Source organism: Rhizobacter sp. LjRoot28 (genome assembly GCF_964253025.1).
Lineage (GTDB): Bacteria > Pseudomonadota > Gammaproteobacteria > Burkholderiales > Burkholderiaceae_C > Rhizobacter.
In genome coordinates this window covers 3,977,704-4,031,747 of the sequence record NZ_CAXUQC020000001.1, presented here as the reverse complement: position 1 = coordinate 4,031,747, position 54,044 = coordinate 3,977,704, and the positions used below count along the sequence as shown (strand labels likewise).

Annotated in this window: 64 protein-coding genes and 1 tRNA gene (2 of these 65 only partly in view); 57 read left to right on the top strand and 8 right to left on the bottom strand. The window is 66.0% G+C overall.

The window, feature by feature from the left end; all coding sequences use genetic code 11:
* Both rpoC and ACSQ2F_RS18445 read left to right on the top strand, forming a co-directional pair.
* Nucleotides 1–2,262: the 3' portion of a DNA-directed RNA polymerase subunit beta' gene (gene rpoC, locus ACSQ2F_RS18450; RefSeq protein WP_436025474.1), read on the top strand. The gene continues 1,971 nt to the left of window position 1, outside the view; the window shows 2,262 of its 4,233 coding nt (coding positions 1,972–4,233); its start codon lies beyond the left edge, outside the window; it ends in the stop codon at nt 2,260–2,262.
* 413 nt (nt 2,263–2,675) lie between these two features.
* Nucleotides 2,676–3,563 (top strand): PEP-CTERM sorting domain-containing protein, encoded by an 888-nt coding sequence (locus ACSQ2F_RS18445; RefSeq protein ID WP_436025472.1) that lies wholly within the window; start codon nt 2,676–2,678, stop codon nt 3,561–3,563.
* A 68-nt stretch (nt 3,564–3,631) separates the two neighbouring features.
* Here ACSQ2F_RS18445 and ACSQ2F_RS18440 read toward each other — a convergent pair whose 3' ends face one another.
* The gene (locus tag ACSQ2F_RS18440; protein ID WP_436025470.1) at nt 3,632–4,087 is read right to left on the bottom strand and encodes a PIN domain-containing protein; all 456 of its coding nucleotides are present in this window, start codon (nt 4,085–4,087) and stop codon (nt 3,632–3,634) included.
* A gap of 354 nt (nt 4,088–4,441) precedes the next feature.
* Between ACSQ2F_RS18440 and rpsL the strand changes: the two genes are divergently transcribed.
* The 37 genes from rpsL to ACSQ2F_RS18255 all read left to right on the top strand — a co-directional run bounded on the left by rpsL (nt 4,442) and on the right by ACSQ2F_RS18255 (nt 26,815).
* Nucleotides 4,442–4,819 (top strand): 30S ribosomal protein S12, encoded by a 378-nt coding sequence (gene rpsL / locus ACSQ2F_RS18435; RefSeq protein ID WP_056669625.1) that lies wholly within the window; start codon nt 4,442–4,444, stop codon nt 4,817–4,819.
* A gap of 188 nt (nt 4,820–5,007) precedes the next feature.
* Nucleotides 5,008–5,478: a 30S ribosomal protein S7 gene (rpsG, locus tag ACSQ2F_RS18430; RefSeq protein ID WP_025495256.1), complete on the top strand. Its 471-nt coding sequence runs from the start codon at nt 5,008–5,010 to the stop codon at nt 5,476–5,478.
* A 72-nt stretch (nt 5,479–5,550) separates the two neighbouring features.
* A complete protein-coding gene (fusA, locus tag ACSQ2F_RS18425) occupies nt 5,551–7,653 on the top strand; it encodes an elongation factor G (RefSeq protein ID WP_436025467.1) in 2,103 nt (700 codons plus the stop codon).
* A 167-nt stretch (nt 7,654–7,820) separates the two neighbouring features.
* On the top strand, nt 7,821–9,011 hold the full coding sequence (gene tuf / locus ACSQ2F_RS18420) for an elongation factor Tu (protein WP_436025465.1): 1,191 nt from the start codon (nt 7,821–7,823) through the stop codon (nt 9,009–9,011).
* 103 nt (nt 9,012–9,114) lie between these two features.
* Nucleotides 9,115–9,426: a 30S ribosomal protein S10 gene (gene rpsJ / locus ACSQ2F_RS18415; protein WP_046110754.1), complete on the top strand. Its 312-nt coding sequence runs from the start codon at nt 9,115–9,117 to the stop codon at nt 9,424–9,426.
* A gap of 206 nt (nt 9,427–9,632) precedes the next feature.
* Complete coding sequence (gene rplC, locus ACSQ2F_RS18410) at nt 9,633–10,307, top strand: 50S ribosomal protein L3 (RefSeq protein ID WP_436025463.1); 675 nt, start codon at nt 9,633–9,635, stop codon at nt 10,305–10,307.
* Nucleotides 10,307–10,927: a 50S ribosomal protein L4 gene (rplD, locus tag ACSQ2F_RS18405; protein WP_436025461.1), complete on the top strand. Its 621-nt coding sequence runs from the start codon at nt 10,307–10,309 to the stop codon at nt 10,925–10,927. The genes rplC and rplD overlap by 1 nt, the downstream gene beginning before the upstream one ends.
* Complete coding sequence (gene rplW, locus ACSQ2F_RS18400; protein ID WP_436025459.1) at nt 10,924–11,238, top strand: 50S ribosomal protein L23; 315 nt, start codon at nt 10,924–10,926, stop codon at nt 11,236–11,238. Before rplD ends, rplW begins: the two co-directional genes overlap by 4 nt.
* The gene (gene rplB, locus ACSQ2F_RS18395) at nt 11,238–12,062 is read left to right on the top strand and encodes a 50S ribosomal protein L2 (RefSeq protein WP_436025457.1); all 825 of its coding nucleotides are present in this window, start codon (nt 11,238–11,240) and stop codon (nt 12,060–12,062) included. The genes rplW and rplB overlap by 1 nt, the downstream gene beginning before the upstream one ends.
* 12 nt (nt 12,063–12,074) lie before the next feature.
* Entirely contained in the window at nt 12,075–12,350 is a 276-nt protein-coding gene (rpsS, locus tag ACSQ2F_RS18390; protein ID WP_085749135.1) for a 30S ribosomal protein S19, read from the top strand.
* Nucleotides 12,351–12,359: 9 nt separating this feature from the next.
* Nucleotides 12,360–12,689 (top strand): 50S ribosomal protein L22, encoded by a 330-nt coding sequence (gene rplV, locus ACSQ2F_RS18385; protein WP_436025454.1) that lies wholly within the window; start codon nt 12,360–12,362, stop codon nt 12,687–12,689.
* Between the two features lie 13 nt (nt 12,690–12,702).
* Entirely contained in the window at nt 12,703–13,587 is an 885-nt protein-coding gene (gene rpsC, locus ACSQ2F_RS18380) for a 30S ribosomal protein S3 (protein WP_436025452.1), read from the top strand.
* 2 nt (nt 13,588–13,589) lie between these two features.
* The gene (rplP, locus tag ACSQ2F_RS18375; protein ID WP_436025450.1) at nt 13,590–14,006 is read left to right on the top strand and encodes a 50S ribosomal protein L16; all 417 of its coding nucleotides are present in this window, start codon (nt 13,590–13,592) and stop codon (nt 14,004–14,006) included.
* 18 nt (nt 14,007–14,024) lie between these two features.
* A complete protein-coding gene (gene rpmC / locus ACSQ2F_RS18370; RefSeq protein ID WP_056668511.1) occupies nt 14,025–14,225 on the top strand; it encodes a 50S ribosomal protein L29 in 201 nt (66 codons plus the stop codon).
* The gene (gene rpsQ, locus ACSQ2F_RS18365; protein ID WP_436025447.1) at nt 14,222–14,497 is read left to right on the top strand and encodes a 30S ribosomal protein S17; all 276 of its coding nucleotides are present in this window, start codon (nt 14,222–14,224) and stop codon (nt 14,495–14,497) included. Before rpmC ends, rpsQ begins: the two co-directional genes overlap by 4 nt.
* Nucleotides 14,498–14,611: 114 nt before the next feature.
* Nucleotides 14,612–15,127: a peroxiredoxin gene (locus ACSQ2F_RS18360; protein ID WP_436025445.1), complete on the top strand. Its 516-nt coding sequence runs from the start codon at nt 14,612–14,614 to the stop codon at nt 15,125–15,127.
* Between the two features lie 278 nt (nt 15,128–15,405).
* Complete coding sequence (gene rplN / locus ACSQ2F_RS18355) at nt 15,406–15,774, top strand: 50S ribosomal protein L14 (protein ID WP_056668504.1); 369 nt, start codon at nt 15,406–15,408, stop codon at nt 15,772–15,774.
* Nucleotides 15,775–15,820: 46 nt separating this feature from the next.
* A complete protein-coding gene (gene rplX, locus ACSQ2F_RS18350; protein ID WP_056668501.1) occupies nt 15,821–16,165 on the top strand; it encodes a 50S ribosomal protein L24 in 345 nt (114 codons plus the stop codon).
* A 10-nt stretch (nt 16,166–16,175) separates the two neighbouring features.
* Entirely contained in the window at nt 16,176–16,715 is a 540-nt protein-coding gene (gene rplE, locus ACSQ2F_RS18345) for a 50S ribosomal protein L5 (protein ID WP_436025442.1), read from the top strand.
* Nucleotides 16,716–16,723: 8 nt separating this feature from the next.
* Nucleotides 16,724–17,029, top strand: a complete 306-nt coding sequence (gene rpsN, locus ACSQ2F_RS18340) for a 30S ribosomal protein S14 (protein WP_436025440.1) — start codon at nt 16,724–16,726, stop codon at nt 17,027–17,029.
* Nucleotides 17,030–17,056: 27 nt separating this feature from the next.
* A complete protein-coding gene (rpsH, locus tag ACSQ2F_RS18335; RefSeq protein WP_436025438.1) occupies nt 17,057–17,452 on the top strand; it encodes a 30S ribosomal protein S8 in 396 nt (131 codons plus the stop codon).
* 16 nt (nt 17,453–17,468) lie between these two features.
* On the top strand, nt 17,469–18,002 hold the full coding sequence (gene rplF, locus ACSQ2F_RS18330) for a 50S ribosomal protein L6 (protein WP_436026875.1): 534 nt from the start codon (nt 17,469–17,471) through the stop codon (nt 18,000–18,002).
* 12 nt (nt 18,003–18,014) lie between these two features.
* Complete coding sequence (gene rplR / locus ACSQ2F_RS18325; RefSeq protein WP_436025436.1) at nt 18,015–18,380, top strand: 50S ribosomal protein L18; 366 nt, start codon at nt 18,015–18,017, stop codon at nt 18,378–18,380.
* A 30-nt stretch (nt 18,381–18,410) separates the two neighbouring features.
* Nucleotides 18,411–18,929 carry a 30S ribosomal protein S5 gene (rpsE, locus tag ACSQ2F_RS18320; protein WP_436025434.1) on the top strand — a complete coding sequence of 173 codons (519 nt, stop codon included), beginning with the start codon at nt 18,411–18,413 and terminating at the stop codon, nt 18,927–18,929.
* A 22-nt stretch (nt 18,930–18,951) separates the two neighbouring features.
* Nucleotides 18,952–19,152: a 50S ribosomal protein L30 gene (rpmD, locus tag ACSQ2F_RS18315; RefSeq protein ID WP_085749147.1), complete on the top strand. Its 201-nt coding sequence runs from the start codon at nt 18,952–18,954 to the stop codon at nt 19,150–19,152.
* Between the two features lie 14 nt (nt 19,153–19,166).
* Entirely contained in the window at nt 19,167–19,598 is a 432-nt protein-coding gene (gene rplO, locus ACSQ2F_RS18310) for a 50S ribosomal protein L15 (RefSeq protein ID WP_436025432.1), read from the top strand.
* A 26-nt stretch (nt 19,599–19,624) separates the two neighbouring features.
* Nucleotides 19,625–20,935, top strand: coding sequence for a preprotein translocase subunit SecY (gene secY, locus ACSQ2F_RS18305; protein WP_436025430.1), 1,311 nt, complete (start codon nt 19,625–19,627; stop codon nt 20,933–20,935).
* Between the two features lie 60 nt (nt 20,936–20,995).
* Nucleotides 20,996–21,214: a translation initiation factor IF-1 gene (gene infA, locus ACSQ2F_RS18300; protein WP_009855680.1), complete on the top strand. Its 219-nt coding sequence runs from the start codon at nt 20,996–20,998 to the stop codon at nt 21,212–21,214.
* A gap of 89 nt (nt 21,215–21,303) precedes the next feature.
* Nucleotides 21,304–21,417: a 50S ribosomal protein L36 gene (gene rpmJ, locus ACSQ2F_RS18295; protein ID WP_011830995.1), complete on the top strand. Its 114-nt coding sequence runs from the start codon at nt 21,304–21,306 to the stop codon at nt 21,415–21,417.
* A gap of 32 nt (nt 21,418–21,449) precedes the next feature.
* Entirely contained in the window at nt 21,450–21,812 is a 363-nt protein-coding gene (gene rpsM / locus ACSQ2F_RS18290) for a 30S ribosomal protein S13 (protein WP_436025426.1), read from the top strand.
* Between the two features lie 17 nt (nt 21,813–21,829).
* Complete coding sequence (gene rpsK, locus ACSQ2F_RS18285; protein WP_056668469.1) at nt 21,830–22,231, top strand: 30S ribosomal protein S11; 402 nt, start codon at nt 21,830–21,832, stop codon at nt 22,229–22,231.
* A 171-nt stretch (nt 22,232–22,402) separates the two neighbouring features.
* The gene (rpsD, locus tag ACSQ2F_RS18280; protein ID WP_436025424.1) at nt 22,403–23,026 is read left to right on the top strand and encodes a 30S ribosomal protein S4; all 624 of its coding nucleotides are present in this window, start codon (nt 22,403–22,405) and stop codon (nt 23,024–23,026) included.
* A 148-nt stretch (nt 23,027–23,174) separates the two neighbouring features.
* A complete protein-coding gene (locus ACSQ2F_RS18275; RefSeq protein ID WP_436025422.1) occupies nt 23,175–24,161 on the top strand; it encodes a DNA-directed RNA polymerase subunit alpha in 987 nt (328 codons plus the stop codon).
* 114 nt (nt 24,162–24,275) lie between these two features.
* Nucleotides 24,276–24,671, top strand: a complete 396-nt coding sequence (gene rplQ, locus ACSQ2F_RS18270; RefSeq protein ID WP_436025420.1) for a 50S ribosomal protein L17 — start codon at nt 24,276–24,278, stop codon at nt 24,669–24,671.
* 312 nt (nt 24,672–24,983) lie between these two features.
* Nucleotides 24,984–25,901 carry an ATP-binding cassette domain-containing protein gene (locus tag ACSQ2F_RS18265; RefSeq protein ID WP_436025418.1) on the top strand — a complete coding sequence of 306 codons (918 nt, stop codon included), beginning with the start codon at nt 24,984–24,986 and terminating at the stop codon, nt 25,899–25,901.
* 10 nt (nt 25,902–25,911) lie between these two features.
* Nucleotides 25,912–26,697 (top strand): ABC transporter permease, encoded by a 786-nt coding sequence (locus ACSQ2F_RS18260; protein WP_436025416.1) that lies wholly within the window; start codon nt 25,912–25,914, stop codon nt 26,695–26,697.
* 41 nt (nt 26,698–26,738) lie between these two features.
* Nucleotides 26,739–26,815 (top strand) — tRNA-Met (locus tag ACSQ2F_RS18255).
* Nucleotides 26,816–26,945: 130 nt separating this feature from the next.
* Here ACSQ2F_RS18255 and ACSQ2F_RS18250 read toward each other — a convergent pair.
* Nucleotides 26,946–28,103 (bottom strand): ABC transporter substrate-binding protein, encoded by a 1,158-nt coding sequence (locus ACSQ2F_RS18250; protein WP_436025414.1) that lies wholly within the window; start codon nt 28,101–28,103, stop codon nt 26,946–26,948.
* Nucleotides 28,104–28,388: 285 nt separating this feature from the next.
* Between ACSQ2F_RS18250 and yajC the strand changes: the two genes are divergently transcribed.
* From yajC to ACSQ2F_RS18225, 5 genes are all read left to right on the top strand, one after another.
* A complete protein-coding gene (yajC, locus tag ACSQ2F_RS18245) occupies nt 28,389–28,724 on the top strand; it encodes a preprotein translocase subunit YajC (RefSeq protein WP_436025412.1) in 336 nt (111 codons plus the stop codon).
* Nucleotides 28,725–28,802: 78 nt separating this feature from the next.
* A complete protein-coding gene (secD, locus tag ACSQ2F_RS18240; protein ID WP_436025410.1) occupies nt 28,803–30,692 on the top strand; it encodes a protein translocase subunit SecD in 1,890 nt (629 codons plus the stop codon).
* Between the two features lie 36 nt (nt 30,693–30,728).
* Nucleotides 30,729–31,760 carry a protein translocase subunit SecF gene (gene secF / locus ACSQ2F_RS18235; protein WP_436025408.1) on the top strand — a complete coding sequence of 344 codons (1,032 nt, stop codon included), beginning with the start codon at nt 30,729–30,731 and terminating at the stop codon, nt 31,758–31,760.
* Between the two features lie 40 nt (nt 31,761–31,800).
* Nucleotides 31,801–34,056, top strand: coding sequence for a DUF1631 family protein (locus ACSQ2F_RS18230; RefSeq protein WP_436025406.1), 2,256 nt, complete (start codon nt 31,801–31,803; stop codon nt 34,054–34,056).
* A 156-nt stretch (nt 34,057–34,212) separates the two neighbouring features.
* Complete coding sequence (locus ACSQ2F_RS18225) at nt 34,213–34,770, top strand: dihydrofolate reductase family protein (RefSeq protein WP_436025404.1); 558 nt, start codon at nt 34,213–34,215, stop codon at nt 34,768–34,770.
* 199 nt (nt 34,771–34,969) lie between these two features.
* Here the strand turns inward: ACSQ2F_RS18225 and ACSQ2F_RS18220 are convergent, their stop codons facing one another.
* From ACSQ2F_RS18220 to ACSQ2F_RS18210, 3 genes are all read right to left on the bottom strand, one after another.
* Nucleotides 34,970–35,422, bottom strand: coding sequence for a DUF494 family protein (locus ACSQ2F_RS18220; protein ID WP_436025402.1), 453 nt, complete (start codon nt 35,420–35,422; stop codon nt 34,970–34,972).
* Between the two features lie 131 nt (nt 35,423–35,553).
* A complete protein-coding gene (gene dprA / locus ACSQ2F_RS18215) occupies nt 35,554–36,684 on the bottom strand; it encodes a DNA-processing protein DprA (protein WP_436025400.1) in 1,131 nt (376 codons plus the stop codon).
* A gap of 40 nt (nt 36,685–36,724) precedes the next feature.
* Nucleotides 36,725–37,879, bottom strand: coding sequence for a LysM peptidoglycan-binding domain-containing protein (locus ACSQ2F_RS18210; RefSeq protein WP_436025398.1), 1,155 nt, complete (start codon nt 37,877–37,879; stop codon nt 36,725–36,727).
* A gap of 288 nt (nt 37,880–38,167) precedes the next feature.
* Here ACSQ2F_RS18210 and def point away from each other — a divergent pair, with 288 nt between their 5' ends.
* From def to pyk, 8 genes are all read left to right on the top strand, one after another.
* The gene (gene def / locus ACSQ2F_RS18205; RefSeq protein ID WP_436025396.1) at nt 38,168–38,680 is read left to right on the top strand and encodes a peptide deformylase; all 513 of its coding nucleotides are present in this window, start codon (nt 38,168–38,170) and stop codon (nt 38,678–38,680) included.
* A gap of 6 nt (nt 38,681–38,686) precedes the next feature.
* Nucleotides 38,687–39,640 carry a methionyl-tRNA formyltransferase gene (fmt, locus tag ACSQ2F_RS18200; RefSeq protein WP_436025394.1) on the top strand — a complete coding sequence of 318 codons (954 nt, stop codon included), beginning with the start codon at nt 38,687–38,689 and terminating at the stop codon, nt 39,638–39,640.
* 74 nt (nt 39,641–39,714) lie between these two features.
* On the top strand, nt 39,715–40,554 hold the full coding sequence (htpX, locus tag ACSQ2F_RS18195) for a zinc metalloprotease HtpX (protein WP_436025392.1): 840 nt from the start codon (nt 39,715–39,717) through the stop codon (nt 40,552–40,554).
* A gap of 115 nt (nt 40,555–40,669) precedes the next feature.
* Entirely contained in the window at nt 40,670–41,035 is a 366-nt protein-coding gene (locus tag ACSQ2F_RS18190; protein ID WP_436025390.1) for a hypothetical protein, read from the top strand.
* 44 nt (nt 41,036–41,079) lie between these two features.
* The gene (locus ACSQ2F_RS18185) at nt 41,080–41,796 is read left to right on the top strand and encodes an AzlC family ABC transporter permease (protein ID WP_436025388.1); all 717 of its coding nucleotides are present in this window, start codon (nt 41,080–41,082) and stop codon (nt 41,794–41,796) included.
* Nucleotides 41,793–42,122: an AzlD domain-containing protein gene (locus ACSQ2F_RS18180; protein ID WP_436025386.1), complete on the top strand. Its 330-nt coding sequence runs from the start codon at nt 41,793–41,795 to the stop codon at nt 42,120–42,122. The genes ACSQ2F_RS18185 and ACSQ2F_RS18180 overlap by 4 nt, the downstream gene beginning before the upstream one ends.
* Nucleotides 42,123–42,241: 119 nt before the next feature.
* Nucleotides 42,242–43,435, top strand: coding sequence for a phosphoglycerate kinase (locus ACSQ2F_RS18175; RefSeq protein ID WP_436025384.1), 1,194 nt, complete (start codon nt 42,242–42,244; stop codon nt 43,433–43,435).
* Nucleotides 43,436–43,565: 130 nt separating this feature from the next.
* Nucleotides 43,566–44,999, top strand: coding sequence for a pyruvate kinase (gene pyk, locus ACSQ2F_RS18170; protein ID WP_436025382.1), 1,434 nt, complete (start codon nt 43,566–43,568; stop codon nt 44,997–44,999).
* Between the two features lie 87 nt (nt 45,000–45,086).
* On the opposite strand, the gene ACSQ2F_RS18165 is transcribed toward pyk, so the two are convergent.
* Both ACSQ2F_RS18165 and ACSQ2F_RS18160 read right to left on the bottom strand, forming a co-directional pair.
* On the bottom strand, nt 45,087–45,914 hold the full coding sequence (locus tag ACSQ2F_RS18165) for a DUF481 domain-containing protein (RefSeq protein WP_436025380.1): 828 nt from the start codon (nt 45,912–45,914) through the stop codon (nt 45,087–45,089).
* Between the two features lie 226 nt (nt 45,915–46,140).
* Nucleotides 46,141–47,157, bottom strand: a complete 1,017-nt coding sequence (locus ACSQ2F_RS18160; protein ID WP_436025378.1) for an ATP-binding protein — start codon at nt 47,155–47,157, stop codon at nt 46,141–46,143.
* A 264-nt stretch (nt 47,158–47,421) separates the two neighbouring features.
* Here ACSQ2F_RS18160 and fba point away from each other — a divergent pair, with 264 nt between their 5' ends.
* A complete protein-coding gene (fba, locus tag ACSQ2F_RS18155) occupies nt 47,422–48,486 on the top strand; it encodes a class II fructose-bisphosphate aldolase (protein ID WP_436025376.1) in 1,065 nt (354 codons plus the stop codon).
* A gap of 458 nt (nt 48,487–48,944) precedes the next feature.
* On the opposite strand, the gene ACSQ2F_RS18150 is transcribed toward fba, so the two are convergent.
* Entirely contained in the window at nt 48,945–49,568 is a 624-nt protein-coding gene (locus ACSQ2F_RS18150; RefSeq protein WP_436025374.1) for a DUF488 domain-containing protein, read from the bottom strand.
* A gap of 151 nt (nt 49,569–49,719) precedes the next feature.
* On the opposite strand from ACSQ2F_RS18150, the gene ACSQ2F_RS18145 reads away from it, so the two are divergent.
* The 4 genes from ACSQ2F_RS18145 to ACSQ2F_RS18130 all read left to right on the top strand — a co-directional run.
* Nucleotides 49,720–50,628, top strand: coding sequence for a phosphoribosylaminoimidazolesuccinocarboxamide synthase (locus ACSQ2F_RS18145; RefSeq protein WP_436025372.1), 909 nt, complete (start codon nt 49,720–49,722; stop codon nt 50,626–50,628).
* A gap of 3 nt (nt 50,629–50,631) precedes the next feature.
* Entirely contained in the window at nt 50,632–51,738 is a 1,107-nt protein-coding gene (locus ACSQ2F_RS18140; protein WP_436025369.1) for a hypothetical protein, read from the top strand.
* Between the two features lie 175 nt (nt 51,739–51,913).
* Nucleotides 51,914–52,384 (top strand): GNAT family N-acetyltransferase, encoded by a 471-nt coding sequence (locus tag ACSQ2F_RS18135; protein WP_436025367.1) that lies wholly within the window; start codon nt 51,914–51,916, stop codon nt 52,382–52,384.
* 224 nt (nt 52,385–52,608) lie between these two features.
* Nucleotides 52,609–54,044, top strand: partial view of a M20/M25/M40 family metallo-hydrolase gene (locus ACSQ2F_RS18130; RefSeq protein WP_436025365.1) — the 5' portion only. 277 nt of this gene lie beyond the right edge of the window; 1,436 of the gene's 1,713 nt are visible here — the first part of the coding sequence; its start codon is at nt 52,609–52,611; the stop codon falls past the right edge of the window.

Below are 54,044 nucleotides of genomic sequence, written 5' to 3'. Positions count from 1 at the left end.
AAGGAAGTCAAGGAGATCGAGCAGCAGTACGTCTCGGGTCTCGTGACGGCCGGCGAGCGCTACAACAAGGTGGTGGACATCTGGGGCAAGACCGGCGACGAAGTCGGCAAGGTCATGATGAGCCAGCTGTCCAAGCAGAAGACCACCGACCGCCACGGCAAGCAGGTCGACCAGGAGTCGTTCAACTCCATCTACATGATGGCCGACTCGGGCGCCCGCGGTTCTGCAGCGCAGATCCGTCAGCTCGCCGGCATGCGGGGCCTGATGGCCAAGCCGGACGGCTCGATCATCGAGACGCCGATCACGGCGAACTTCCGTGAAGGCCTGAACGTTCTGCAGTACTTCATCTCGACCCACGGCGCTCGAAAAGGCCTCGCGGACACCGCGCTGAAGACCGCGAACTCCGGCTACCTGACGCGTCGACTGGTCGACGTGACGCAGGACCTGGTGGTGACCGAGGACGACTGCGGCACCCAGAACGGCATGAACATGCGCGCGCTGGTTGAAGGCGGTGAAGTCATCGAGAGCCTGCGCGACCGCATCCTCGGCCGCGTGACGGCCATCGAGGTGCAGCACCCGGAAACGGGTGAGAACCTCCTGCCCCCGGGCAAGCTGCTGGACGAGGACATCCTCGACGACCTCGAGGCCGCTGGCGTCGACGAAGTCAAGGTGCGCACCGCGCTCACCTGCGACACGCGCTTCGGCCTGTGCGGCAAGTGCTATGGCCGCGACCTCGGCCGTGGCGGGCTGGTCAACCGCGGCGAAGCCGTCGGTGTGATCGCCGCGCAGTCGATCGGCGAGCCGGGCACCCAGCTCACGATGCGCACGTTCCACATCGGTGGCGCGGCATCGCGTGCAGCGGTGGCGTCGAGCGTCGACGCCAAGTCGGACGGCATCATCGGCTTCAACGCCACGATGCGCTACGTCACGAACGGCAAGGGCGACCTGGTGGTGATCTCGCGTTCCGGCGAGATCATCGTCTCCGACCCGCACGGCCGTGAGCGCGAGCGCCACAAGGTGCCGTATGGCGCGGTGCTGAACATCAAGGCCGACCAGTCCATCAAGGCCGGCCTGGTGCTCGCCACCTGGGATCCGCTGACCCGCCCGATCATCACCGAGTTCGCCGGCCGTGCCGTCTTCGAGAACGTCGAAGAAGGCCTGACCGTGGCCAAGCAGCTCGACGAAGTGACGGGCCTGTCGACCCTGGTCGTCATCGACTCGAAGCGCCGCGGCGCCTTGAAGGTGGTGCGTCCGCAGGTCAAGCTGCTCGACCCGTCGGGCAGCGAGGTGAAGATTCCCGGCACCGATCACTCGGTGACGATCGGCTTCCCCGTCGGCTCGCTGATCCAGATTCGCGACGGCCAGGACCTGGCCCCGGGTGAAGTGCTTGCACGCATCCCGGTCGAAGGTCAGAAGACCCGTGACATCACCGGCGGTCTGCCGCGAGTGGCCGAACTGTTCGAGGCACGCACGCCGAAGGACAAGGGCACCCTGGCCGAGATGACCGGCACGGTGTCGTTCGGCAAGGAGACCAAGGGCAAGGTTCGCCTGCAGATCACCGATCCGGAAGGCAAGGTCTACGAAGAGCTGGTCGCCAAGGAAAAGAACATCCTGGTGCACGAAGGCCAGGTGGTCAACAAGGGCGAGTCCATCGTCGACGGTCCGGCGGACCCGCAGGACATCCTGCGCCTGCTGGGCATCGAGGAGCTGGCGCGCTACATCGTCGACGAAGTGCAGGACGTCTATCGCCTGCAGGGCGTGAAGATCAACGACAAGCACATCGAGGTGATCGTCCGCCAGATGCTGCGTCGCGTGCAGATCGTCGATCCGGGCGACAGCAGCTACATCGCCAACGAGCAGGTCGAGCGGTCCGAGTTGCTGGACACGAACGACAAGCTCCGCGCCGAGGGCAAGATGATCGCGACCCACAGCGACGTCCTGCTGGGCATCACGAAGGCGTCGCTGTCGACCGACAGCTTCATCTCCGCGGCGTCCTTCCAGGAAACCACCCGCGTGCTCACCGAGGCTGCCATCATGGGCAAGCGCGACGAGCTGCGTGGCCTGAAGGAGAACGTCATCGTCGGCCGACTCATCCCGGCCGGTACCGGCATGGCCTTCCACGACGCCCGCAAGGTCAAGGAAGAACTGGACGACGCCGAGCGCCGTGCGATCTCCGCGGCCGAAGCGGACATCTTCGTGTCGGCCGATGCAATCGATGCGACGTCCGAGACCACCACGGGTGGCGAAGGATCGGCTGAGTAAGTCCGCGCGGCCGTGAGGCCGCCAGACATCAGCAAGGGGCGCTTCGGCGCCCCTTTTTGCTTTTGGGCCATGGGCTTTTGGGTGCTCGCGCCGACCCCGTGCGAAGGTGCAATCGCTGCATTGCGTGAACAGCCTAAACGTGTCTCCTTGCCGCGTGGGGATGGAACTCCACCGGCCGGCAAGGGGAGTGCAGCGCCACGGCGCGACGACCTCGGCCATCGCCGACGCACTCTTCCGGCCAGAAAGTCGAGCCTTGGCTGCCGCGACCTTCGGCGAAGTGCCAGAGCCGACAGATCCGTCGGGGATCGAATAGTTGTTTGCAGATACCCGCAAATAGGTGCTTCTTGAAAGCGGATGCTGCATGCAGCATGTGCGCGCACGAATTCCGTGCGCACAACATTCAAGGGAACGAGATGAAGAACCTAACGTCCTGGATCTTGGCGCTGGCACTTGCCAGTGCCGGCGGTGCCGCGCAGGCGGCCGTCGAGTACGAGGCCAGCCTCAACTTCGTCAACGGCCTTCCCAAGTTGCGCACGGGCAGTCCGGCATGGGATGGCCCGGGCACGCTGGACGGCGCCTGGACAGACCTCGGGGATCCTCATGCCCGAGCGTACGGGCGTGACCAGCTGGGTTACGAACTGGATCCGGGCACCGGCGAAGCCCGGCCGGTGTGGGATGCGTGGCATGGCACCGAAGACCTGCACCGGGCTGCCGGGCCGCTGAACAGCTTGCACGAAGCGCATGGCCGAGCCAACCAGCTGGACCACCGCTCTTCGGCAGGGGCGCATGTCGAGTGGTACAGCATGGCGTCGACCGGGACCATTCACGCACCCGGCGCGGCCGTGGACGCCTCGACGAGCTGGTCGCGCGGCTTCACGTTGGCAGCCAATGCGTCGATGACGTTCTCAGCGCTCGCCGACCTCGGCATCAGCGGAGACGCTGCGCCGCTGGACCGCCAGACCTGGACCGAGCTGGATGCCGGCCGCTCCTTCGCCTCGCTGGTCATGGCCGATGCGGCTGACCGGGTGGGCGCGCGCCTGTCAGCCACCCTGGACGGCATGTTCGGCGATGGCCTGGGCTCCATGTTCAGCTACGCCATCTCGCGTGAGGGCTTGCTGTCCCTGACGCTGACCAACAACACGGCATCGGTCCTCACTGGCACGTTGTCGGCCGGGACGTTCGTGAACGCCTCCTTGATGGCACCCGTCCCCGAGCCCGAGGCGGTGTTGTCGCTGCTGGCAGGCCTGGCCGTGGTGGGTGTTCGCGTACGCCGCCGTCCAGAGGTGCCAGCCCCGGTCTGAGGACGCTGCGTCCAACGCGGCCGCCGGTCATCGCGCCATGTCGCGAAGGCCGGTCGGCGCGTCGCGCCTCAGCCGGTCGCCTCGGAAGCCACCGCCTCGTGCCAGCGCTCCGGCGTGATGAACGACACTCCCAGGCGCGCCGCACGGCGGCCCAGCTTGAGTACCGCACGGTCGCGCGTGATCAGCCACCGGCCCTGATGGAGCGCCAGTTCGATGAACTTCTGGTCGTCCGGGTCCGTGCAGCGCAGCCGGGGGACCAGGGTGGGCAGCGGCGCCTCCACAAGGAGGGCGAGACGGGACCAGGTGCCGTCGATGAATGCAAGGTCTGGCGACCAGGCTCGGGCGACACCGCGGGCGAGGACATGGCGCAGTTCGTCCCGCATCTGCGCAGTCGCGATCCAGCGCAACCGCCGTGATTCGATCGCCTCGACCAACGGCGCACAGCCCGGCTCACGGAAAACGAGCCAATCCATCACGACGTTAGTGTCGATGACGGCGGCTGGCGGGCTTGGGGACTCGGACATGAGAAGCTGCTGCAGGGGCGGACGGCGGGAATGCCGCGGAAAATCGGCCGCGAACTCGCCCTTGCAGGCGTCCGCTGAGGCTGATGGCCCATGGATTCTGCCCGAGACAGAGGCTTTGCTTGCGGCTGGAGAGCACCAGCCATATAATCGCGGGCTTTTCAGCAGTTTTTGCTGCGCTCTTTGTCGGGCGGCTCACCGCAATCGCTTGCGGCCTCGGGCTGGCTACCAGGCTTCCCTGCCTGGCGAAGACTCGGCAAACCTGAAGGAAAGACAGCTCAAGGCGCTCCTGGCCAGCACGAACCCGGTTCGGTGGTCGGTGGCGCAGTGTGACTTCAAACGGGAACAAGTTACCAAATGCCTACCATCAATCAACTCGTGCGTCACGGTCGCGAGACCGAGGTCACGAAGTCCAAATCGCCGGCGCTGCAGGGTGGACCCCAGCGCCGTGGCGTGTGCACCCGCGTGTACACCACGACCCCGAAGAAGCCGAACTCCGCACTCCGCAAGGTGGCCAAGGTTCGTCTGACCAACGGGTTCGAAATCATTTCGTACATCGGCGGTGAAGGCCACAACCTCCAGGAACACAGCGTCGTGCTGGTTCGTGGCGGCCGGGTCAAGGACCTGCCGGGTGTTCGCTACCACATCGTGCGTGGCTCGCTTGACCTGCAAGGCGTGAAAGACCGCAAGCAGTCGCGTTCCAAGTACGGCGCGAAGCGCCCGAAGAAGGCCTGATCTCGAAAGGCCATGGGTTCCTCCGGGATCCCGACTGAGAAGACAATCAAGTTGTCACGGTCTGGCGTCAAGCTGGCTGTGGCGTGTGGCGGGTCCGCAGTGGCCGCCAAGTAAGTGGGCGCCCGGAGCGTGGGTGTCCGCGGTGCAGCGAGTTTCACGCTGCGCCAACTGAAGCTGAAGGAAGAGAAATGCCTCGTCGTCGCGAAGTCCCCAAACGGGAAATCCTGCCTGATCCGAAGTTCGGGTCCGTCGATCTGTCCAAGTTCATGAACGTCATCATGGAATCGGGCAAGAAGGCTGTTGCCGAACGCATCATCTACGGTGCGCTGGAACAGGTCGAAAAGAAGTCCGGCAAGGACCCGCTCGAAATCTTCACGGTCGCGCTGAACAACATCAAGCCGATGGTCGAAGTGAAGTCACGCCGCGTGGGCGGTGCGAACTACCAAGTTCCCGTGGAAGTTCGCCCTGTTCGCCGCGTGGCCCTGGCCATGCGCTGGTTGAAGGAGTCGGCCCGCAAGCGCGGCGAGAAGTCGATGGCCCAGCGTCTGGCCAACGAGCTGCTGGAGGCCGTCGAAGGCCGTGGCGGCGCCATGAAGAAGCGTGATGAGGTGCACCGCATGGCAGAAGCCAACAAGGCGTTCTCCCACTTCCGCTTCTAAATCTTTTAGTCCCGACGCTGCCCGCTCGGCCCTCAAGGCCGTCGGGCGCGTTTCAGTTTCTGGAGTGCCACCATGGCCCGCAAGACCCCCATCGAGCGCTATCGCAACATCGGTATCTCGGCTCACATCGACGCTGGCAAGACCACGACGACCGAGCGAATCCTGTATTACACGGGCGTGAACCACAAGATCGGCGAGGTGCACGATGGCGCCGCGACGATGGACTGGATGGAGCAGGAGCAGGAGCGTGGCATCACGATCACCTCCGCTGCGACCACCTGCTTCTGGAAGGGCATGGAGCTCAACCACCCCGAGCACCGCATCAACATCATCGACACCCCCGGGCACGTTGACTTCACGATTGAAGTCGAGCGCTCGATGCGCGTGCTCGACGGTGCCTGCATGGTCTATTGCGCCGTGGGTGGCGTGCAGCCTCAGTCGGAAACCGTTTGGCGCCAGGCCAACAAGTACAAGGTTCCCCGCCTCGCGTTCGTCAACAAGATGGACCGCACCGGCGCGAACTTCTACAAGGTCTACGAGCAGATGAAGGTCCGCCTGCGCGCGAACCCCGTGCCCGTGGTGCTGCCGATCGGCTCTGAAGAGAACTTCAAGGGCGTGATCGACCTCATCAAGATGAAGGCGATCATCTGGGACGAAGCCTCGCAAGGCATGAAGTTCAACTACGAGGACATCCCTGCCGAGCTGCAGGCCGATGCCGTGAAGTGGCGCGAGAACCTCATCGAAGCTGCGGCCGAGTCCAGCGAAGAGATGATGAACAAGTACCTCGAGTCGGGCGAGCTGTCCGAAGACGAGATCAAGAAGGGCATCCGCCAGCGCACGATCGCCGCCGAGATCCAGCCGATGTTCTGCGGCACCGCCTTCAAGAACAAGGGCGTGCAGCGCATGCTCGACGGCGTGATCGACTTCATGCCCTCGCCGGTGGACATTCCCCCGGTTCCGGGTACCGACGAAGACGAGAAGGAAGTCACCCGCAAGGCGTCCGACGACGAGAAGTTCGCCGCGCTGGCCTTCAAGCTGATGACCGACCCGTACGTCGGTCAGCTGACGTTCGTGCGCGTCTATTCGGGCGTGCTGAAGTCGGGCGACTCGGTCTACAACCCGATCCGCGGCAAGAAGGAGCGCATCGGCCGGATCCTGCAGATGCACGCCAACCAGCGTGAGGAAATCAAGGAAATTCTGGCCGGTGACATCGCCGCCTGCGTGGGCCTGAAGGAAGTGACCACGGGCGAAACCCTGTGCGATCCGGAAGCCATCATCACGCTCGAGAAGATGATCTTCCCGGAGCCGGTGATCTCCCAGGCTGTCGAGCCGAAGACCAAGGCTGACCAGGAAAAGATGGGCATCGCCCTCGGCCGTCTGGCCCAGGAAGACCCGTCCTTCCGCGTGCGGACCGACGAGGAATCCGGCCAGACCATCATCTCGGGCATGGGCGAGCTCCACCTCGAGATCATCGTCGACCGCATGAAGCGCGAGTTCGGTGTGGAAGCCAACGTCGGCAAGCCGCAGGTGGCGTACCGCGAGACCATCCGCAAGCCGGTCTCCGACGTCGAAGGCAAGTTCGTTCGCCAGTCGGGCGGCAAGGGCCAGTACGGTCACGTCGTTCTCAAGATCGAGCCGCAGGAGCCGGGCAAGGGCTTCGAGTTCGTCGACGCCATCAAGGGCGGTGTCGTGCCGCGTGAATTCATTCCCGCGGTCAAGAAGGGCGTGGAAGACAGCCTGCCGAACGGCGTGCTGGCCGGCTACCCGGTGGTCGACGTGAAGGTCACGCTGACCTTCGGTTCGTACCACGAAGTCGACTCGAACGAAAACGCGTTCAAGATGGCCGCCTCGCTGGGCTTCAAGGACGGCTGCCGCAAGGCTTCGCCGGTGATGCTCGAGCCGATGATGGCCGTCGAGGTCGAGACGCCGGAAGACTACGCCGGCAACGTGATGGGCGACCTGTCGTCCCGTCGCGGCATGGTGCAGGGCATGGACGACATGCCCGGCGGCGGCAAGTCGATCAAGGCCGAGGTTCCGCTGTCGGAAATGTTCGGCTACTCGACGACCCTGCGCTCCATGTCGCAAGGTCGTGCCACGTACACGATGGAGTTCAAGCACTACGCTGAAGCTCCGAAGAACGTGGTCGACGCGATCATCACGGCACGCGGCAAGTGATTTCCGGAGGGCACCCGGCTGACGCCGGGCGTCCTCCGCGTGTGAGACAACGCTAGACAAGCCGGTCTTCGGCAAGGTGCCTTTCGCTGCCAGTGGCGATCGAATCAACGCCCTGTCGGAGACCTTAAACCTCGCACTGGCAATGCTCTTTATCTGGAGATTCTGAAATGGCAAAAGGCAAATTCGAACGGACCAAGCCCCACGTGAACGTGGGCACGATCGGTCACGTGGACCATGGCAAGACGACGCTGACGGCGGCGATCACGACGGTGCTGTCGACCAAGTTCGGCGGCGAAGCCAAGGCGTACGACCAGATCGACGCGGCACCTGAAGAGAAGGCCCGCGGCATCACGATCAACACCGCGCACGTCGAGTACGAGACGGCCAACCGCCACTACGCACACGTCGACTGCCCGGGGCACGCCGACTATGTGAAGAACATGATCACGGGTGCTGCGCAGATGGACGGCGCGATCCTGGTGTGCTCGGCCGCTGACGGCCCGATGCCCCAGACCCGCGAGCACATCCTGCTGGCCCGCCAGGTGGGCGTGCCTTACATCATCGTGTTCCTGAACAAGTGCGACATGGTCGACGACGCCGAGCTGCTCGAGCTGGTCGAAATGGAAGTGCGCGAGCTGCTGGACAAGTACGACTTCCCCGGCGACGACACCCCGATCATCAAGGGTTCGGCCAAGCTGGCGATGGAAGGCGACAAGGGCGAGCTGGGCGAAGGCGCGATCCTGAAGCTGGCCGAAGCCCTGGACAGCTACATCCCGACGCCTGAGCGTGCCGTTGACGGCGCGTTCCTGATGCCGGTGGAAGACGTGTTCTCGATCTCGGGTCGTGGCACGGTGGTGACCGGTCGCGTCGAGCGCGGCATCATCAAGGTCGGCGAGGAAATCGAGATCGTCGGTATCCGCGACACCCAGAAGACGACCTGCACGGGCGTGGAGATGTTCCGCAAGCTGCTGGACCAGGGCCAGGCTGGCGACAACGTCGGCATTCTGCTGCGCGGCACCAAGCGTGAAGACGTCGAGCGCGGCCAAGTGCTGTGCAAGCCGGGCAGCGTGAAGCCGCACACCCACTTCACGGCCGAGATCTACGTGCTGAGCAAGGAAGAGGGTGGCCGTCACACGCCGTTCTTCAACAACTACCGTCCGCAGTTCTACTTCCGCACGACCGACGTGACGGGCGCAGTGGAGCTGCCGGCCGACAAGGAAATGGTCATGCCTGGCGACAACGTCAGCATCACCGTGAAGCTGATCAACCCGATCGCGATGGAAGAAGGCCTGCGCTTCGCCATCCGTGAAGGTGGCCGCACCGTCGGCGCCGGCGTGGTTGCCAAGATCCTCGCCTGATTCACTTTGTGTGATGGGGCCATGCGGGCGGCACAGCCGCCGGCATGGCCATCTCATCGCGGCCCGGAAGGTTCGGGGCCGCAACGCTCTTTAAGGAAACATCATGCAAAAGCAAAAGATCCGCATCCGCCTCAAGGCGTTCGACTACAAGCTGATCGACCAGTCCGCACTCGAGATCGTCGACACCGCCAAGCGCACCGGCGCCATCGTGCGTGGTCCCGTGCCCCTGCCGACCCGCATGCAGCGTTTCGACATCCTGCGTTCGCCGCACGTCAACAAGACCTCGCGTGACCAGTTCGAGATCCGCACCCACCAGCGTCTGATGGACATCGTGGACCCGACCGACAAGACGGTCGACGCCCTGATGAAGCTCGACCTGCCGGCCGGCGTCGACGTCGAGATCAAGCTGCAGTAAGCCCTGTGGCTTGAGTGGGCGGGCGAGGCGCATTGCAAAGCGCGCTTCATCTGCTACACTCGCAGGCTTTTCCGCAATCCACGGGCGAAAGTCCATGGGTTGCGAAATCATTTGGCGGGTCCCCAAAGGCCACGCCATCCAGTCAGCCCGACCAATCGATGTCGGGTATGTGAAACAAAGGCTCCGCAAGGGGCTGGAGAAAAACCATGAGTCTTAGCAATCGTCTCGGATTGCTGGGCCGCAAGGTGGGCATGATGCGCATCTTCACGGACGACGGCGATGCCGTGCCCGTGACCGTGCTCGACGTGTCCAACAACCGCGTGACCCAGGTCAAAACCGCAGAGACCGACGGCTACGTCGCCGTCCAGGTGGCGTTCGGTGCCCGCAAAGCATCCCGCGTCACCAAGCCTGAAGCCGGTCACCTGGCCAAGGCAGGTGTCGAAGCCGGCGAACTCCTCAAGGAGTTCCGCGTCGCTGCCGATGTCGCCGCAGGCTTCAAGCCCGGCGCCCAAATCCCCGTGACCACGTTCGCCGTGGGCCAGCTCGTCGACGTGCAAGGCACCTCGATCGGCAAGGGCTTCACCGGCACGATCAAGCGCCACAACTTCGGCTCGCAGCGCGCGTCGCACGGCAACAGCCGTTCGCACAACGTGCCGGGCTCGATCTCGATGGCCCAGGATCCGGGTCGCGTGTTCCCCGGCAAGAAGATGTCGGGTCACCGTGGCGACGTCACCAAGACCATCCAGAACCTCGACATCGTCCGCATCGACGAAGCCCGCCAGCTGCTGCTGGTGCGCGGCGCCGTGCCGGGTGCCAAGAACGGCCACGTGGTCGTCAGCCCCGCGGTGAAGGTCAAGGCCAAGAAAGAAGGAGCCAACTGATGCAGCTCGAGCTCCTGAACGAACAGGGTCAGGCTTCGTCGAAGGTCGACGCGCCGGACACCGTCTTCGGCCGTGACTACAACGAAGCCCTGGTTCACCAGGTCGTGGTCGCCTACCAGGCGAATGCCCGTCAAGGCACCCGCGCCCAGAAGGACCGTGAACAGGTCAAGCACACCACGAAGAAGCCGTGGCGCCAGAAGGGCACCGGCCGCGCTCGTGCCGGTATGACCTCGTCGCCGCTGTGGCGTGGGGGTGGTCGGATTTTCCCGAACATGCCCGACGAGAACTTCACGCAGAAGGTCAACAAGAAGATGTACCGCGCCGGCATGGCCGCCATCTTCTCGCAGCTCGCCCGCGAAGGCCGTCTGGCCGTGGTGGACTCGCTGACCGTCGACGCCCCGAAGACCAAGCTGCTGGCCGCCAAGTTCAAGGCCATGGGCCTGGACTCGGTGCTGGTGATCGCCGACCAGCTCGACGACAACCTGCTGCTGGCCTCGCGCAACCTGGCCAACGTGCTGGTCGTCGAGCCGCGCTATGCCGATCCGCTGTCGCTCGTGCACTACAAGAAGGTGCTGGTGACCAAGGGTGCGATCGAGCAACTCAAGGAGATGCTGGGATGAGCACCGTCAAGCATGATGAGGGCCGTCTGGCCCAGGTGCTGGTGGCACCGATCGTTTCCGAGAAAGCCACTTCCATCGCCGAAAAGAACAACCAGGTGTTGTTCAAGGTTCTGCGCGACGCGACCAAGCCTGAGATCAAGGCCGCCGTTGAACTCCTGTTCAAGGTTGAAGTCGAGTCCGTCCAGACCGTCGTGCAAAAGGGCAAGGTCAAGCGCTTCGGTCGTTCCATCGGCCGCCGCGACCACGTCAAGAAGGCGTACGTGTCGCTGAAGGCTGGCCAGGAGCTCAACTTCTCCGGGGAGGCCGCGTAATGGCCGTCATCAAAGTCAAACCGACGTCGCCCGGCCGCCGTGCCGTGGTGAAGGTGGTGCACAAGCACCTGCACAAGGGCAAGCCTGAAGCGTCGCTGCTGGAGCCGCAGTTCCAGCACGCTGGCCGTAACAACAACGGTCACATCACGATTCGCCACAAGGGCGGTGGTCACAAGCACCACTACCGTGTCGTCGACTTCGTGCGCAACAAGGATGGCATTCCCGCGAAGGTCGAGCGCATCGAGTACGACCCGAACCGTACGGCCCACATCGCGCTGGTGTGCTATGCCGACGGCGAGCGTCGCTACATCATCGCCCCGCGCGGCCTGGAAGTGGGTTCCACCGTGCTGAGCGGCGCTGAAGCGCCGATCAAGGCCGGCAACACGCTGCCGATCCGCAACATTCCGGTGGGCTCGATCATCCACTGCATCGAGCTGCTGCCTGGCAAGGGTGCCCAGATCGCGCGTTCGGCGGGCACGTCGACCACGCTGCTGGCCCGTGAAGGCACGTACGCCCAGGTTCGCCTGCGCTCGGGTGAGGTGCGTCGCATCCACATCGACTGCCGCGCGACCATCGGTGAAGTGTCGAACGAAGAGCACAGCCTGCGCCAGTACGGCAAGGCTGGTGCCATCCGCTGGAAGGGCATCCGTCCGACGGTCCGTGGCGTCGCCATGAACCCGGTGGATCACCCGCACGGTGGTGGTGAAGGTCGTACCGGCGAGGGCCAGGCGCCTGTGTCGCCGTGGAACACCCTCACCAAGGGCTACCGCACTCGCAACAACAAGCGCACGCAGACGTTCATCGTTTCGCGTCGCAAGAAGTAAGGGGCCGCCACAATGACCCGTTCGCTCAAAAAAGGTCCGTTCGTCGACCACCACCTTCAGGCCAAGGTCGAGAAGGCTGTCGCCACGAAGGACAAGAAGCCGATCAAGACCTGGTCGCGCCGTTCGACCATCCTTCCCGATTTCATCGGTGTGACGATTGCCGTGCACAACGGCAAGCAACACGTGCCGGTGTACGTCACCGACCAGATGGTCGGCCACAAGCTCGGTGAATTTGCGCTGACCCGCACGTTCAAGGGGCACCCGGCCGACAAGAAGGCGAAGAAATAAGGAATGACGATGGAAACCCGTTCAATCGTTCGCGGTGTCCGCCTGTCTGCCGACAAGGGTCGGCTGGTGGCTGACCTCATCCGCGGCAAGAAGGTGGACCAGGCCCTCAACATCCTGGAATTCACCCAAAAGAAGGCTGCCGGCATCATCAAGAAGGCTCTGGAGTCCGCAATCGCGAACGCCGAGCACAACGACGGTGCTGACATCGACGAGCTCTCGGTCAAGACGATCTTTGTCGAGCAAGGCGCAACGCTGAAGCGTTTCTCCGCTCGCGCAAAGGGCCGTGGCAACCGCATCAGCAAGCCGACCGCCCACATCTACATCACCGTCGGCAACTGAGGCGCATAGCACCATGGGACAAAAGATTCACCCTACCGGGTTCCGTCTGCCGGTGACGCGCAATTGGGCGTCGCGCTGGTATGCGTCGAACGCCAACTTCGCCACCATGCTGGCCGAAGACCTGAAGGTCCGTGAGTACCTGAAGGCCAAGCTCAAGAGCGCAGCCGTCTCGCGCATCCTGATCGAGCGTCCTGCCAAGAACGCCCGCATCACGATCTTCTCGGCTCGTCCGGGCGTCGTGATCGGCAAGAAGGGCGAGGACATCGAGAACCTCAAGGCCGAACTGACGCGCCGCCTCGGCGTGCCGGTCGCTGTCAACATCGAAGAAGTGCGCAAGCCTGAAGTCGATGCACAGCTGATCGCCGACAGCATCACGCAGCAGCTGGAAAAGCGCATCATGTTCCGCCGCGCCATGAAGCGCGCCATGCAGAACGCGATGCGCCTGGGCGCCCAAGGCATCAAGCTGATGTCGTCGGGTCGCCTGAACGGCATCGAGATCGCCCGTTGCGAGTGGTATCGCGAAGGTCGCGTGCCCCTTCACACCCTGAAGGCCGACATCGACTATGGCTTCTCCGAAGCCAAGACGACCTACGGCATCATCGGCGTGAAGTGCTGGGTCTACCGCGGTGACCGCCTTGCCAACGGCGAATCGCCCGGCATCGTGACCCCGCCGGGAGCCGAGGAAGATCGCCGCCCGCGCCGCAACGCGCGTCCTGGCGAGCGCCCGGGTGCTCCGGGTGGCCGTGGCCGCCCTGGTGGTGACCGTGGTCCGCGTGGCGCCGAAGGTGCCGCCCCCGCCGCAGCCGCCGACGGCGCGAAGACCGCCGCCGTGAAGCGCGTGCGCAAGGCCCCGGGCCCTGACGCCGCGGCTCCGGCCGGCGAAGGCAAAGGAGAATAAGCATGCTGCAACCCGCACGCAGAAAATTCCGCAAGGAACAAAAGGGCCGTAACACCGGCGTCGCCACCCGTGGCGCCGCGGTGTCCTTCGGCGACTTCGGCCTCAAGGCCACCGAGCGCGGTCGCATCACCGCGCGCCAGATCGAAGCGGCTCGCCGCGCGATCTCGCGTCACGTGAAGCGTGGCGGCCGCATCTGGATCCGCATCTTCCCGGACAAGCCCATCTCGCAGAAGCCCGCCGAAGTCCGGATGGGTAACGGCAAGGGCAACCCCGAGTACTACGTGGCTGAGATTCAGCCGGGCAAGGTGCTCTACGAAATCAACGGCGTGCCTGAAGAGCTGGCTCGTGAGGCGTTCAAGCTGGCTTCGGCCAAGCTGCCGCTGAGCACGGTCTTCGTGTCCCGCCAGGTGGGCGCTTGAGCCCAACCGGAGAAAGACATGAAAGCATCTGAACTTCGCGCCAAGGACGTCGCCGGCCTTGAAAAGGAAGTGGCGGATCTGCTCAAGGCCCATTTCGGGCTGCGCATGCAGAAGGCCACCCAGCAGTTGACCAACCACACCACGTTGGGCAACACCCGTCGCGACATCGCGCGTGCCAAGACCATCCTGGCCCAGAAGAAGAAGGAGGCCGCGAAATGAATGCCACGCAAGCCACTGAGAAAAACACCCGGACGCTCGTCGGCCGCGTGGTCAGCGACAAGCGCAGCAAGACCATCACGGTCCTGATCGAGCGTCGCACCAAGCACGAGCTCTACGGCAAGATCGTTGCCAAGACGAGCAAGTACCACGCGCACGACGAAAAGGGCGAGTACAAGATGGGCGACGTGGTCGAGATCTCGGAGTGCCGTCCGATTTCCAAGACCAAGGCCTGGACGGTCACCCGCCTGGTGGAGAAGGCCCGCGAGGTCTGAGCTCCACGCGTCTGCGGGAATGCCCCGTCGGGGCTTTCCGCGGAAGCGGCATGATGACGGTCGGTTGCCGAAGTTCGGCACCCGGCCGTTTTTTCATTTCACGAAGGAGGTCGCATGCTGAAGGTTGGTGACAAGCTGCCCACGGGCAGTCTGCAGGAGTTCATCGAGGTCGAAGGGGGCGGCTGCTCCCTGGGACCCAACAGTTTTGACATCGAGACGGCGAGCGCGGGCAAGACGATCGCCATCTTTGCCCTCCCCGGGGCGTTCACTCCCACCTGCTCCGCGCAGCATGTGCCGGGTTATGTGCGTCGTGCCGCCGAGCTGAAGGCTGCAGGGGTCGATGAAGTGTGGTGCGTCTCTGTCAATGACGCCTTCGTCATGGGTGCCTGGGGTCGCGAGCAGAAGACCGCCGGCGCGGTCCGCATGATGGCCGACGGGAGCGCCGACTTCACTCGCGCCACCGGTTTGACACTCGACCTCACCGCGCGTGGCATGGGCCTGCGCTCGCAGCGCTATTCCATGCTCGTACGTGACGGAGTGGTGTGCGCACTGAATGTCGAGGCGCCGGGCAAGTTCGAGGTGTCCGACGCCGACACCCTGCTTCAGCAGGCGCAAGCCCTCCGGGGATGAGTCGTCGCGAGGACGATCCGCCGGCCAGGCGGGTGGTCCTTGCGAAACTTCTCAATAGGTGGTTGACATCGCCGCCCAGGCGTTGCACAATCTAAAGCTTCGCCGAATTTCTGGCTGCATCAGTCGGGCTGCAACACCGGTCCCGCGCACGGTGCATGTCCGGAGTCGGCTCCGCCCAAACAGTGATCCTCCTCGAGGTGATCTGACGGGCCCAAGACTGATCGCAGCGGCTTTCATGGTGGTCATGAAAGCGTTTGTGGCCAAGTTGGGGACTGAACATGATTCAAATGCAATCGCGGCTTGACGTCGCGGACAACACTGGTGCGAAGTCCGTCATGTGCATCAAGGTGCTCGGCGGTTCCAAGCGTCGTTACGCCGGTATTGGCGACGTCATCAAGGTCAGCATCAAAGAAGCTGCCCCGCGTGGTCGCGTCAAGAAGGGCGAAATCTACAGCGCCGTGGTCGTGCGCACTGCCAAGGGCGTGCGTCGTCAAGATGGGTCGCTGGTGAAGTTCGACGGCAACGCCGCCGTGCTGCTCAACGCCAAGCTCGAACCCATCGGCACCCGCATCTTCGGCCCGGTCACGCGTGAACTGCGTACCGAGCGCTTCATGAAGATCGTGTCGCTGGCCCCCGAGGTTCTCTAATTCGCCGGGCCTACAGGTCAGCATCGAGCCGGTTGAAGGACAGCTTATGAACAAGATTCGCAAAGGCGACCAAGTCATCGTGTTGACAGGTCGCGACAAGGGCAAGCGTGGCGCAGTCGTGCAACGCGTCGACGAGGATCGCATCGTCGTCGAGGGCGTGAACGTCGTGAAGAAGCACGTCAAGCCGAACCCCATGAAGGGCACGACCGGTGGCGTCGTCGACAAGACCTTGTCGATCCATCAGTCCAACGTCGCCATCTACAACCCGGCGACCGGCAAGGCCGATCGCGTCGGATTCAAGTTGCTGAGCGACGCCGACCAGCAGTCCCGCAAGACGAAGGAGAAGGCGGTTCGCGTCTTCAAGTCGAGCGGCGAAGAAATCAAGGCATAAGAGGTCCGTCATGGCTCGTCTGCAACAGTACTACCGCGAGAAAGTGGTGGCCGACCTCACAGCGAAGTTCGGCTACAAGTCCAGCATGGAAGTGCCGCGCCTCACCAAGATCACGCTCAACATGGGTGTGAGCGAGGCGGTCTCGGACAAGAAGGTCATGGAACACGCCGTGAGCGACCTGACCAAGATCGCCGGCCAGAAGCCTGTGGTCACCAAGTCCAAGAAGGCCATCGCCGGCTTCAAGATCCGTGACGGCGTGCCCATCGGCTGCATGGTCACCCTGCGTGGCGTCCAGATGTACGAATTCCTGGACCGCTTCGTCACGATCGCCCTGCCGCGCGTGCGCGACTTCCGTGGTATCTCCGGCCGCTCGTTCGACGGCCGTGGCAACTACAACATCGGCGTCAAAGAACAGATCATCTTCCCCGAGATCGAGTACGACAAGGTGGATGCGCTGCGTGGTCTGAACATCAGCATCACGACGTCGGCGAAGAACGACGAGGAGTGCAAGGCACTGCTCGCGGCCTTCAAATTCCCCTTCAAGAACTGAGGCGGCCCATGGCTAAAACTTCCCTCATTCAGCGCGAACTGAAGCGCGAGCAACTGGTTGCCAAGTACGCCAAGAAGTACGCGGAACTCAAGGGCATCGCCAACGACGCCAAGAAGAGCGACGAGGAGCGCTACGCTGCCCGTCTCGAGCTGCAGAAGCTTCCCCGCAATGCGTACCCCACCCGCCAGCGCAACCGCTGCGAACTGACCGGGCGTCCGCGCGGCACGTTCCGCAAGTTCGGCCTGGCCCGGAACAAGATCCGTGAACTCGCCTTCAAGGGCGACATCCCGGGCATTGTCAAGGCCAGCTGGTAATCGGCACGACGATCAGGAGATATCCGTATGAGCATGAGTGATCCTATCGCCGATATGCTGACCCGCATCCGCAACGCCCAGATGGTCCAGAAGGCCACCGTGCGCTTGCCGTCGTCGAAGCTGAAGGTGGCCATTGCCCAGGTCCTGAAGGACGAGGGTTACATCGAGAACTTCGCAGTGCGTGGCGAGCCCGCCAAGCCGGAGCTGGAAGTCGCGCTGAAGTACTACGCTGGTCGCCCGGTGATCGAGCGCATCGAGCGCGTCAGCCGTCCCGGCCTGCGCATCTACAAGGGCCGGCACGACATCCCGAACGTGATGAACGGTCTGGGTGTGGCCATCGTCACGACGCCGAAGGGCGTGATGACGGACCGCAAGGCACGCCAAGCCGGTATCGGTGGCGAAGTCCTTTGCTACGTCGCCTAAGGAAGGGGTAGAACAAATGTCCCGCGTAGGAAAAATGCCGATCGCCGTGCCGCAAGGTGTGGACGTGGCGATCAAGGCTGATCAGATCAGCGTCAAGGGTTCGCTGGGCACGCTGGTGCGTCCGCTCAACGGCCTGGTGACGGTCAAGAGCGAAGACGGCAAGCTGCTGTTCGCACCGGCCAACGATTCGGTCGAGGCCGACGCGATGTCCGGCACGTACCGCGCGCTGGTGGCCAACATGGTCAACGGCGTGAGCAAGGGCTTCGAGAAGAAGCTGACGCTCGTCGGCGTGGGTTTCCGCGCTGCTGCCGCCGGCTCCAAGCTGAACCTTCAGATCGGTTTCTCGCATCCGGTGAGCAAGGAAATGCCCGCTGGCGTGTCCGTCGCTTGCCCGACCCAGACCGAAATCGTGATCAAGGGCTCCGACCGCCAGGTCGTCGGCCAGATCGCTGCCGAGGTTCGTGCGATCCGTCCTCCGGAGCCCTACAAGGGCAAGGGCATCCGCTATGCGGATGAAAAGGTCGTGATCAAAGAGACCAAGAAGAAGTAAGGAGCGCATGACATGTTGAACAAGAAAGATCAGCGCGTTCGTCGCTCCCGCCAGACCCGTGCACGCATTGCCAAGCAACGCGTTGCCCGCCTGACCGTGTTCCGCACGAACCTGCACATCTACGCCAGCGTCATCTCCGACGACGGCGCCCGCGTGCTGGCCAGTGCCTCGACCGCCGAAGCCGACATCCGCAAGGAACTGGGCGCTGCTGGCAAGGGTGGCAACGTCGCCGCCGCTGCCGTGATCGGCAAGCGCATCGCCGAGAAGGCGAAGGCCGCAGGCGTCGAGAAGGTGGCGTTCGACCGTGCAGGTTTCGCGTACCACGGTCGCGTGAAGGCGCTGGCCGACGCGGCCCGTGAAGCCGGTCTGCAGTTCTAAGCGCGCAGCGCAACGACCAAGGAATTCGAAATGGCAAAGTTTCAACCCCGTGCGCAGACCGAAGGCAACGACGACGGCCTGAAGGAAAAGATGATCGCGGTGAACCGCGTCACCAAGGTGGTGAAGGGCGGTCGCACGCTGAGCTTCGCTGCGCTGACCGTGGTCGGTGATGGCGATGGCCGCATCGGCATGGGCAAGGGCAAGGCGAAGGAAGTTCCCGTCGCCGTGCAGAAGGCAATGGAGTCCGCTCGCCGCAACCTGGTGAAGGTCTCGCTGAAGAACGGCACGATCCACCACAAGGTGGTCGGTGAGCACGGCGCTTCGCACGTCCTGATGATGCCCGCTCCCGAAGGTACCGGCATCATCGCCGGCGGCCCGATGCGCGCGGTCTTCGAAGTGATGGGCGTGACGGACATCGTCTGCAAGAGCCTCGGTTCGCCGAACCCGTACAACCTCGTTCGCGCGACGCTCAACGCGCTGAAGAACACGCACACGCCGGCAGAAGTCGCGGCCAAGCGTGGTCTGACGGTCGAAGAGATCTTCGGCTGAGCGGCCCGATCGGAGAATTGCAATGACTGACAAGCAAAACGCCAAGAGCGGCGCGACCCTCAAGATCAAGCTGGTGCGCAGCATTGCCGGCACCCGCGAGTCGCACCGTGCCACGGTGCGCGGTCTGGGCCTGCGCAAGCTCAACAGCGAATCTGAACTCGAAGACACGCCCGCGGTTCGCGGCATGATCAACAAGGTCTCGTACCTGGTCAAAGTGCTCTGAGCGGAGAAAAGAACATGGAACTCAATACCATCAAACCGGCAGCTGGCGCCAAGCACGCCAAGCGCCGCGTCGGTCGCGGGATCGGTTCGGGCCTGGGCAAGACCGCAGGTCGCGGGCACAAGGGCCAGAAGTCGCGCGCCGGTGGCTACCACAAGGTGGGCTTCGAAGGCGGCCAGATGCCGCTGCAGCGTCGCCTGCCCAAGCGTGGTTTCAAGTCCGCTTCGCTGAAGTACAACGCCGAGATCACGCTGGCTGACCTCGAGGCCCTCGGCCTCGACGAAGTCGACCTGCTGACGCTCAAGCAGACCAAGCTCGTGGGCGAGATCGCCAAGGTCGTCAAGGTCATCAAGACCGGTGAACTGACCAAGAAGGTCGTGCTCAAGGGCATCGGCGCGACGGCTGGTGCCAAGGCCGCCATCGAAGCCGTCGGCGGCTCGCTGGCTTAATCCCGCTCGTCACAGGACCCGCTTCAGTGGCAACCAACCCGAATCAGCTGGCCAAGAGTGGCAAGTTTGGCGACCTGCGTCGCCGGCTTGTTTTCTTGTTGCTCGCGCTCGTGGTGTACCGGATCGGCGCGCACATTCCCGTGCCCGGGATCGATCCGGTGGCGCTGCAGCAGATGTTCAAGGGTCAGCAGGGCGGGATCCTGAGCCTGCTGAACGTGTTCTCGGGCGGTGCGCTGTCGCGCTTCACCGTCTTCGCGCTGGGCATCATGCCGTACATCTCGGCATCGATCATCATGCAGCTCATGGGCTACGTGGTGCCGTCCATCGAGGCGCTGAAGAAGGAAGGCGAGGCCGGCCGTCGCAAGATCACGCAGTACACGCGTTACGGCACGCTGGGTCTCGCGCTGTTCCAGTCGCTGAGCATCGCGCTGGCGCTCGAAGGCTCGGCTGGTCTGGTCATCAACCCCGGTTTCGGCTTCCGTGTCACGGCAGTCGTGAGCCTGGTGGCCGGCACGATGTTCCTGATGTGGCTGGGTGAGCAGATCACCGAGCGTGGCTTGGGCAACGGCATCTCGATCCTGATCTTCGGTGGCATCGCCGCCGGCCTGCCCGGTGCGATTGGCGGCCTGTTCGAGCTGGTGCGCAACGGTGCGATGAGCGCTCCGGTGTTCCTGTTCATCGCCGTGCTCGTGGTGGCCGTGACCTACGCCGTGGTGTTCGTCGAGCGCGGTCAACGCAAGATCCTCGTGAACTATGCGAAGCGACAGGTCGGCAACAAGGTGTATGGCGGTCAGTCGTCGCACCTGCCCCTGAAGCTGAACATGTCGGGCGTGATTCCGCCGATCTTCGCGTCGTCGATCATCCTGCTGCCGGCAACCATCGTGGGTTGGTTCGCCACGGGCGACAGCCTGCGCTGGCTGAAGGACATCGCGGGCATGCTGTCGCCGGGACAACCGATCTACGTGATGCTCTACGCTGCGGCGATCGTGTTCTTCTGCTTCTTCTACACGGCCCTGGTGTTCAACAGCCGTGAGACGGCCGACAACCTGAAGAAGAGCGGCGCGTTCATTCCGGGCATTCGGCCGGGCGACCAGACGGCGCGTCACATCGACCGCATCTTGTCCCGCCTGACCCTGGCCGGTGCGGTGTACATCACGGCGGTGTGCCTGCTGCCCGAGTTCCTGGTGCTGAAGTACAACGTGCCGTTCTACTTCGGTGGCACGTCGCTGCTGATCCTGGTGGTGGTCACCATGGACTTCTGGGCGCAAGTTCAGTCGTACGTGATGAGCCAGCAGTATGAGTCGCTGCTGAAGAAGGCGAGTTTCAAGTCGAGCTGAAGGCATGGGCCTTTCGACAACAGTGAGCTGACCGAGTACCGCATATAACGAGTCAACGCGATGGCGAAAGACGACGTCATTCAGATGCAGGGCGAGATTCTGGAGAATCTCCCGAATGCCACGTTTCGCGTGAAGTTGGAAAACGGGCATGTGGTGCTGGGTCATATTTCAGGAAAGATGCGGATGCACTACATCCGGATCTTGCCGGGCGACAAGGTGACGGTGGAGTTGACTCCCTACGACCTGAGCCGCGCACGGATTGTGTTTCGGGCGAAGTGAGCCCCCAGGTGACCCGGAACGGGCTCACGCCTGCGGATCACACGTATTGAATTGTTGAAGCGGTCTGAAAGAAGGCCTAGGAGAAGAGCATGAAAGTTGCTGCATCAGTCAAAAAGATGTGCCGGAACTGCAAAGTTATCCGTCGCAAGGGTGTGGTCCGCGTGATCTGCACCGATCCGCGCCACAAGCAGCGCCAAGGCTGAGCCGCCTTCGACAAAGCGAATAGAGGACGCACATGGCACGTATTGCTGGTATCAACATTCCGCCCCAGAAGCACACCGAGATTGGTCTGACCGCCATCTACGGGATTGGCCGCACGACCGCGCAGAAGATCTGCGCCCAATGCGGTGTCCCGTTCGATCGCAAGGTCAAGGACCTGACCGATGCCGATCTGGAAAAGATCCGTGAAGAAATCGGTCGCATGACCATCGAGGGTGACCTTCGCCGCGAGATGTCGATCAACATCAAGCGTCTGATGGACCTCGGCTGCTACCGTGGATTCCGCCACCGCCGTGGCCTGCCCGTTCGTGGCCAACGCACCAAGACGAATGCTCGCACCCGCAAGGGCCCGCGCAAGTCTGGCGTGGTCAAGAAGTGATTTGAGAGAAGGTCGATATGGCTAAAGCACCGAATACCGCCGCCCAGCGCGTGCGCAAGAAAGTCCGCAAGAACGTTGCCGACGGCATTGCCCACGTTCACGCGTCGTTCAACAACACGATCATCACGATCACCGACCGCCAAGGCGGCGCCCTGTCCTGGGCTTCGAGCGGTGGCCAGGGTTTCAAGGGCTCGCGCAAGTCGACCCCCTTCGCAGCGCAGGTCGCCGCCGAAGTGGCTGGCCGTGCCGCCCAGGAACAAGGCATCAAGAACCTCGACGTCAAGATCAAGGGCCCGGGCCCGGGTCGTGAGTCGTCGGTCCGTGCGCTGGCTTCCCTCGGCATCCGGATCAACTCGATCTCCGACGTGACGCCGGTTCCGCACAACGGCTGCCGTCCCCAGAAGCGTCGTCGCATCTGATCGTCAGCTCTTCCCTCGCCGGCAATCACCTCGTGTGCTTGCCGGCGTCTCCGTTGAAGCCGCAAGGTTTCATTAAGCCCACCGTCTGAGCGCCCAGAACAACACACGCCAGACTCGCGCGAGCTGATCGGCACTGCCCGACGCACGCGTCAGATTGAACAAGGACATCACGTGGCACGTTATCTCGGCCCCACTGGCAAACTCGCCCGCCGCGAAGGCACCGACCTCTTTCTGAAGAGCGCCCGCCGCCCGATCGGCGACAAGGTCAAGTTCGAAGCCAAGCCCGGCCAGCATGGCCGCACTTCGGGTTCGCGCACCTCCGACTTCGGCCTGCAGCTCCGCGAGAAGCAGAAGGTCAAGCGCATGTATGGCGTGCTCGAGCGCCAGTTCCGCCGCTACTTCGCCGAAGCCGAGCGTCGCCGTGGCAACACTGGCGCCACGCTGCTGGCCCTGCTTGAGTCCCGCCTCGACAACGTCGTGTACCGCATGGGCTTCGGCTCCACGCGTGCCGAAGGTCGTCAGCTGGTGTCGCACAAGGCGATCACCGTGAACGGCCAGGTCGTGAACATCGCGTCGTACCAGGTCAAGCCGGGTGACGTCGTGGCCGTCCGCGAGAAGTCGAAGAAGCAGCTGCGCATCGTCGACGCCGTGAAGCTGGCCGAGTCGCACGGCATGCCGGCCTGGGTTCAGGTCGACGCCAGCAAGCTCGAAGGCGTGTTCAAGAAGACGCCGGACCGCGACGAGTTCGCCTCCGACGTCAAGGAAGCCCTGATCGTCGAACTGTATTCGCGCTGATCGTCGCGCTGGCCGCCATCCAGTTGCCCTGCGGGGCAACGGATCGCGGCCGACTCTGTTTTCCTCGTTCGGCAGCGGTGCCAACCGCTCCGGTTGGTCCCTCAGCCTTATCGGTGTAACGAGCCGAGGGTATTGAAAGAAAGACCTCATGCAAACAAACTTGCTCAAACCCAAAGCCATCAATGTGGAGCCGCTGGGCGGCAACCGCGCCAAGGTCACCCTCGAGCCGTTCGAGCGGGGCTATGGTCACACGCTCGGCAACGCGCTGCGTCGCGTGCTGCTGTCGTCGATGGTCGGGTATGCGCCCACGGAAGTCACCATCGCCGGTGTGCTCCACGAGTACTCCACCGTTGACGGTGTGCAGGAAGACGTGGTCCACATCATGCTGAATCTCAAGGGCGTGGTGTTCCGTCTGCACAACCGCGACGAAGTCACGCTCGTGCTGCGCAAGGAAGGCGAGGGCCCGATCACGGCCGGCGACATCCAGACGCCGCATGACGTCGAGATCATCAACCCGGAACACGTGATCGCTCACCTGGCCCAGGGCGGCAAGCTCGACATGCAGATCAAGGTCGAGAAGGGCCGCGGCTATGTGCCGGGCAACATGCGCCGCTACGGCGACGAGCCGACCAAGTCGATCGGTCGCATCGTCCTCGACGCCTCGTTCTCGCCGGTTTCGCGCGTGAGCTACACCGTCGAAAGCGCCCGTGTCGAGCAGCGCACCGACCTGGACAAGCTCGTGATGGAAATCGCGACCAACGGCGCCATCACGCCCGAGGAAGCCATCCGCGCGTCGGCCAAGATCCTCGTCGAGCAGCTCGCCGTGTTCGCGCAGCTCGAGGGCAGCGAGATCGCCGCCTTCGACCAGCCGGCACAGCGCAGCACGCAGTTCGATCCGATCCTGCTCCGCCCGGTCGACGAGCTCGAGCTGACGGTTCGTTCGGCCAACTGCCTGAAGGCCGAGAACATCTACTACATCGGCGACCTGATCCAGCGCACGGAGACCGAACTGCTCAAGACCCCGAACCTCGGCCGCAAGTCGCTGAACGAGATCAAGGAAGTCCTGGCATCGCGTGGCCTCACGCTGGGTGCCCGCCTCGAGAACTGGCCGCCGCAAGGTCTCGACAAGCGATAATCGCTCCCCCGGCGCCCGAGCGATCGGGCTCCTCCAACGGCGTGGCCTCGTGCCACGCGGTGCCCCGGCAGTACCTGATACGGCTGCCGGTCTCAAACTCAAAGGAAATGCACCATGCGCCACCGTAATGGCCTTCGCAAGCTGAACCGCACGTCGTCGCACCGCCTGGCGATGCTGCGCAACATGACCAACTCCCTGATCACGCACGAGGCCATCAAGACTACCGTGCCCAAGGCCAAGGAACTGCGTCGCGTTGTCGAGCCGCTGATCACCCTGGCCAAGGAGCCGACGCTGGCCAACCGCCGCCTCGCCTTCGACCGCACGCGCGATCGTGACGTCGTCACCAAGCTGTTCAATGTCCTTGGCCCGCGCTACAACGCGCGTCCGGGCGGCTACACCCGCATCCTGAAGATGGGCTTCCGCGTCGGCGACAACGCGCCGATGGCCTTCGTCGAGCTGGTCGACCGTCCGGAACCGACCGAAGCCGCGGAAGACACCGCAGCCGAGTAAGCACGGTACCACCGTGTACCTGCCGAAGGGCCAGCGCATGCTGGCCCTTTTGCATTGGCGAACCGCGAGCCGCGGCCCGCGGGCGCGTGTCCTCGCAGGTCAGGCAGCTTCCGGGCGGCAGGGCCGAGTCCGCCTTCACCTCGATCAGGCGGCCGGTAGCGCCCGCCCCGGCATGGCCATGGAATGCGCAAGAGTGAACCGGACGCTGCGACGCCTGCCGCCGCCGGGACGCATCCGCGCGCGTCGCAGGAGCACGACGGACCAATGCCCTGCACGCGCCGGGGCCCGCGCCTTTGGGCACACTCCGATCCCATGCCCGCACCCATCTTCCGCATCACCGAACTTCGCAAGGCCTTTGGCGGCAACACCGTCGTCGACGGTCTGTCGCTCGAGATCCAGCCGGGCGAGTGCCTGGGCGTGATCGGCCCGAACGGGGCCGGCAAGACGACCACCATCCGGATGTGCCTCGGGCTCGTCGGTCCGGACGGCGGGCGCATCGAAGCCTTCGGGCTGCAGATTCCCGACCAGGTGCGTGAGGCGAAGAAGCGCATGGGTGTCGTGACGCAGTTCGACAGCCTGGACCCGGACTTCACGTGCGCGGAGAACCTTCGCGTCTACGGACGGTACTTCGGCCTCGACGCCGCGACGATCAACGAGCGCATTCCACGCCTGCTCGAGTTCGCAGCGCTGCAGTCGAAGGCAAATGCCAAGCCGGGTGAGCTCTCGGGGGGCATGAAGAGGCGCCTGAGCCTCGGCCGAGCGCTGATCAACGACCCCCAGTTGCTCCTGCTGGACGAGCCCACGACCGGGCTCGATCCGCAGGCCCGTCACGTCATGTGGGAGCGGTTGCAGAACCTGCTGCAGCAAGGCAAGGCCATCCTGCTGACGACCCACTTCATGGACGAGGCCGAGCGGCTGTGCGACCGCCTCATCGTGCTGGACCATGGCCGCAAGATCGCCGAGGGCACGCCGCGTGGCCTCATCGCCCAGCACCTGGAGAGCGACGTGGTCGAGGTGTATGGCGATGGCGCGCTGGATGCGGCTGCCCGGCACACTTCGCTCGCCGATCGCGTCGAGACGCGCGGCGAGACGGTGTTCTTCTACCTGCGCGACCCTGCGCCCCTGCTGCAGGCGCTGTCGCCGGTGAAGTCCCTGCGCGTGCTGCACCGCCCGGCCAACCTGGAGGACCTCTTCCTCAAGCTGACCGGCCGCCAGATCCGTGACGAGTGAGCCCGCCACCATGACCATCCACATTCACGCCCTCCCTCGACTGACCACCCGTTTCTGGCCGGTCGTCCTGCGCAACCTGCTGGTCTGGCGCAAGCTCGCCGTCCCGAGCGTCATCGGGAACATCGCCGAGCCGCTGATCACGCTGGTGGCGTTCGGCTACGGCCTCGGCTCGATGATCGGGCGCGTCGAGGGCCTGCCCTACATCCTGTACCTGGCCTCGGGCAGCGTGGCGGTGAGCTGCGCGCTGGCGGCCACCTTCGAGGCCCTCTATTCGGCCTACTCGCGAATGGAGGTGCAAAAGACCTGGGAGAGCATCATGAATGCTCCCATCGCCCTGGACGACATCGTCTTTGCCGAGCTCCTGTGGGCGTCCATCAAGTCCATGTTCACCGTCGCGGCCATCCTGGCGGTGCTGTTCGTGCTGGGCATCAGCCGTGAGCCCACGATGCTGCTCGCCCTGCCCGTGCTCTGGCTGGTCGGGCTGACGTTCGCCGCCATCGCGCTCATCTTCAATGCCCTGGCGCGCGGTTACGATTTCTTCACCTACTACTTCACCCTGGTGATGACGCCGATGACCTTCCTGTCGGGCGTCTACTTCCCGCTCAGCCAGATGCCCGTGCCCCTGCAGTGGCTGGCCCAGGTGCTGCCCTTGACGCACGCGGTGGCCCTGGTTCGACCGCTTGTCATCGGTGAACTGCCCGCGCGCCCCTTGGTCCCGGTGGCGGTGCTGTGCGCCTATGCCGTGCTCGGCTACTACGTCTCCCTCGTGCTGACACGAAGACGTTTCTTTAAATGATTGGCAGCATCCAAAAGCTGTGCTATAGTCACAGGCTCAGTCGCGGGGTGGAGCAGTCTGGTAGCTCGTTGGGCTCATAACCCAAAGGTCGTTGGTTCAAATCCAGCCCCCGCAACCAAATTCAAGGTCGGTGCCAAGCGCCGGCCGGCCGAGCAAAAAGCCAACCGCAGGGTTGGCTTTTTTGTTTCCGCCGCACATCGCGCCATCGGCGCAGGGTGAGACGCGAGCGCCTCACCCGCGGCCGGGCATCAGGAGATCACGCGCCCCTTGTCGCCGTACACCGTCATGTCGACCCGGCTGGACGCGACGAAAGGGGCGGTGCCGGCAAAGCCGACGGTCAGGTCGCCGAGTTCCAGCTGACGCACGCTGCCGAGTGCCGCGCGCAAGCGGTCACGCGTGACGTCGCGGCCGGCGCGGCGCAGGCCTTCCATGAGCAGCTGTGCGTTGATCCATGACTCAAGCGCCGAACCACTGCCGATCAACCCGGTGGCCGTCTTGAACTGGGCCTGGAAGGCGCGGACGACACCGATCTTCATCTGGTCGGCCAAGGGGAAGACGCGGGCCACCGCGACACCCTTGATGCCGTCGCCCAGCTTGGGCAGTTCGGTCGGAATCACCGCCACCGAGACACCGGCGATCGGCAGCGCCGGCATGCGGGCGCGCAGCGGAACGACGAACGACGTCGTGGCAGCGCCGGTCGTGGCGAGGAAGACACCCCCGGCCTTGCTCTCGATCACCTTGCGCGCGATCTCCTCGCCGTTGCTGCCGTCGCCCGCCAGGGCGAAGGCGCCCACCGGACGCATGCTGAGCTGGCCGAGGACGCGCTGGGCGTCGGCGAGCACCTCCTTGCCGAACGGGTTGTCGAGGTAGACGACCGCCATGTCGCGCAGCCCCATCTTCGACATCAGGGTCAGGGCGTGCTCGGTCTCGTCGCTGTAGCTGGGACGGACGTGGAAGACGTAGCGCTGCGCCTTGTTGCGCAGCGACGCCGCACCGGTGATCGGCCCGACAAGCGGAATGCCTTCCTTTTCCACCAGGGGGACGATGGTGGCGTTGTTGGCCGTCCCCATGACGGACATCAACGCGAAGGCGTTGCCGTCAGCCAGCAGCTTGCGCACGTTCTCGGCGGTGCGCTGGGGCACGTAGGCGTCGTCCAGCGCGACCAGCCGCAGCGTGCGGCCATGAATGCCGCCCGTCGCGTTCACGGCGGCGAAGGCGGCGTTGATGCCGGCGACGTGCTCCTTGCCCGCGCCGCCCAGCATGCCCGACAGGGCCAGCGTGGAGCCGATGGTGATCTGCTTGGCCGTGATCGGTTCCTCGGCCGCCAGCGAGGCCAGCGGCCAGGCGCCGGTTCCCAGGGTGGCAACGGTGGTGGCGGTGGTCTGGATGAACGATCTGCGGTGCATGTGGTCTTTCCGGGGCCGGCGGGCGGCGTTTTGCAATGGTGTGCGCGACGCTAAGGTCGCGCGACCGAAGTGTCGGTCACGTAGGCGACGGCCGGGGGCAGGGTCGACCGCCTATTACAGAGGATTTCACGAATTGCGTCGGGACACTCCCTGCGCGCGGGCAAATACGAGACAGCGGAACCCGCGGGCCGCCCCCGTGGTCCGAGCGCGGCGAGCGACATACAATCGACCGCTTTTCCGCACGCGACGCCCCAAGGCGGCGCGGCCCTAACAAGAGGATCCCCCGTGTTCATTTCCGAAGCTTTTGCCCAGGCCGCGCCGGCCGCCACCTCGGCCTCCCAGTCGCCCTTCGGCGGACTGACCGGCATGCTGCCCATCGTGCTGATGTTCGTGGTGCTGTACTTCGTCATGATCCGCCCGCAGATGAAGCGGCAGAAGGAGCACAAGGCCATGATCGACGCCATCGCCAAGGGCGACGAGGTCGTCATCGGCGGCGGGGTGCTTGGCAAGGTCACCAAGACCGGCGACAACTACCTCTACGTCGAAATCGCCACCGGCGTCGAAGTCCAGGTGCAGCGTGCGGCCGTCGTGCAAGTGCTCCCCAAGGGCACCGTCAAGTAACCCATTCACCCGGTGCCGGCGGCCGCCCTCTGGGCGGGGCCGCCGCGCCCCTGCGGAACCTTCCGCGAAAGAGCCGTCATGAACCGCTACCCTTGGTGGAAGTACGCGATCCTTGCGATCGCATTGCTGGTGGGCTTCCTCTACACGCTGCCCAACTTCTTCGGTGAAGCGCCTGCCGTGCAGGTGAGCAGTGGCAAGGCCACCCTCAAGCTCGATGCCTCGCTCGAGTCACGCGTCAGCCAGATCCTCACCGATGCCGGCGTGCGCGCCGACATGGTCCAGTTCGAGGGCAATTCGGTCAAGGCGCGCTTCTCCGACACCGACACCCAGCTCAAGGCCAAGGACGCGCTGTCACGGGCCCTGAATCCGGATCCGAGCGACCCGAGCTACATCGTCGCCCTGAACCTGCTGTCACGCTCGCCCGCCTGGCTGAGCGCCATCCACGCGCTGCCGATGTACCTCGGCCTCGACTTGCGTGGCGGCGTTCACTTCCTGATGCAGGTCGACATGAAGGCCGCGCTGACCAAGCGCGCGGAGGCGCTCAGCGGCGACATCCGCAGCATGCTGCGCGACAAGAACCTGCGCCATGCCGGCATCACGCGCGAAGGCAACAACGTCGAGGTGCGGTTCCGCGACCGCCAGACGCTGGAAGCGGCCCGCGGCCTGCTGGCCGACCAGTTGCCCGACCTGGCCTGGACCGAGGTCGCCGAAGGCAGCGACCTGAAGCTCGCCGGCGCCCTCAAGCCCGAGGCTGCGCGCCGGGTGCAGGAAACCGCCGTCAAGCAGAACATCACCACCTTGCACAACCGGGTGAACGAGCTGGGCGTCGCCGAGCCGGTCATCCAGCAGCAGGGCCTGGACCGCGTCGTCGTGCAGCTGCCCGGCGTGCAGGACACCGCCAAGGCGAAGGACATCATCGGCCGCACCGCCACCCTGGAGGTCCGCCTCGTCGACGACAGCGTCGAGGCCACCGCCGCGGCCAGCGGCTCCGGTCCCGTGCCCTTCGGCACCGAGCGCTACCTGGAGCGCGGCGGCCGCCCGATCATCGTCAAGCGACAGGTGATCCTCACCGGTGAGAACCTCACGGACGCCCAACCGGGCTTCGACAGCCAGACGAACGAGGCCACCGTCAACCTGACGCTCGACGCCGCCGGCTCGCGCATCTTCAAGGACATCACCCGCGACAACATCGGCAAGCGCATGGCCATCCTGCTCTTCGAGAAGGGCAAGGGCGAAGTCGTCACCGCGCCGGTGATCCGCTCTGAGATCGGCGGCGGCCGGGTGCAGATCTCCGGCGCCATGACCTCGGTCGAAGCCACCGACACCGCCCTGCTGCTGCGCGCCGGTTCGCTGGCCGCTCCGATGGAAATCATCGAGGAGCGGACCATCGGCCCGACCCTCGGTGCCGAGAACATCGGCAAGGGCTTCAACAGCGTGCTGTATGGCTTTGCCGGCATCGCGGTCTTCATGTGCCTCTACTACCGCCTGTTCGGTGTGTTCTCCACGCTGGCCCTGGCGTTCAACCTGCTGCTGCTCGTGTCCGTGCTGTCGATGCTGCAGGCCACCCTCTCCTTGCCGGGCATGGCCGCCATCGCGCTGACGCTCGGCATGGCGATCGACGCCAACGTGCTGATCAACGAACGGGTCCGGGAGGAACTCCGCGCCGGGGCCTCGCCGCAGGCTGCGATCCACGCCGGCTACGAGCGCGCCTTCGCCACCATCCTCGACTCCAACGTCACCACGCTGATCGCCGGTATCGCACTGCTGGTGTTCGGTTCCGGTCCCGTCAAGGGCTTTGCCGTGGTGCACTGCATCGGCATCCTGACCTCCATGTTCTCCGCCGTGCTGTTCTCACGCGGCCTGGTGAACCTCTGGTACGGGCGCCAGAAGAAGCTCAAGAGCGTGTCGATCGGCCAGGTGTGGATGCCGCCGTCGGCGGCCGGCACCGACGTGGCCGCCAAGGGCTGAGTCCCTCTCCAAGAACAAAGCTCACAGAGGATCCCCATGGAGTTCTTCCGCATCCACCGCGACATTCCGTTCATGCGGCATGCGCTGGTGCTGAACATCATTTCCGCCGTCACCTTCCTGGCGGCCGTGTTCTTCCTGGTCACCCGCGGCCTGCACCTGTCGATCGAGTTCACCGGCGGCACGGTCATCGAAGTGGCGTACCAGCAGCCTGCCGACATCAACAAGGTGCGGGAATCGGTCGAGGCGCTGAAGCTGGGCGACGTCCAGGTCCAGAACTTCGGCACCTCGCGTGACGTGCTGATCCGCGTGCCGCTGCGCGAGGGCGTCAAGCAGTCCGAACTGGTCGGCCAGGTGTTCGGCGCCGTGTGCACCGCCGAGCAGGGCACCGTCTCGACCCGCCAGGTGATCAGCCCCAAGGGCGAGGAGATCAGCCGCCCCGAGTGCCGGGTGGGCGATGCCGAGCCGGTGACGTTCCAGCGCAGTGAATTCGTCGGGCCGCAGGTCGGCAAGGAACTCGCCCAGGACGGGGCGATGGCGCTCGCTTTCGTGGTGATCGGCATCATGATCTACCTGGCGATCCGCTTCGAGTGGAAGTTCGCCGTGTCGGCGATCATCGCCAACCTGCACGACGTGATCATCATCCTGGGCTTCTTCGCCTTCTTCCAGTGGGAGTTCTCGCTGACGGTGCTGACGGCGGTTCTGGCGGTGCTGGGCTACTCGGTCAACGAATCGGTCGTCATCTTCGACCGGATCCGGGAGGCCTTCCGCAAATACCGCAAGATGACCACGCCCGAGGTGATCGACCACGCCATCACCAGCACGATGAGCCGCACGATCATCACGCACGGCAGCACCCAGCTGATGGTCGTGTCCATGCTGCTCTTCGGCGGCCAGACGCTGCACTATTTCGCGGTCGCCCTGACGATCGGCATCCTGTTCGGCATCTACTCGTCGGTGTTCGTGGCTGCGGCCATCGCCATGTGGCTCGGCGTGAAGCGGGAAGACCTGGCCAAGCCGGTCAACAAGGACCTGGATCCGGACGACCCCAACGCCGGGGCGGTGGTGTAGAGTTAACACCTCGTCCGACTCAACGTACCAACCACCCTCCATGGCGACCACTGCCGATTCGTTGGCCCTGGCCGCCCAGGCAAGGCGCTCCTATGTCGAGCGCCTGCTGAGCGGCGTGCCGGCCGTGGTCCATGCCGTCGAGGAAGGCGCCCGCCTGCTGGCCCTCCAGTCGGCCGAACACGGTCTGCAGTACAAGCGCCGCGACATCGCGCTCGACCTGCGCAAGGCGGCCCCCGCCTGGATCAACGGCATGGTCACGTCGCTGCGGGGCGCGCTCAACAGCGGCATGGTCGCGGTGTCCCGGCCGGGCGATCTGTCCCCGTCGGGCGGCTCGGGTGGCATGTCCCTGGTCGACGACGACACCATCGAGGTCGAAATACTCAGCTCACGCCTGGCGCTGGCCATGATGGACCGCGCCTCGTGGGAGTTCACCGACCTGCGTTCGCGCATGTCGTCCCTCGAGCGCCGCGACGAGCTCGACACGCATGATGTGCTGCGCCCGCACGTGCTGGCGCGCATCGTCACCACCACCTGGCGCGCGGCCCCCATGAGCCAGGAAGCCTGGCGCGTGCTGCAGGCGGTGCTCCACGAGGAATTCGCCCATTTTGCCGAAGAGGCCTACCACGAGACCAACCGCTGGCTGATCCAGCAGCGTGTGCTGCCCGAGATCGACCTGCGGCCCTTCATCCGGCGCACGCGCGCCGCCGTGGGCGGCGCCATGGGTGGCGGTGCGGCAGCGGCGGTCTCCCCCAACAGCGGCTTTGCGCGCAGCAACGTGGGCGAGGAAACCCGGATGATGACCCGGGCAGGCGGCTTTGCCCGCGGCTCCGACCACGCCGAGGCCGTGCTGGGCCGCCTCAACCGCCTGATCGGCCGCCAACTGCCTGAATTTGCCGGCACGGCGCCGATGCAGCCGCCGTCCGCCGACCTGAAGTACGCCATCACCGAGGCGCAGCAAGGCATCCAGCGCCGGCTCGGCGCCAGCGGCGGCGAGGCCGTCAGCACGCCGGCGCTGATGGACGAACTCCAGCAGCGGAAGCAGGCCCTGAAGGCCGCCGCCACCTCGCCGGTCGAACGCGCCACGATCGAGATCGTCGCCCTGCTGTTCCAGAGCATCCTGACCGAGGAGCGCATCCCGGCCACCGTGCGGGTCTGGTTCGCTCGCCTGCAGATGCCCGTGCTGCGGGTCGCCGTCAGCGAACCGGACTTCTTCGCCACGGTCGATCACCCGGCGCGCCGCCTCATCGACCGCATGGGCGCCTGCGTCATGGGCTTCGACTCCACGAGCCGCGCCGTGGGCGATGCGCTCGAGAAGGAGATCAAGCGCGTGGTGCAGGTGGTCGAGGCCTATCCCGACACCGGCCGCCGCGTGTTCCAGACGGTGCTGACCGAGTTCGAGAAATTCCTCGAGCACTACTTCAAGAACGAGAACGAGGCCACCCGGCGTGGCGTCTCGCTCGCCCAGCAGGTCGAGCTTCGGGAGACGCTCGCCATCCAGTACACCATCGAGCTGCGCAAGATGCTCAACGAGGTGCCAGTACAGGAGGGGGTGCGCGAGTTCCTGTTCCACGTCTGGGCGGACGTGATGGCCATGTCGTCGGTGAAGTACGGTGCGCAGAGCGCCGAGGTGAAGACCATGAAACGCGTGGCCGCGGACCTGATCTGGTCGGCCAGCGCGAAGGTGTCGCGGGAGGAGCGGGCGGAGGTGATCCGCCGGCTGCCGCTGCTGCTCAAGACCCTGCGCGAGGGCATGGACCACGCCGGCCTCAGCGCCGAGAAGCAGGACGAGCACATCCAGCGCCTGAACAACTCACTGGCAGCCGCCTTCACCGCCAAGACGGCGGCCATCCCGCGCGAGCGCCTCGAGCAGCTGATGGTCAAGCTCGAGACGCTCGAGGAACTGCTGCCCGACTCGGACGAAGTCGAGATCGACGAATCCCTGGTGCTCGACCTCTCCGGCCACGAGTCGTCCGAACTCGAGGTGGTGGGCGAGGGCGGTTCAATGCCCACCCCCGCGATGCTGGCCTGGGCCCGCGAACTGCAGGTCGGCGGCTGGTACATGCTCGACTACCGTGGCCGCAACGAGGTCGTGCAGCTGGCCTGGCAAGGGATGCGCCGCCAGCTCACCTTGTTCGTGTCACCGCACGGCCGCGGTGTCCTGTTCCAGCAGCACCGTCTGGCCGCCTTCCTGCAGGCAGGGCTGCTGGTGCCGGCACAGGATGAATCCCTCACCGTGCGCGCCACCCGCAGCGCGTTGGCCAAGCTCGACGTCGATCCGTCCCGACTGCTGAACTGAGCGTCGCCCGGCGCCTCGGCGGGCGCCGTCCGTCACGCCTGCGCAGGGTGGACGGCTTGTCAGACGCCTTTGCGGTCCTGCGGGCTTCGGTGGAGGGCAAGGTGGACGTCGCCGAGGCGCGCATACTGGCAGCCCCAACGACCGGGTACGTCACCGATGCGCACGCAGTACTACACCGCCACCAGCCTCGACGGGTTCATCGCCACGGAGGACCACTCCCTCGAGTGGCTGTTCCCGCTCGGCGACATCAATGACACCAGCTATCCCGCGTTCATCGCCAACGTGGGCGCGCTCGCCATGGGTGCATCCACCTACGAGTGGATGCTCCGGCACGGCCTGGGCGAGTCGGAGGCGGCCGGCGGACGGTGGCCCTACGCCCAGCCGACCTGGGTCTTCACCCACCGCGACCTGCCTGCCGTACCTGGCGCCGACATCCGCTTCGTCCGGGGTGACGTGCGGCCGGTACATGCCGCCATGGCGGAGGCGGCCAAGGGCCGCAACCTGTGGGTCGTGGGCGGGGGTGAACTGGCCGGCCAGTTCCATGATGCGGGCCTGCTGGACGAGTTGATCGTCCAGGTTGGATCGGTCACCCTCGGGGCCGGCCGTCCCTTGCTGCCACGCCGCATCTCCTCACCATCGATGCGCCTGCGCTCCGTGCGCCAGGTGGGGGAAGGTTTCGCCGAACTTCACTATGAGTTGCCCGGGCGTGGCTGACTGACGCTCGAATCACCGCAAGCGACGGACCTTGAGCGGCGCGTGCTGGCGGGCAAACTCCAGGCTCGCGCGGGCGGTGAGCCCCTCCCGCACCAGGCGCTCGGCCATCTGCCGGTGAGGATGGCGATGACGAAGAAGCCACGACGGACCGGACGGGTCGGTCCGCTACCAACGCCGGCCGGCCGGCCGACGCGGCGAATCAATGGATCAGGCGATCGGCCTCTTCGACGAAGAGTTCGTCGAGGATGAGCGCGTCGGGCTCTTCGCCAAGGCTCCAGAACACCATCAGGACGATGATCTTCAGGTCTTCCAGATCGACTGGCCCGCCCGGAATGGCGGTGGCGCGGTCGACCACCATCTCGCGCATGGGCGGTGGCAGCACGCCAGCAGATTCGAGGAAGCTGATGAAGCCGATGCAGTGCTCGCCCAGGTGCTCCTGCTCGCTGGGCGTGTAGACGCGCAGGCTGTCGGCGCGCTGCTCGCCCGAGTAGGACTCGCTCGCGCTCGCCAAACCGTCGAGCCAGGTCAGCGCTTCCTCGATTTCCTCGGACTCGAAACCCATCGCCGACAACTTGCGGGTCAGCTGGGCATGGTCCGGGCAGGCGTCGGGACGCCAGTAGTTTTCGTACAGGTACACAAGCACGTCAAACATGAAACCACTATACCCCATGGCCGGGCTTGGTCAGGCCACTGTGGACCCCGTTTGCCAAGCAGTGCCGAAGGTGGTCGGTGCTTGCGGGAATGCGGTCCGGCTGCCGCACGGTACGGGCCGTCTGGCGCCTCTCAAGCCCGGACCAGGCGCTGATAGCGCTCACCGGGCAGGCGCTCGATGTGGCCGCCGAGCTCGAGCTCGAACAGGCGTGCAAGCAGGGCCGGCGCGGCCTGGCCGGTGCGGGCGGCCAGGGTGTCCAGATCGGCCGGATCGTGCCCGATCGCGTCGAGCAGCGCGTCGGGCAGCGACGGCGCGGCGGGCACGCGGCCCCGGCCGGGCGGCGTGGCGGCGTGGCACTCGGCCGGCGCAACGGACGGCAGCTCTTCCAGCACGTCGGCCACCGACTCCACCAGTTTCGCGCCGTTTTTGATGAGGGCGTGACACCCGCGCGCACCGGCTGCATGAATGGAGCCGGGCAAGGCCCAGACCTCCCGGCCCATGTCGGCGGCCAGACGCGCGGTGATGAGCGAGCCGGACGCCAGCGCAGCCTCGATCACCAAGGTGCCTTGTGACAGGCCGGCGATGATGCGGTTGCGCTGGGGAAAGTGGGCCGGCAAGGGCGTCGTGCCAAGCGGATGCTCGCTGACGATCGCCCCGCGGGCTCGGATGTCGGCCGCCAGCGCGGCGTGACGGCGCGGGTAGTCGATGTCGAGCCCGGTGCCCACCACGGCCACCGTGCTGGCCGGGTGGCCGAGGGCACCCTGGTGCGCGGCACCGTCGATGCCGAGCGCCAGCCCGGACACAACGGTCAGGCCGGCCGCCGCCAGGTCGCGCGACAGCGCCTCGGCGTTCGCGAGACCCTGGGCGCTGGCTTTGCGGCTGCCCACCACGGCCACCGACGGGCGGCAGAGCAAGGCGGCGTTGCCCTCCACATGCAGCAGCAGTGGCGGATCGGGCGCATGCAGCAAAGGGGTCGGATAGGCCGGGTCACCGAGCGGAATGACGCGGCGATCCACGCCGAGCGATGGCGCGGCGGCGAGCCAGGCGAGGGTTGCGTCCACGAGCGTCGCATGACGGCCGCTGGAAACCAGCGCCTGGCATGCGGCGTCGCCGGCGATGTGGCGGAGGGCCTCGCGGGGAGCATCGAGCACGGCTGCGGCGCTGCCGAAGGACTTCAGCAGCGCCCTTGCAGCACGCCGGCCGAGACCGGGCGTGTGCGCGAGGCGCAACCACGCGGGCAGTTCACCGAGGTCCGTGGCCATGTGGGCGAGGACCTGGTGTGGTGCGCGAGGCCGCGGGGCCTCAGGGCTGCGAGAAGCGGTCGCCCGCGGAAACGGGCTCGTTCACGTTGAGGATGAGCGCGTACGACATGCGGTTGAACACGCGGAACACATAGAGCATGCCGTGCCGCTCGTCAGGCAGTTTGATCGTCGGGGCCTTGGGGTCGGTCTTGTCGATGATGCGGCGGCCATCGCGCCACAGGGCCAGCACGTGGCCGGGCTCCATGCCGTCGCGTGCACCGCGGTTCAACGCGACGATCTGGTTCTGGCCGGCGTTCAAGGCCTCGCCGTAGACGGAGGCGATCTGGCCGCTGATGGGCGACTGGGGCGCACGCGGCACATGGTTCATGTACTCGGTGCGGGGCATCGGCGCCAGGCGGTCGCCCGAGCGGATTTCCTGGCGGACCGTGGCGATGCGGAACGAGTCGGGAACGATTTCGTCGCGGCCCTTGGCCGTGCCAGGGACCAACGAGCCCGGCTCGTCACCGCGGCGCACGAGTTCGGCGGTGCCGAGATAGAAGCCTTCGTAGCCCAGGATTTCCTGGGTGGTCGGGTCTTTCAGGGCCACGGCCGGCTCGCGGAAGACGCGGAAGTTGCGCTCGCCACGGAGGTCGCCGCGCACGTAGGCGCTGTCACCGCGGGTGACCAGCACCCGGTTTTCCTGGGTGGCGACGATGCGCGGCGCACGTTCGAGTTCGTTGGTCTCGAAGATGACGGCTTCGTTCAGGAAGGGCTCGATCTGGGCCAGGTCGATCGCCGGGATGCCGTTGTTCAGCTCGCCCGGACGCACGCGGGGCGACAGCCGGCCGTCGGCGCCCACCGGGTCGCCGACGCGCAGGCGGGCGCGGCCGTTCGACTTGTCGAGGACCAGGATCTGGCCGGGGTAGATCAGGTGCGGGTTGCGGATCTGGTCGAGGTTCATGCCCCACAGCTCGGGCCAGCGCCACGGGCTGGTCAGGAAGAGCTTGGAGATGTCCCAGAGGGTGTCACCGCGCTTGACGGTGTGGGAATCGGGCGCATTGGGCGACAGCTCGGAGAGCGGAACGCCTTCCTGGGCGACCTTCTGGGCGGTGCTGCGCTGCTGCGGCGTGATCGGGTAGTTGCCCGGTTCAGCCATCGCGGCGCCGGCGCCGAGGGCAAGGAGGACGGCCACTGCGGTAGCGCGAGGATGGAACATGGCAATTCGTTTGCTTCGGATCATGAAGGTGGGTCTCCGGTCGCGCAGGCAGCACAATGGCTGAAATGTAAGGCCCGCCGAGCCCGCTGCGCGCAGGGCTTCCCCAGTTCGGCGAAAATCTTCATTCAGTTTCACAGATTCTGCCCATAAACCCTTGATATCGCAACGAAAGTGACCAGCTGATACCACTCCGAACGGCCCCCTTTCCAGGCCGCTTGTTGTGTCGTGTCCACAGGCCATTCGTGGCAGCCGCCCGTCGCGTTTTACCCTCCGTTCGTCGTTTTTCTCATGGCCAAGCTTTCCATCCTCCGCTATCCCGATCCCCGGCTTCACACCGTCGCCAAGCCGGTGGAGGTCGTCGACGACCGCATCCGGCAGCTGGCCGACGACATGCTGGAGGTGATGTACCAGGCCGACGGCGTCGGCCTCGCCGCCACTCAGGTGGACGTGCACGAGCGCCTGATCGTCATCGACACCTCGGAAGGGCGGGACGACCCCCGGGTGCTCATCAACCCGGAACTCGTTGCCCGCAGCGAGGAGATGACCTTCGCCGACGAAGGCTGCCTCTCGGTGCCCGCCATCTATGACAAGGTCAAGCGCCACGCCCGCGTGACGGTCAGGGCCCTCGGCCGCGACGGCCAGCCGTACGAGTTCGAAGCCGACGGCCTGCTGGCCATCTGCGTGCAGCACGAGATGGATCACCTCATGGGCAAGGTCTTCGTCGAGTACCTCAGCGCCTTGAAGCGCGACCGCATCAAGACCAAGCTGCTCAAGAAGGCCCGTGACGACCAGCGTCCCTGAACCGGCATGAACGTCGTCTTCGCCGGAACGCCCGAGTTCGCCGCCGTCGCCCTGGAGGCTTTGCTCGCCGCCGGCCATCGCGTGCCCCTGGTGCTGACCCAGCCCGACCGCCCGGCCGGGCGCGGCATGAAGCTGCATCCGTCACCGGTCAAGGCCGCAGCCCTCGCGCATGGCATCGAGGTGGCGCAGCCGCGCAGCCTCCGGCTCGATGGCAAGTACCCCGATGAGGCGGCGGCCGCGCGGGAGCGGCTGCGCGCAGCGCAGGCCGACGTGATGGTCGTGGCGGCCTACGGCCTCATCCTGCCGCAGTGGGTGCTCGACCTGCCGCCGCTCGGCTGCCTGAACATCCATGCTTCACTGCTGCCGCGCTGGCGGGGCGCGGCCCCCATCCATCGCGCGATCGAGGCGGGCGACACGCAGACCGGCATCACGATCATGCAGATGGACGCGGGCCTGGACACGGGCGACATGCTGCTCGTTCGGCCTGAAGCCATCACTCCCGACGATCGAACGGCCCGCCTGCATGACCGGCTGGCCGCGCTCGGGGGCGAGGCCATCGTCGACGCGCTCGCGCGCCTGCCCGAATTGCGGCGCATCGTTCAACCCGTCGAGGGCGTCACCTACGCCCACAAGATCGACAAGGCCGAGGCCGAGATCGACTGGCGAGAGCCCGCGCCGGCAATCGAGCGACGCATCCGCGCCTTCGATCCCTTTCCGGGTGCGTCCGGCCAGTGGGCCGGCGAGCCGATCAAGATCTGGGCCGCGCAAGCCGTGGCCGGCGAGGGCGCGCCCGGCACCGTGCTGTCCAGCGACGCGGACACCTTCACGGTGGCCTGTGGCGAAGGGGCACTGTGCGTCACCGAGGTGCAGCGGCCGGGCGGCAAGCGCATCCCGGCACGGCAGTTCCTGCAGGCCGTCGGCCCGCTCCAGGGGCACTCGTTCGCCGGCCGAACCCCCTGATGCGCAGCGCTTGAACTTGTCGGCTCCGCGCGCATCTGAGGAGCTGTCACCCACCACCGAGGTTCAACCCGACCATGTTCAATATCCTGAAGACCGCCGTGCTGATGGCCGCGATCACCGCGCTGTTCATGGCGCTCGGTTCGCTCATCGGTGGCCGCAGCGGCATGATGGTGGCGCTGCTCGTGGCGATCGGGATGAATTTCTTCAGCTACTGGTTCTCCGACAAGCTGGTGCTGAAGATGTACAACGCGCAGGAAGTCGACGAGACGTCCGCTCCCCAGTTCTACCGCATGGTGCGCGACCTGGCCCAGCGCGCGCAGCTGCCCATGCCGCGTGTCTACCTGATCGACGAGGCGGCGCCCAACGCCTTCGCCACCGGGCGCAACCCGCAGAACGCCGCGGTGGCCGCCACGACGGGCATCCTGCGCGTGCTGACCGACCGCGAGCTGCGTGGCGTCATGGCCCACGAGCTTGCCCACGTGCGCCACCGGGACATCCTCATCAGCACCATCAGTGCCACCATGGCCGGCGCCATCTCCATGCTCGCCAACTTCGCGATGTTCTTCGGCGGGCGCGACAGCGAAGGCCGCAGCCACAACCCGATCGTCGGCATCGTCGTCATGCTGCTGGCACCGCTGGCGGCCAGCGTCATCCAGATGGCCATCAGCCGGGCCCGGGAGTTCGAGGCCGACCGTGGTGGCGCCGAGATCTCGGGCGACCCGGAGGCCTTGGCAAGCGCGCTCCAGAAGATCCAGCGCTACGCCCAGGGCATGCCCATGGCGGCCGCGGAGCGGCACCCGGAGACCGCGCAGATGATGATTTCCAACCCGCTGTCCGGCGGCGGCCTGCGCGGGCTGTTTTCCACCCATCCCTCGACCGAGGAACGCGTGGCCCGCCTGCTTGCCATGCGCTGACGCGGGGCGGCGAGGGCGCCCGGGTCTCAAGGCTCGGGCCGATTGACCGATATCTCCTGCATCACTACCCTCCTGCCGCATGCTCCGCCGGTCCCTCACAGCCCTTGTCGCCGCCTTGACTGCCCTCGCCGTGTCGGGGTGTGATCTGCTGGGCGACTCGCCCGAGAAGATCGCGGCGGCCCGCGAAGCCGACGGCCGTGCCATTGGCGGCGCCTGCCGGCACGCTGGACGCGCCATCGAAGACTGCTACGCCCTGAACAAGAAGGCCGACCGGGCTGCCGTGTTCGCCGGCTGGCGCGACATGAACGACTACATGCGCGAGAACAAGATCGACACCGTGGCGCCGAGCGTCACGCCGCCCGTCGGGGGCCGCCGCGACGTGGCGCCCGAGGGCGAGTCGGAGTCACAGGCAGCGGCCGAGTCCGCCGACGCCGAGCGCAAGCCCGCGCGCCCCTCCGGCGGACCCGACGCCGCCCAGTGACCGCGCACCGGCGCGGCGCGCCGGCCTCGCGCAAAATCTCGCCCATGCAGTCTTTCCGTGCCCTTGCGGCCCACCCGCAATTCCGCCTGGGCGCCCGTGACATGGCCCAGGTCAGCCTCGGCGTCGCCGCCTGGGGATTGGTGACCGGCGTCGCCATGGTCAAGGGGGGACTGAGCGTGCCGCTGGCCTTGCTCATGAGCCTCACCGTCTATGCCGGCAGCGCCCAGCTGGCCACCCTGCCTCTGATCGTGGTCGGTGCGCCGGTGTGGGTGATCTGGGCCACGGCCCTGTGCGTGAACCTCCGCTTCGTCATCTTCAGCGCCCAGCTGCGGCCCTACTTCAAGCACCTGCCGCTGCGCTGGCGCGTGTTCGTTGGCTACCTGACCGGCGACCTGACCTACGTGCTCTTCATCAAGCGCTATCCGGTGCCAGGGGACCGCGATCCGGCCGTGGCCTATTTCGTCGGAAACGCCGGCACCAACTGGCTGAGCTGGCAGGTGCCCTCCATCGCCGGCATCTTTCTCGCGCACGCCGTGCCGACCAGTTGGGGACTGGGCTTCGCCGGGGTGCTGGCGCTGCTCGGCCTCGGCTATTCGCTCATGTCCGACCGCTCGACCGTGGTCTCCGCGACCGTGGCCGGCACGGCGGCCGTGGCCGCGTTCTCGCTCCCACTGCGGCTGCACATCGTCGTGGCCATCGCCGCCGGGGTCTGCGTCGGCCTGCTGATGGATCGCGCCGCCCGCACGGAGAGCCCGCGATGAACACGTGGCAGACCCTCGTCGCCCTCGCCGGCCTGACCGCCATCACCGTGCTGACGCGCAGCTTCTTTCTGCTGTCCGAACGGGAGCCCACCTTGCCCGGCTGGCTCAAGCGCGGCCTGCGCTATGCACCGCTCGCCGCACTGGCGGCCGTGCTGGTGCCCGAGGTGGTGATGACCCAGGGTCAGCTCATCGGCACCTGGGCCGACGCTCGCCTGTACGCCGTGGCCGCGGCAACCGCCTGGTTCCTGTGGCGCCGCACGCTGCTCGGCACCATCCTCACCGGCATGGCCGTTCTCGTGCCGTTGAAGCTGCTGTTGGGGTGGTGACCCCATCGTGCGGGAAGTGGTTCGCCGTTGAGCCCCGCTTTGTTGTCCAATAGCGGGCAATGCGAGGGGCACCCGCGGGCGGCCTCCCACCGGCTTTCACCACTCTTCCTTTGCTACCCATGAACGTCATCCGCTTTGAAGATCTCGTCGCCAAGGGCCAGGCCCAGGGCAAGCGCGTGTTCATCCGCGCCGACCTGAACGTGCCGCTCGACGACGCAGGCCGCATCACCGAGGACACCCGGGTGCGGGCGTCGGTGCCCTGCATCGAACTCGCCCTGAAGGCGGGTGCAGCCGTGATGGTCACCTCCCACCTGGGCCGCCCGACCGAGGGCGAGTTCAAGCCGGAGGATTCGCTGACCCCGGTGGCCCGCCGCCTCGGCGAGCTGCTGGGCCGCGAGGTGCCGGTGATCGCCAACTGGGTGGACGGCGTCGACGTCAAGCCCGGCCAGGTCGTGCTGCTCGAGAACGTCCGGGTGAACAAGGGCGAGAAGAAGAACAATGACGAACTGTCGCGCAAGCTCGCTGCCCTGTGCGACATCTTCGTGCACGACGCCTTCGGCACCGCCCACCGCGCCGAGGCCTCGACCTACGGCATCGCGCAGTTCGCCCCCGTGGCCTGTGCCGGCCCGCTGCTGGCGGCCGAGATCGACGCCATCACCAAGGCCCTGGCCAATCCGAAGCGCCCGCTGATCGCCATCGTGGCCGGCAGCAAGGTCAGCACCAAGCTCACCATCCTCAAGGCCCTGGCCGAGAAGGTCGACGGCCTGATCGTCGGCGGCGGCATCGCCAACACCTTCCTGCTGGCATCGGGCCTGCCGATCGGCAAGTCGCTGGCCGAGCCGGACCTCGTTACCGAGGCCAAGGCCGTCATCGAAGCCATGAAGGCGCGCGGCGCGGCTGTTCCCATCCCGGTCGACGTGGTCACGGCCAAGGCTTTCGCGGCCGATGCACCGGCCACCGTCAAGGCCGTCGCCGACGTGGCTGCCGATGACCTGATCCTCGACATCGGCCCCAAGACGGCCGCGCAGCTGGCCGATCAGCTCAAGGCCGCCGGCACGATCGTCTGGAACGGCCCCGTCGGCGTGTTCGAGTTCGATGCCTTCTCGCATGGCACCGAGACGCTGGCCCGTGCCATCGCCGCGTCCAGCGCCTTCAGCATCGCCGGTGGTGGCGACACCCTGGCGGCCATCGCCAAGTACGGCATCGAGAAGGACGTCGGCTACATCTCGACCGGCGGCGGTGCCTTCCTGGAGATCCTCGAAGGCAAGACGCTGCCCGCCTTCGAGATCCTGCAGAAGCGCGCGGCCGGCTGAGCGGTGCGAGTGGCCTGTTCCTGAACCTCCCCGGGGAAGCCCATCCCGCTTCCCCGGTTGTTTTCCCGAGCCGGGCGGCGGATCCTGCCCGCGCTAACCTTCACCGTCATCCCTTCCGGAGAACCGTTTGATGCCTCGCGCCACCAAGATCGTCGCCACCCTCGGCCCTGCCTCCAGTTCGCGCGAGGTCCTCGAGCGCATGATCCGCGCCGGCGTCGACGTCGTTCGGCTCAACTTCTCCCACGGATCCGCACAGGACCACATCGACCGCGCGACGCTCGTGCGCGAGGTGGCGCGCGCGGCCGGCAAGGAGGTCGCCATCATGGCCGACCTGCAGGGCCCGAAGATCCGCGTGGGCAAGTTCGAAGGCGGCAAGACGCAGCTGGAGCCGGGCCAGGCCTTCATCCTCGATGCCACCATGAAGGAGCTCGGCCACAACGAGCGGGTGGGGCTCGACTACAAGGAACTGCCACGCGACGTGCGGCCCGGTGACACGCTGCTGCTCAACGACGGCCTGCTCCGGCTGACCGTCGAGAAGGTGGTGGGCGAGGAGGTCCACACCCGCGTTGTCATCGGCGGCGAGCTGTCCAACAACAAGGGCATCAACAAGGCCGGCGGCGGCCTGACGGCACCGGCGCTCACCGCGAAGGACATGGAAGACATCAAGACGGCGATGAGCTTCCAGTGCCAGTACCTCGCCATCAGCTTTCCCAAGAGCGCAACCGACATGGAAATGGCGCGCCAGCTGGCCAACGTGGCGGGCGAACCCTGGCGCCACAAGCCGGCCCTGATCGCCAAGATCGAACGCACCGAGGCCATTCCGGCGCTGGAAGCCATCCTGCGCGCCAGCGACGGCATCATGGTGGCCCGCGGCGACCTGGCCGTCGAGGTCGGCGCAGCCGCTGTCCCGGCGCTTCAGAAGCGCATGATCAAGATGGCCCGCGAGATGGACCGCGTCGTGATCACCGCCACGCAGATGATGGAATCCATGATCGTGAACCCGGTGCCGACCCGTGCCGAGGTGAGCGACGTCGCCAACGCCGTGCTCGACGGCACCGATGCCGTGATGCTCAGCGCGGAGACGGCAGCCGGCAAGTACCCGGTGGAGACGGTCGAGATGATGGCCGCCGTCTGTGTGGAGGCCGAGAGTGCCGAGGAGATCTCCCTCGATGCAAGCTTCACCAACAAGAAGTTCGGCCGCATTGACCAGTCGATCGCCATGGGTGCGCTGTTCACCGCGTATCACCTGGGCTGCAAGGCCATCCTGGCCCTGACCGAATCCGGTTCCACCTCGCTCTGGATGAGCCGTCACAAGATCCACGTGCCCATCTACGGCCTCACCACGCAGGTGCCGAGCCAGCGCCGCATGGCGCTGTACCGCAACGTCACACCCGTGCTGATGCCCAACTTCACCGACCGCGACGAGGCCCTGCGCCACGCCGAATCGATGCTCGTCGAGCAAGGGATTCTCAAGCCGGGTGACACCTATGCCATCACCTGCGGCGAACCCATGGGCTATCCCGGCGGCACGAACATGCTGAAGGTCGGGCGCGTCGGCGGCTGAACCCGTGCGGCATCGGCCGCCCCGCGTCAGCGCAGCGGCCCGGCCGCAAGCGGCCTCAGGCGCTCGCGCCGGGAGGCCGTTGCCGCATCAGTCCCACTTCACCCCGATGCCGGTCACGTAGAGCGCGTCGCCCTTCTTGATGCCGGTGCCAGGATCGCTGTCGTGCCGGTAGGTGACACCGGCCGTGAGGCTCAGGGACGAGTTGATGGCGACCGACAGCCCCGCATCGAACACCACCCGGTATTCGCCGCTGTTCTTCAGGTTCGGGAAGACGCCGATCTTCTGGCGCAGCGAGGTGGTGTCGGTCAGCTTGTGGGTGGACGCCTCGCTGATCACCGCTTCGACGCGGCCGTATTCCTCGCGCAAGGCGCCGGCCACCTGCGTGGGGCGCACATACTGGTCTTCGGTGTAGCCGAAGCCGCCCGAGATGTCCCAGCTGTGCTCGGACGTGCGGAACACGTGGTAGCCGATACCGGCGTACTCCGACTGCCGGAGGTGGATGTTCGCCGGATGGTCGCGCAGCAGGTCCACCTTGCCGAAGCCGAACCAATCGCGCGAGAAGTCCTGGTCGTACTGGCTGCTGAGCGCGATGTTCGCGCCCGTGCGAGCGTCGTTCGACTCGGCGTAGAGGCCGCGCACCGCGAGGTTCAGCTTGCTGGTGTCGGTGATGCGAAGCGCCTCGCCCTGCACGTTGAGGGTGCTCGAGTCGCTGTTGCCGGTGGTCTTCGTGCCGCCCAGGCTGGCGGCGAAGCGCCAGATCACGTCCTTGGCGATGGCCGGCACCTCGCCCGGGGCCAGCTTCGTCTCGGGGACCGTCACGATCGGAGTGGCCTGGCCGTGCGCGAGCGGCGTTGCGGCGAATGACACGGCGAGCCCGAGGGCCGCTGCGATCGAGGGCGGTTGGCGGCGAGACATGGCCGGCTCCTGTTCTGGTGCGAAGGAAAAGGGAAGCGCCCGGGCCGTGCGGACGTGCGCGTCAGAAGCGGAGGCGGGCACGCGAAACGCAGGCGGGCCCGTCACGGGCCCCCAGGCGATGTTCAATCAACTGGCGTCACTATAGAAGCCACCCGCGCCGGATCACGTCAGCACCTGTGACAGCCCCATGTTGCAGTGCGGTATTGGTTGACCACCGGGCCGGGTCTCACTCGCGGACGCTGCGCACCATCGCGGCGACGGCCGGCGTCATGTTGATCGGCAGGAGGTCGAGCGTCGGTTGCTCGCCCGTCTGCACGCGGAACAGCTCGTCGGCGAAGCCGTGCCCGATGCGGGCCACGCCGTCGAAGTCGATCTCGGCGCGCTTGAAGGCCGAGAGGCGCGAGGCCACCCGCCGTGCCTGGGCGCGCGACTCGAGCCCGACGTGCTCGGAGGTCATGAGCCGCACCGGGACCACCGTGCGCTCGAAACCGAAGCCTTGACCATCCAGGCTCCAGCGGTTGAGCACGGATTCGAGGGTGCGCTCCGTGTCCAGGGCGATCGAGGCATAGATCGAGGTGCCGCGGCGCTGCAGCGCGCGGCCCGGACGCCAGCCGGCGCCGTCCCAGTCGCGTTGCTGGAACGCCACCTGGTTCGCATGCAGGTCGAAGACATCGGCCAGGCGCGACGTGAAGAAGAGGCCACGCCCGGTGTGTCGCTTGGCCGCGCTGGTGAGCTTGCCCTTGCTCAACTCGAACATGGCCAGCGTCGGGTCGGCGATGTCGAAGGCCGCCTCGATCTTGTCGAAGAGGCCGCGGCCGTCGTCGGAGACCAGCAGCTGGATGTGGCTCGGCGTCTGGCGCAATGACACCGTGACACTGGTGCCCTCGCTGTGGTCGATCGCGTTGTTCAGCAGTTCGACGAACGCGTGCTGTGTCATCTGCAGCACATGGGGCGCGACGGTGATGTACGGTGCGAAGTCACGCGCCCAGGGCACGTCTTCCTGCAGGCCGTCCAGGCTGTATTGCTGCACGACCTGGCGCAGCAATCCGGGGCGGTGCACCGGCTTGCGCGGGGTGCCTTCGCGCACCAGCCAGTTCAACGCGACCAGCCGGGCCAGCGCCTTGTTGGCACTGGCGCGGGACAGCCCGGTGCGCTCCACCACGTGGGCCGCCAGGTCGGAGGGATGGGCCACGGCGGCGGCAGTGATCCAGAGGCAAAGGGAATGGATGTCGATGCGGGCCATGGCAGGGCGTCTTCCAGTAAAGGCCGCTCCAGTGTCGAGTCTTCGGCCGGCCGGCATCGAGCGGAAAAGCACGCCTTTGGCCGGCCTGATCTGACCCGCCTGGCCGCGCTTCCCCCCGATCGAGCGGCCCTGTCTCCGGGTTTTCACCGCACAGGCCGTTAAAATCTCCACATTACGGCGCGGTTCCTGCCTCGGGCAGAGCCAGCGGCTCGTCGTGCGCCCCGGGGGCGCACCGCAAGGTTTCTAACTCTCTGGACGACCACCATGCCTCTCGTTTCCATGCGCCAACTGCTGGACCACGCCGCTGAACACGGCTACGGCATCCCGGCTTTCAACGTCAACAACCTCGAGCAAGTGCAGGCCGTGATGTCGGCCGCCGATGAAGTCGGCGCTCCCGTCATCCTTCAGGCGAGCGCCGGTGCCCGCAAGTACGCCGGCGAGCCCTTCATCAAGCACCTGATCCAGGCCGCGGTGGAGAGCTACCCCCACATTCCCCTGGTCATGCACCAGGACCACGGCCAGAACCCCGACGTCTGCAAGGGCGCCATCGACCTCGGCTTCAGCTCGGTCATGATGGACGGGTCGCTGCAGGCCGACGGCAAGACCATCGCCAGCTACGACTACAACGTCGACGTGACCCGCCGCGTCGTCGACATGGCCCACAAGCTCGGCGTCACGGTCGAAGGCGAACTCGGCTGCCTCGGCTCGCTCGAGACCATGAAGGGCGACAAGGAAGATGGCCACGGCACGGATGCCACCATGACGATGGACCAGCTCCTGACCGACCCCGAGCAGGCCGCCGACTTCGTCAAGCGCACCCAGCTCGACGCGCTGGCCATCGCCATCGGCACCAGCCACGGCGCCTACAAGTTCACCCGCAAGCCCACGGGCGACATCCTGGCCATCAACCGCATCAAGGAAATCCACGCCCGCATTCCCAACACCCACCTGGTGATGCACGGCTCCTCCAGCGTCCCGCAAGACCTGCTCGCCGTGATTCGCGAGTTCGGCGGCAACATGAAGGAAACCTACGGCGTGCCGGTCAGCGAGATCCAGGAAGCCATCAAGTTCGGCGTTCGCAAGATCAACATCGACACCGACGTGCGCCTGGCCATGACCGCCGCCATCCGCCGCTTCTTCGCCGAGAATCCCGAGAAGTTCGACCCGCGCGAATACCTCAAGCCCGCCCGCGAAGCCGCCAAGGCGATCTGCCGCCAGCGCTATGTCGAGTTCAACTGCGAAGGCCAGGCCGCCAAGATCAAGCCGCTGACGCTGGTGCAGGTCGCCGAGAAGTACGCCACTGGCGAGCTCGCACAGCAGGTGGTCTGATCGACGGCCCCACGTGCCTCTAGTTCCTGCCTCACAAGCGGGGCCCCGCTAGCCTGGGAAACCCGGGCTAGCGGGTGGCTTGAGGGGCGCTTCGGCGCACGACGGCCTTGAGGGCCGAAGGCGCGGCGCGGGGTGGTGTTGGTGATCGAGCGCTCGAACACGAGAGCTTCTGATCAAGCAGGCGGGGAGAGACGTCCTGGCGTGTTCAAGTCCTCGGCGTTCACCGCGCGTAAGACCTTCACATTACCAACGATACGAATAAGCTGAAGCTGGTGTTCAGGCGTTTCTTTGAGCACTTTCTTGTCGCAACAAGAAAGTGCTTCGGCTGCCGGGCCGAGACCCGGCGCGGCCGTGCCGCCAAGACACCGTCCCTCGCTGCGCCATCGCACGTCCCGATATCAGGCGAAGCGTCGCCGAGCCAATTCCTCAGGCCGCTCCAAGCGACAGCCGAACGGTCCTCAAAGCACCGGTTGGCAGCAGGCGCCCGCTTTCGAAGGGCGATCCAGCCGGTGCTGCAGCGGCGTGCCACCCTCGCTCGGGTAAGCCAGTTCCCCGTCGAGCAGCCGTGCCGGGCTGGTGTAGGGATGCAATGTGGTTCGGCCCGGCCCCGCGATGTGGCGGACCTCATGGCCCAGCACGCACAGCACGTCCGAGATGAGGGCCCGGTGGCAGCGCCACCAGAGGACCTCCGAGCACATCATCGCGGTGCGCAGGCCCGATGCCAGGTCCAGCAGCTGCGCCAGCCCTTCCGCGAACTCTTCCGTCCAGGTGAAGGCCGCATAGGAACGGAACGAGGTGTTGCGCCACCCTGAATGCAAGTCGCCCGGCGGCACACGTCGCCGGCCGCCGAGGGCATCGATCCCGACGTACTCGATGCCGGCCTCACGGAGGCTTCGCCCCAGCACCTCTTCGCCGAACTGCGGATGGCGCCGCGAGCCGCGAAAGCGGCGCACGTCGACGACCAGTTCGATGTCATGCGCCGTCAGGCCGCCGATGAAGTCGTCGGCACTCAGGGTCGAGTGACCCACCGTCCAGACGCAAGGTCCGGGCGCGGGACGGTTCATCGGTTCGTCGGAAGCCATGGCGTTGCGGTGCGGAGAGTTGGCGAGTCACCTTGAGTCGCGGCCGCCGCAGGCGAGCAAACGCCGTTCCTCGCCGTGCCATTGCCATCGAAGTGCGTGGCCCTGCGCCTTAGAATGCGGTCCTTACTCCTTGTATCTGAAGCCTCGGGTCATGACTGCCGCACTGCTCCAATCGACCATTCGCTCCCTGCCCCTGCTGGCCAAGGGCAAGGTGCGTGACAACTATGCGGTCGGTGACGACCGGTTGCTCATGGTCGCGACCGATCGCCTCAGTGCCTTCGACGTCGTCATGGGCGAGCCCATCCCGGGCAAGGGCGCGCTGCTCACGCAGATGGCGCTCTTCTGGTTCGATCGGCTCGGCGGCATCGTGCCGAACCACCTCACCGGTGAAGAGCCGGTGTCGGTGGTGACGGCCGACGAACGGGCACAGGTCGAAGGCCGTTCCATGCTGGTCAAGCGGCTCAAGCCGCTGCCGGTCGAGGCGGTTGTTCGCGGTTACCTTGCAGGCAGCGGCTGGGCGGAGTACCAGGCGGCGCAACAGGTCTGCGGCGTGAAGCTGCCGGCCGGTCTGAGGAACGCAAGCCGGTTGCCGGAGCCCATCTTCACGCCAGCCACGAAGGCGGAGATCGGCGATCACGACGAGAACATCTCCATCGACCGCATGGTCGAGATCATCGGCGCCGACCTCGCCAACCAGGTTCGCGATGTCTCCATCCGCCTCTACAAGGCCGCGGCCGAGATCGCCCTGGCCAAGGGCATCATCATCGCCGACACCAAGTTCGAGTTCGGCCTCGATGCCGATGGCACGCTTACCCTGATGGACGAGGTGCTCACGCCCGACTCCTCGCGCTTCTGGCCGGTCGAGGGCTACGAGGCCGCGTTCGCGGCCGGACGCAACCCGCCCAGCTACGACAAGCAGTTCGTGCGCGACTGGCTCGAGCAGGCCCAGGTGAACGGCCAGCCCTGGAACAAGAAGGCGCCCGCGCCCTCGCTGCCGGCCGAGGTGGTCGCCAACACGGCGGCCAAGTACCGCGAAGCGCTGCAACGCCTGACGGCCTGAGCCATGTCCTCGCGCCTGCTCAGCCGGCTTGACGCGGAGATCGCCGCGGCGAAGCATCCGCTGAAGGCCGACTGCCTGCGCGCCGAACGCGCCGGTTTCCTGGCCCGTCAGGGCCACCTCGACGAAGCGCGCCAGGTGCTGTCGTCCCTGCACATGCAGTACGCCGCCCATCCACACGCGGTGATGAGCGCATGGCTCAGCCTGGGTGAAGGACTGCTGAGCCACTTCAGCGACCTGGCCCCCGCGGCCCATGACCGCATGCGCCGCGCCTACGCGCTGAGCGGCGCTGCGCGCGACATGAAGCTCCATGCGCTGGCCGCCGCCTGGTTGGCCCACATGGACTACACCCAGTACGACTTCGAGGCGATGGTTCGCCATGTCGGCGAGGCGCTCACGCTGTCGTCTCCGACGGATCACGGCACGAGATCGCGTGCCAGCCTGGTCATTGCCCAGGCCTATCACTTCGGGGGGCGCTTCGACCTGGCGCAACCTTGGTATGGGCAGGTGCGGCAGCACGGCAATGCCGATGGCGACGAAGCCACGCTCAGCGCGCTGATGCACAACATGGCCTGGCTGCACGCCAACCATGCCCGCCAGCAGGTGCTGACCCGCGCGCCCGGCGAGGCCGCCGTCGCCCCGCAGGTGCTGATGGGCGCGGAGTCCACCGGCAACTTCGATGTGCTGGTGGGCACGGCGTCACTGGATGCGCTCGTGCCCATCCTGCGCGCCCAGATTCTCTCGCTGCAAGGCCGGCCGGCCGACGCCCTGGTGCTGTACGAGCAGCACATGTCCCACGCCATGGTTCAGGGCCTGGCGCGCATGCAGGCAAGCCTTCGCGCCGACATGGCCTGCTGTCGCCTGCAGCTGGGGGAACCGCGCCGTGCCATGCAGGACGCCACGGCGGCCTCGCAGGTGGTCGACCAGGAGAGCGACCTCGACGACCGGGCCGCGGCGCACAGCCGACTGGCCCGCGTGTTCACCGAACTGGGCGAGGCCGAGAAGGCCGAGCGTCACGCACGCCGCGCGGCGCAGGACTGGACCGCGCACGAGCGGGACCAGACCGCGGTCGTCACCGCCCTCGACCGCCTCGTCGCCAGCTTGCCCCCTTGAGGCCGGGTCGCGGTGCCCGTGGCCATTCAGCCACGCCGACGATTGTTTCTCCAGGCCGCCCCGATCCGGTGACCTGCGCAAGCGTCCCTCGACCCGCCCCCGATTCGTGCATCGCCGCGCAGCGCCAGCGACCGTCTTGCCGTCTCGTCCCTTCCTCCCCGGCCCCCGACCGACCATGACTTCTTCGCGCCATGCCGCCCCGGACCTGATCTGGCACCACCAGCGGTTCGACGAACTCGACGCCGCCACGCTGTATGCGATCCTGCGCCTCCGCTCGGAGGTCTTCGTCGTCGAACAGCAGTGCGTCTACGGCGACGTCGACGGCAAGGACGCCCGGGCCCATCACGTGTGGGCCATGGACGGCGATCACCTGGTCGCCTACGCGCGGGTGCTTGCGCCCGGTGTGTCGTTCGACGAGGCGAGCATCGGTCGCGTCGTCACCGCACCTCGCTACCGATCGATCGGTGCCGGAGGGCTGCTCGTGGCCCGCAGCATCGAGGCTTGTGAACGCAGCTTCGGGCCGCAGGCCATTCGCATCGGTGCGCAGAGCCACCTCCAGCGCTTCTACGGCCGCTTCGGTTTCGTCGCATGTTCGGACGAATACGTCGAGGACGGCATTCCGCACATCGACATGCTGCGCGCCTAGGGCGCGCGGTCTGCCGCGCTGCATCGGCGCGCCCGGCTGCGGCAGCCGAGCAGCACGCGGAACCGGTGCAGGCCGTCGCATCACCGCGAGAAGAGCGCATCCTGGACAGGCGGAGGCGGCGGTGTGGACCAATGATCGATTGGCCTCGACCGCGGTCCCCGAAACCTCCACAATCATCTCCCCGAAATCAAACGGCGGAGGTAACTGTGTCAATGCTCAGCTGCATGAAACGCGACCTTGTGCATCACGCTCGATTGGCTGTCGCGGCCCTTGTCTTGTTGGCCGGCTGCGGCAGTTCGGACGGCGATGACAACCGCCCGTACCTGGAACGGATGCTCGCGGAGCGATTCGTTCCCGAGGCCAGCGAGCTCGTCAAGCTGCAGACCTACCGCTCGGACGATCCGCAGAGCGAGCAGCGGATGGTCGAGAACATGGCGAGCGCGCGCGACTACCTGCTGGGGCTGGCGGAGGAGTTCAACCGCGAGCAGCGCACGCTGAAGCTCGAGCCGTTCGAGTGGCGCCGGGCAGGGCCGACTCAGACGCAATGGGTGTTCGGGTTCCGGCTGGGCAACGGCCCGAAGCGCATTGCGATCCTGGCACACCTCGACACGGTGCCACCGGGCAATGCCGACTGGCGGCCGTTCGAGCCGCGTGTCGAGACCCGCGACTACCGCGGCAAGCCCCAGCCCTTCCTGGTGGGCCGAGGGGCGGTGGATGACAAGGGCCCTGGCATCCTCGGCATGATCGTCATGCGGTCGCTGGCGAAGCTCTACGACGGCACCAACGCACTCGACGGGATGACGATTGAACTGATCTTCGACACCTCCGAGGAGACCGACGTCTCGACCGCGTACTACTTCGAGGAGGTCGGTGCGCCCGACTTCGGCCTCGTGTTCGACGCGGTCTGGACGGTGCGCGCGGAGAAGGGCATCGAGCGGCCGGTCTTCTCCGTTCCGCTGGGCCCGGTGCCGAGCAGCGGCCTCTACATCGAGGCCTTCAACAGCGGCCCGGGAGCGACCAACCAGATCCCGGACACGGTGACTGCGCGCATCAACGGCAGCGATGTCGCCGCCCTCGACGCACTGGCGGCGGGCGTTGCCCAGCTCTACCAGCAACACGGCTTCGACGACCCGCAATACCGGCGCGCGCCGCTGGAGGTCACGCGCGACGGCAAGGTGGTGATCCTGACAACGAAGGTGCTCGGTGCGCAACACGGGTCGGTGCCCGAACAGAACCGCGCGAGCGGGGCGAACCCGGTCATCTCGCTCGCCAACTTCCTTGCCCACAAGGTGGACGACGGCACCTTCGTTCCGAACGGGGTCGGACGGATGCTGCAGTTCATGACCTGGGGCTGGGGCACGACAGTCTTCGGCGAGAAGCATCCCGACCTTCTCGAACGCCACGACCAGGTCTTCCAGCAGGGCAACGGGACCAGCTACGCGCTGACGCGCGTCACCACCGGCCCGCAGGCCGTCACGCTCGGGATCGACATCCGCTACGCCCTCGGCCATCACGCCGTTGCATGGGACGGCAAGACCGAGGGGCTGTTGCCCGGCACCAGCATCTTCCCCGATGTCTTTGGCCAACTGGTATCCCGCTTCCAGCAAGTCAGTCCGGGTGACGCCGTCACGGTGGCGACGGCGAACGCGGCCGCACCGGA

Bases quoted from the DNA above. Each gene is read 5' to 3' on its own strand.
- ACSQ2F_RS18445 (WP_436025472.1), top strand. From the start codon at position 2,676: ATGAAGAACCTAACGTCCTGGATCTTGGCGCTGGCACTTGCCAGTGCC.
- ACSQ2F_RS18440 (WP_436025470.1), bottom strand. From the start codon at position 4,087: ATGTCCGAGTCCCCAAGCCCGCCAGCCGCCGTCATCGACACTAACGTC.
- rpsL (WP_056669625.1), top strand. From the start codon at position 4,442: ATGCCTACCATCAATCAACTCGTGCGTCACGGTCGCGAGACCGAGGTC.
- rpsG (WP_025495256.1), top strand. From the start codon at position 5,008: ATGCCTCGTCGTCGCGAAGTCCCCAAACGGGAAATCCTGCCTGATCCG.
- fusA (WP_436025467.1), top strand. From the start codon at position 5,551: ATGGCCCGCAAGACCCCCATCGAGCGCTATCGCAACATCGGTATCTCG.
- tuf (WP_436025465.1), top strand. From the start codon at position 7,821: ATGGCAAAAGGCAAATTCGAACGGACCAAGCCCCACGTGAACGTGGGC.
- rpsJ (WP_046110754.1), top strand. From the start codon at position 9,115: ATGCAAAAGCAAAAGATCCGCATCCGCCTCAAGGCGTTCGACTACAAG.
- rplC (WP_436025463.1), top strand. From the start codon at position 9,633: ATGAGTCTTAGCAATCGTCTCGGATTGCTGGGCCGCAAGGTGGGCATG.
- rplD (WP_436025461.1), top strand. From the start codon at position 10,307: ATGCAGCTCGAGCTCCTGAACGAACAGGGTCAGGCTTCGTCGAAGGTC.
- rplW (WP_436025459.1), top strand. From the start codon at position 10,924: ATGAGCACCGTCAAGCATGATGAGGGCCGTCTGGCCCAGGTGCTGGTG.
- rplB (WP_436025457.1), top strand. From the start codon at position 11,238: ATGGCCGTCATCAAAGTCAAACCGACGTCGCCCGGCCGCCGTGCCGTG.
- rpsS (WP_085749135.1), top strand. From the start codon at position 12,075: ATGACCCGTTCGCTCAAAAAAGGTCCGTTCGTCGACCACCACCTTCAG.
- rplV (WP_436025454.1), top strand. From the start codon at position 12,360: ATGGAAACCCGTTCAATCGTTCGCGGTGTCCGCCTGTCTGCCGACAAG.
- rpsC (WP_436025452.1), top strand. From the start codon at position 12,703: ATGGGACAAAAGATTCACCCTACCGGGTTCCGTCTGCCGGTGACGCGC.
- rplP (WP_436025450.1), top strand. From the start codon at position 13,590: ATGCTGCAACCCGCACGCAGAAAATTCCGCAAGGAACAAAAGGGCCGT.
- rpmC (WP_056668511.1), top strand. From the start codon at position 14,025: ATGAAAGCATCTGAACTTCGCGCCAAGGACGTCGCCGGCCTTGAAAAG.
- rpsQ (WP_436025447.1), top strand. From the start codon at position 14,222: ATGAATGCCACGCAAGCCACTGAGAAAAACACCCGGACGCTCGTCGGC.
- ACSQ2F_RS18360 (WP_436025445.1), top strand. From the start codon at position 14,612: ATGCTGAAGGTTGGTGACAAGCTGCCCACGGGCAGTCTGCAGGAGTTC.
- rplN (WP_056668504.1), top strand. From the start codon at position 15,406: ATGATTCAAATGCAATCGCGGCTTGACGTCGCGGACAACACTGGTGCG.
- rplX (WP_056668501.1), top strand. From the start codon at position 15,821: ATGAACAAGATTCGCAAAGGCGACCAAGTCATCGTGTTGACAGGTCGC.
- rplE (WP_436025442.1), top strand. From the start codon at position 16,176: ATGGCTCGTCTGCAACAGTACTACCGCGAGAAAGTGGTGGCCGACCTC.
- rpsN (WP_436025440.1), top strand. From the start codon at position 16,724: ATGGCTAAAACTTCCCTCATTCAGCGCGAACTGAAGCGCGAGCAACTG.
- rpsH (WP_436025438.1), top strand. From the start codon at position 17,057: ATGAGCATGAGTGATCCTATCGCCGATATGCTGACCCGCATCCGCAAC.
- rplF (WP_436026875.1), top strand. From the start codon at position 17,469: ATGTCCCGCGTAGGAAAAATGCCGATCGCCGTGCCGCAAGGTGTGGAC.
- rplR (WP_436025436.1), top strand. From the start codon at position 18,015: ATGTTGAACAAGAAAGATCAGCGCGTTCGTCGCTCCCGCCAGACCCGT.
- rpsE (WP_436025434.1), top strand. From the start codon at position 18,411: ATGGCAAAGTTTCAACCCCGTGCGCAGACCGAAGGCAACGACGACGGC.
- rpmD (WP_085749147.1), top strand. From the start codon at position 18,952: ATGACTGACAAGCAAAACGCCAAGAGCGGCGCGACCCTCAAGATCAAG.
- rplO (WP_436025432.1), top strand. From the start codon at position 19,167: ATGGAACTCAATACCATCAAACCGGCAGCTGGCGCCAAGCACGCCAAG.
- infA (WP_009855680.1), top strand. From the start codon at position 20,996: ATGGCGAAAGACGACGTCATTCAGATGCAGGGCGAGATTCTGGAGAAT.
- rpmJ (WP_011830995.1), top strand. From the start codon at position 21,304: ATGAAAGTTGCTGCATCAGTCAAAAAGATGTGCCGGAACTGCAAAGTT.
- rpsM (WP_436025426.1), top strand. From the start codon at position 21,450: ATGGCACGTATTGCTGGTATCAACATTCCGCCCCAGAAGCACACCGAG.
- rpsK (WP_056668469.1), top strand. From the start codon at position 21,830: ATGGCTAAAGCACCGAATACCGCCGCCCAGCGCGTGCGCAAGAAAGTC.
- ACSQ2F_RS18275 (WP_436025422.1), top strand. From the start codon at position 23,175: ATGCAAACAAACTTGCTCAAACCCAAAGCCATCAATGTGGAGCCGCTG.
- rplQ (WP_436025420.1), top strand. From the start codon at position 24,276: ATGCGCCACCGTAATGGCCTTCGCAAGCTGAACCGCACGTCGTCGCAC.
- ACSQ2F_RS18265 (WP_436025418.1), top strand. From the start codon at position 24,984: ATGCCCGCACCCATCTTCCGCATCACCGAACTTCGCAAGGCCTTTGGC.
- ACSQ2F_RS18260 (WP_436025416.1), top strand. From the start codon at position 25,912: ATGACCATCCACATTCACGCCCTCCCTCGACTGACCACCCGTTTCTGG.
- ACSQ2F_RS18250 (WP_436025414.1), bottom strand. From the start codon at position 28,103: ATGCACCGCAGATCGTTCATCCAGACCACCGCCACCACCGTTGCCACC.
- secD (WP_436025410.1), top strand. From the start codon at position 28,803: ATGAACCGCTACCCTTGGTGGAAGTACGCGATCCTTGCGATCGCATTG.
- secF (WP_436025408.1), top strand. From the start codon at position 30,729: ATGGAGTTCTTCCGCATCCACCGCGACATTCCGTTCATGCGGCATGCG.
- ACSQ2F_RS18230 (WP_436025406.1), top strand. From the start codon at position 31,801: ATGGCGACCACTGCCGATTCGTTGGCCCTGGCCGCCCAGGCAAGGCGC.
- ACSQ2F_RS18225 (WP_436025404.1), top strand. From the start codon at position 34,213: ATGCGCACGCAGTACTACACCGCCACCAGCCTCGACGGGTTCATCGCC.
- ACSQ2F_RS18220 (WP_436025402.1), bottom strand. From the start codon at position 35,422: ATGTTTGACGTGCTTGTGTACCTGTACGAAAACTACTGGCGTCCCGAC.
- dprA (WP_436025400.1), bottom strand. From the start codon at position 36,684: ATGGCCACGGACCTCGGTGAACTGCCCGCGTGGTTGCGCCTCGCGCAC.
- ACSQ2F_RS18210 (WP_436025398.1), bottom strand. From the start codon at position 37,879: ATGTTCCATCCTCGCGCTACCGCAGTGGCCGTCCTCCTTGCCCTCGGC.
- def (WP_436025396.1), top strand. From the start codon at position 38,168: ATGGCCAAGCTTTCCATCCTCCGCTATCCCGATCCCCGGCTTCACACC.
- fmt (WP_436025394.1), top strand. From the start codon at position 38,687: ATGAACGTCGTCTTCGCCGGAACGCCCGAGTTCGCCGCCGTCGCCCTG.
- htpX (WP_436025392.1), top strand. From the start codon at position 39,715: ATGTTCAATATCCTGAAGACCGCCGTGCTGATGGCCGCGATCACCGCG.
- ACSQ2F_RS18185 (WP_436025388.1), top strand. From the start codon at position 41,080: ATGCAGTCTTTCCGTGCCCTTGCGGCCCACCCGCAATTCCGCCTGGGC.
- ACSQ2F_RS18180 (WP_436025386.1), top strand. From the start codon at position 41,793: ATGAACACGTGGCAGACCCTCGTCGCCCTCGCCGGCCTGACCGCCATC.
- ACSQ2F_RS18175 (WP_436025384.1), top strand. From the start codon at position 42,242: ATGAACGTCATCCGCTTTGAAGATCTCGTCGCCAAGGGCCAGGCCCAG.
- pyk (WP_436025382.1), top strand. From the start codon at position 43,566: ATGCCTCGCGCCACCAAGATCGTCGCCACCCTCGGCCCTGCCTCCAGT.
- ACSQ2F_RS18165 (WP_436025380.1), bottom strand. From the start codon at position 45,914: ATGTCTCGCCGCCAACCGCCCTCGATCGCAGCGGCCCTCGGGCTCGCC.
- ACSQ2F_RS18160 (WP_436025378.1), bottom strand. From the start codon at position 47,157: ATGGCCCGCATCGACATCCATTCCCTTTGCCTCTGGATCACTGCCGCC.
- fba (WP_436025376.1), top strand. From the start codon at position 47,422: ATGCCTCTCGTTTCCATGCGCCAACTGCTGGACCACGCCGCTGAACAC.
- ACSQ2F_RS18150 (WP_436025374.1), bottom strand. From the start codon at position 49,568: ATGGCTTCCGACGAACCGATGAACCGTCCCGCGCCCGGACCTTGCGTC.
- ACSQ2F_RS18145 (WP_436025372.1), top strand. From the start codon at position 49,720: ATGACTGCCGCACTGCTCCAATCGACCATTCGCTCCCTGCCCCTGCTG.
- ACSQ2F_RS18140 (WP_436025369.1), top strand. From the start codon at position 50,632: ATGTCCTCGCGCCTGCTCAGCCGGCTTGACGCGGAGATCGCCGCGGCG.
- ACSQ2F_RS18135 (WP_436025367.1), top strand. From the start codon at position 51,914: ATGACTTCTTCGCGCCATGCCGCCCCGGACCTGATCTGGCACCACCAG.